50 protein-coding genes (1 of these 50 running past the window's edge) are annotated in these 57,671 nt (G+C 68.0%); 21 read left to right on the forward strand and 29 right to left on the reverse strand.

The features are described 5' to 3' along the window. The 7 genes from ACTJKF_RS24545 to ACTJKF_RS24575 form a co-directional block, all read right to left on the reverse strand. Positions 1-204, reverse strand: a 204-nt coding sequence (locus tag ACTJKF_RS24545) for a hypothetical protein (protein WP_440626878.1), incomplete at its 3' end; no start/stop codon positions are given. 353 nt (positions 205-557) lie between these two features. Then, the gene (locus ACTJKF_RS24550; protein ID WP_440626880.1) at positions 558-1,664 is read right to left on the reverse strand and encodes a transglutaminase family protein; all 1,107 of its coding nucleotides are present in this window, start codon (positions 1,662-1,664) and stop codon (positions 558-560) included. Beyond that, complete coding sequence (locus ACTJKF_RS24555; RefSeq protein ID WP_440626974.1) at positions 1,658-4,264, reverse strand: circularly permuted type 2 ATP-grasp protein; 2,607 nt, start codon at positions 4,262-4,264, stop codon at positions 1,658-1,660. The genes ACTJKF_RS24550 and ACTJKF_RS24555 overlap by 7 nt, the downstream gene beginning before the upstream one ends. A 245-nt stretch (positions 4,265-4,509) precedes the next feature. Next, on the reverse strand, positions 4,510-7,944 hold the full coding sequence (locus tag ACTJKF_RS24560) for a DUF2126 domain-containing protein (protein WP_440626881.1): 3,435 nt from the start codon (positions 7,942-7,944) through the stop codon (positions 4,510-4,512). A 93-nt stretch (positions 7,945-8,037) separates the two neighbouring features. Beyond that, a complete protein-coding gene (locus tag ACTJKF_RS24565; protein WP_440626883.1) occupies positions 8,038-9,012 on the reverse strand; it encodes a transglutaminase family protein in 975 nt (324 codons plus the stop codon). A gap of 8 nt (positions 9,013-9,020) precedes the next feature. Next, positions 9,021-9,962 carry an alpha-E domain-containing protein gene (locus ACTJKF_RS24570; RefSeq protein WP_440626885.1) on the reverse strand — a complete coding sequence of 314 codons (942 nt, stop codon included), beginning with the start codon at positions 9,960-9,962 and terminating at the stop codon, positions 9,021-9,023. A gap of 64 nt (positions 9,963-10,026) precedes the next feature. Next, a complete protein-coding gene (locus ACTJKF_RS24575; protein WP_440626976.1) occupies positions 10,027-11,442 on the reverse strand; it encodes a circularly permuted type 2 ATP-grasp protein in 1,416 nt (471 codons plus the stop codon). Positions 11,443-12,179: 737 nt separating this feature from the next. On the opposite strand from ACTJKF_RS24575, the gene ACTJKF_RS24580 reads away from it, so the two are divergent. The 10 genes from ACTJKF_RS24580 (at position 12,180) to ACTJKF_RS24625 (ending at position 26,384) form a co-directional block, all read left to right on the forward strand. Continuing rightward, a complete protein-coding gene (locus ACTJKF_RS24580) occupies positions 12,180-13,175 on the forward strand; it encodes a LysR substrate-binding domain-containing protein (protein WP_440626886.1) in 996 nt (331 codons plus the stop codon). A gap of 692 nt (positions 13,176-13,867) precedes the next feature. Beyond that, positions 13,868-14,308, forward strand: a complete 441-nt coding sequence (locus ACTJKF_RS24585; protein WP_440626888.1) for a hypothetical protein — start codon at positions 13,868-13,870, stop codon at positions 14,306-14,308. Between the two features lie 77 nt (positions 14,309-14,385). After that, on the forward strand, positions 14,386-15,150 hold the full coding sequence (locus tag ACTJKF_RS24590; RefSeq protein WP_440626890.1) for a hypothetical protein: 765 nt from the start codon (positions 14,386-14,388) through the stop codon (positions 15,148-15,150). Between the two features lie 102 nt (positions 15,151-15,252). After that, the gene (gene pgaA, locus ACTJKF_RS24595) at positions 15,253-18,153 is read left to right on the forward strand and encodes a poly-beta-1,6 N-acetyl-D-glucosamine export porin PgaA (RefSeq protein ID WP_440626892.1); all 2,901 of its coding nucleotides are present in this window, start codon (positions 15,253-15,255) and stop codon (positions 18,151-18,153) included. A gap of 18 nt (positions 18,154-18,171) precedes the next feature. Continuing rightward, complete coding sequence (pgaB, locus tag ACTJKF_RS24600; protein ID WP_440626978.1) at positions 18,172-20,262, forward strand: poly-beta-1,6-N-acetyl-D-glucosamine N-deacetylase PgaB; 2,091 nt, start codon at positions 18,172-18,174, stop codon at positions 20,260-20,262. After that, entirely contained in the window at positions 20,259-21,530 is a 1,272-nt protein-coding gene (pgaC, locus tag ACTJKF_RS24605; protein ID WP_440626894.1) for a poly-beta-1,6-N-acetyl-D-glucosamine synthase, read from the forward strand. Before pgaB ends, pgaC begins: the two co-directional genes overlap by 4 nt. Further along, a complete protein-coding gene (locus ACTJKF_RS24610; RefSeq protein ID WP_440626896.1) occupies positions 21,508-21,996 on the forward strand; it encodes a Biofilm PGA synthesis auxiliary protein PgaD in 489 nt (162 codons plus the stop codon). Before pgaC ends, ACTJKF_RS24610 begins: the two co-directional genes overlap by 23 nt. Before the next feature lie 118 nt (positions 21,997-22,114). Then, positions 22,115-23,938, forward strand: a complete 1,824-nt coding sequence (glmS, locus tag ACTJKF_RS24615) for a glutamine--fructose-6-phosphate transaminase (isomerizing) (RefSeq protein WP_440626898.1) — start codon at positions 22,115-22,117, stop codon at positions 23,936-23,938. Then, positions 23,935-25,242 carry a hypothetical protein gene (locus tag ACTJKF_RS24620; protein ID WP_440626900.1) on the forward strand — a complete coding sequence of 436 codons (1,308 nt, stop codon included), beginning with the start codon at positions 23,935-23,937 and terminating at the stop codon, positions 25,240-25,242. Before glmS ends, ACTJKF_RS24620 begins: the two co-directional genes overlap by 4 nt. A gap of 305 nt (positions 25,243-25,547) precedes the next feature. Then, positions 25,548-26,384 carry a c-type cytochrome gene (locus ACTJKF_RS24625; protein WP_440626901.1) on the forward strand — a complete coding sequence of 279 codons (837 nt, stop codon included), beginning with the start codon at positions 25,548-25,550 and terminating at the stop codon, positions 26,382-26,384. 20 nt (positions 26,385-26,404) lie between these two features. On the opposite strand, the gene ACTJKF_RS24630 is transcribed toward ACTJKF_RS24625, so the two are convergent. Genes ACTJKF_RS24630 through ACTJKF_RS24640 form a run of 3 tightly spaced genes read right to left on the reverse strand, consistent with a single transcriptional unit; the run spans position 26,405 to position 29,377 of the window. Further along, the gene (locus ACTJKF_RS24630; protein WP_440626902.1) at positions 26,405-27,661 is read right to left on the reverse strand and encodes a Zn-dependent hydrolase; all 1,257 of its coding nucleotides are present in this window, start codon (positions 27,659-27,661) and stop codon (positions 26,405-26,407) included. Further along, entirely contained in the window at positions 27,654-28,193 is a 540-nt protein-coding gene (locus tag ACTJKF_RS24635; protein ID WP_440626904.1) for an L-2-amino-thiazoline-4-carboxylic acid hydrolase, read from the reverse strand. Before ACTJKF_RS24635 ends, ACTJKF_RS24630 begins: the two co-directional genes overlap by 8 nt. 17 nt (positions 28,194-28,210) lie before the next feature. Then, positions 28,211-29,377, reverse strand: a complete 1,167-nt coding sequence (locus ACTJKF_RS24640) for a branched-chain amino acid ABC transporter substrate-binding protein (RefSeq protein WP_440626906.1) — start codon at positions 29,375-29,377, stop codon at positions 28,211-28,213. A 178-nt stretch (positions 29,378-29,555) separates the two neighbouring features. On the opposite strand from ACTJKF_RS24640, the gene ACTJKF_RS24645 reads away from it, so the two are divergent. The 7 genes from ACTJKF_RS24645 to ahpF all read left to right on the forward strand — a co-directional run bounded on the left by ACTJKF_RS24645 (position 29,556) and on the right by ahpF (position 34,078). Beyond that, positions 29,556-30,449, forward strand: coding sequence for a LysR substrate-binding domain-containing protein (locus tag ACTJKF_RS24645; RefSeq protein ID WP_440626908.1), 894 nt, complete (start codon positions 29,556-29,558; stop codon positions 30,447-30,449). A gap of 109 nt (positions 30,450-30,558) precedes the next feature. Next, positions 30,559-30,777 (forward strand): ribbon-helix-helix protein, CopG family, encoded by a 219-nt coding sequence (locus ACTJKF_RS24650; protein WP_096499172.1) that lies wholly within the window; start codon positions 30,559-30,561, stop codon positions 30,775-30,777. Next, entirely contained in the window at positions 30,771-30,947 is a 177-nt protein-coding gene (locus ACTJKF_RS24655; RefSeq protein WP_440626910.1) for a hypothetical protein, read from the forward strand. Before ACTJKF_RS24650 ends, ACTJKF_RS24655 begins: the two co-directional genes overlap by 7 nt. After that, complete coding sequence (locus ACTJKF_RS24660; protein WP_440626912.1) at positions 30,941-31,306, forward strand: type II toxin-antitoxin system VapC family toxin; 366 nt, start codon at positions 30,941-30,943, stop codon at positions 31,304-31,306. Before ACTJKF_RS24655 ends, ACTJKF_RS24660 begins: the two co-directional genes overlap by 7 nt. 21 nt (positions 31,307-31,327) lie before the next feature. Then, positions 31,328-31,684, forward strand: coding sequence for a hypothetical protein (locus ACTJKF_RS24665; RefSeq protein WP_440626914.1), 357 nt, complete (start codon positions 31,328-31,330; stop codon positions 31,682-31,684). Between the two features lie 103 nt (positions 31,685-31,787). Next, a complete protein-coding gene (ahpC, locus tag ACTJKF_RS24670; protein WP_006488685.1) occupies positions 31,788-32,351 on the forward strand; it encodes an alkyl hydroperoxide reductase subunit C in 564 nt (187 codons plus the stop codon). Between the two features lie 128 nt (positions 32,352-32,479). Next, complete coding sequence (gene ahpF, locus ACTJKF_RS24675; protein ID WP_440626916.1) at positions 32,480-34,078, forward strand: alkyl hydroperoxide reductase subunit F; 1,599 nt, start codon at positions 32,480-32,482, stop codon at positions 34,076-34,078. A gap of 114 nt (positions 34,079-34,192) precedes the next feature. On the opposite strand, the gene ACTJKF_RS24680 is transcribed toward ahpF, so the two are convergent. The 8 genes from ACTJKF_RS24680 to ACTJKF_RS24715 all read right to left on the reverse strand — a co-directional run bounded on the left by ACTJKF_RS24680 (position 34,193) and on the right by ACTJKF_RS24715 (position 41,305). Continuing rightward, a complete protein-coding gene (locus tag ACTJKF_RS24680) occupies positions 34,193-35,032 on the reverse strand; it encodes an extensin (RefSeq protein WP_440626918.1) in 840 nt (279 codons plus the stop codon). A 292-nt stretch (positions 35,033-35,324) separates the two neighbouring features. Then, positions 35,325-35,879 carry a carboxymuconolactone decarboxylase family protein gene (locus ACTJKF_RS24685; RefSeq protein WP_440626919.1) on the reverse strand — a complete coding sequence of 185 codons (555 nt, stop codon included), beginning with the start codon at positions 35,877-35,879 and terminating at the stop codon, positions 35,325-35,327. A gap of 25 nt (positions 35,880-35,904) precedes the next feature. After that, on the reverse strand, positions 35,905-37,239 hold the full coding sequence (locus tag ACTJKF_RS24690; RefSeq protein WP_440626921.1) for an aspartate aminotransferase family protein: 1,335 nt from the start codon (positions 37,237-37,239) through the stop codon (positions 35,905-35,907). Positions 37,240-37,253: 14 nt separating this feature from the next. Further along, positions 37,254-38,303 (reverse strand): C45 family autoproteolytic acyltransferase/hydolase, encoded by a 1,050-nt coding sequence (locus ACTJKF_RS24695; protein ID WP_440626923.1) that lies wholly within the window; start codon positions 38,301-38,303, stop codon positions 37,254-37,256. A 20-nt stretch (positions 38,304-38,323) separates the two neighbouring features. Next, complete coding sequence (gene glnQ / locus ACTJKF_RS24700) at positions 38,324-39,052, reverse strand: glutamine ABC transporter ATP-binding protein GlnQ (RefSeq protein ID WP_048246371.1); 729 nt, start codon at positions 39,050-39,052, stop codon at positions 38,324-38,326. Beyond that, positions 39,049-39,756, reverse strand: coding sequence for a glutamine ABC transporter permease GlnP (glnP, locus tag ACTJKF_RS24705; protein ID WP_440626925.1), 708 nt, complete (start codon positions 39,754-39,756; stop codon positions 39,049-39,051). The genes glnQ and glnP overlap by 4 nt, the downstream gene beginning before the upstream one ends. A 15-nt stretch (positions 39,757-39,771) precedes the next feature. Continuing rightward, positions 39,772-40,524, reverse strand: coding sequence for a glutamine ABC transporter substrate-binding protein GlnH (gene glnH, locus ACTJKF_RS24710; RefSeq protein ID WP_440626927.1), 753 nt, complete (start codon positions 40,522-40,524; stop codon positions 39,772-39,774). A gap of 409 nt (positions 40,525-40,933) precedes the next feature. Beyond that, complete coding sequence (locus ACTJKF_RS24715) at positions 40,934-41,305, reverse strand: MAPEG family protein (RefSeq protein ID WP_440626929.1); 372 nt, start codon at positions 41,303-41,305, stop codon at positions 40,934-40,936. Positions 41,306-41,611: 306 nt separating this feature from the next. Between ACTJKF_RS24715 and alr the strand changes: the two genes are divergently transcribed. Then, positions 41,612-42,733, forward strand: a complete 1,122-nt coding sequence (gene alr, locus ACTJKF_RS24720; protein WP_440626930.1) for an alanine racemase — start codon at positions 41,612-41,614, stop codon at positions 42,731-42,733. Positions 42,734-42,893: 160 nt separating this feature from the next. Here the strand turns inward: alr and ACTJKF_RS24725 are convergent, their stop codons facing one another. Beyond that, on the reverse strand, positions 42,894-43,688 hold the full coding sequence (locus tag ACTJKF_RS24725; protein WP_440626932.1) for an enoyl-CoA hydratase: 795 nt from the start codon (positions 43,686-43,688) through the stop codon (positions 42,894-42,896). 189 nt (positions 43,689-43,877) lie between these two features. Then, positions 43,878-45,335 carry an MFS transporter gene (locus tag ACTJKF_RS24730; protein ID WP_440626934.1) on the reverse strand — a complete coding sequence of 486 codons (1,458 nt, stop codon included), beginning with the start codon at positions 45,333-45,335 and terminating at the stop codon, positions 43,878-43,880. A gap of 149 nt (positions 45,336-45,484) precedes the next feature. Between ACTJKF_RS24730 and ACTJKF_RS24735 the strand changes: the two genes are divergently transcribed. After that, on the forward strand, positions 45,485-46,366 hold the full coding sequence (locus ACTJKF_RS24735; RefSeq protein ID WP_440626980.1) for a LysR family transcriptional regulator: 882 nt from the start codon (positions 45,485-45,487) through the stop codon (positions 46,364-46,366). A gap of 37 nt (positions 46,367-46,403) precedes the next feature. Here ACTJKF_RS24735 and ACTJKF_RS24740 read toward each other — a convergent pair whose 3' ends face one another. The 6 genes from ACTJKF_RS24740 to ACTJKF_RS24765 all read right to left on the reverse strand — a co-directional run bounded on the left by ACTJKF_RS24740 (position 46,404) and on the right by ACTJKF_RS24765 (position 52,086). Further along, complete coding sequence (locus ACTJKF_RS24740) at positions 46,404-46,769, reverse strand: response regulator (protein ID WP_006759394.1); 366 nt, start codon at positions 46,767-46,769, stop codon at positions 46,404-46,406. Positions 46,770-46,812: 43 nt separating this feature from the next. Further along, positions 46,813-47,772, reverse strand: a complete 960-nt coding sequence (locus ACTJKF_RS24745; protein WP_440626937.1) for a chemotaxis protein CheX — start codon at positions 47,770-47,772, stop codon at positions 46,813-46,815. A gap of 22 nt (positions 47,773-47,794) precedes the next feature. Beyond that, a complete protein-coding gene (locus ACTJKF_RS24750) occupies positions 47,795-48,379 on the reverse strand; it encodes a hypothetical protein (RefSeq protein WP_440626938.1) in 585 nt (194 codons plus the stop codon). Next, on the reverse strand, positions 48,376-49,116 hold the full coding sequence (locus ACTJKF_RS24755) for a methyl-accepting chemotaxis protein (protein WP_440626940.1): 741 nt from the start codon (positions 49,114-49,116) through the stop codon (positions 48,376-48,378). Before ACTJKF_RS24755 ends, ACTJKF_RS24750 begins: the two co-directional genes overlap by 4 nt. A gap of 2 nt (positions 49,117-49,118) precedes the next feature. Next, positions 49,119-51,509, reverse strand: coding sequence for an MCP four helix bundle domain-containing protein (locus ACTJKF_RS24760; RefSeq protein ID WP_440626942.1), 2,391 nt, complete (start codon positions 51,507-51,509; stop codon positions 49,119-49,121). 406 nt (positions 51,510-51,915) lie between these two features. Continuing rightward, complete coding sequence (locus ACTJKF_RS24765) at positions 51,916-52,086, reverse strand: hypothetical protein (protein WP_440626944.1); 171 nt, start codon at positions 52,084-52,086, stop codon at positions 51,916-51,918. Between the two features lie 225 nt (positions 52,087-52,311). On the opposite strand from ACTJKF_RS24765, the gene ACTJKF_RS24770 reads away from it, so the two are divergent. Then, positions 52,312-52,998 (forward strand): alpha/beta hydrolase, encoded by a 687-nt coding sequence (locus ACTJKF_RS24770; RefSeq protein ID WP_440626946.1) that lies wholly within the window; start codon positions 52,312-52,314, stop codon positions 52,996-52,998. A 60-nt stretch (positions 52,999-53,058) separates the two neighbouring features. Here ACTJKF_RS24770 and ACTJKF_RS24775 read toward each other — a convergent pair whose 3' ends face one another. Both ACTJKF_RS24775 and ACTJKF_RS24780 read right to left on the reverse strand, forming a co-directional pair. Then, positions 53,059-54,567 (reverse strand): amino acid permease, encoded by a 1,509-nt coding sequence (locus tag ACTJKF_RS24775; RefSeq protein WP_440626948.1) that lies wholly within the window; start codon positions 54,565-54,567, stop codon positions 53,059-53,061. Positions 54,568-54,680: 113 nt separating this feature from the next. After that, positions 54,681-56,087: an aspartate ammonia-lyase gene (locus ACTJKF_RS24780; protein ID WP_440626949.1), complete on the reverse strand. Its 1,407-nt coding sequence runs from the start codon at positions 56,085-56,087 to the stop codon at positions 54,681-54,683. A 154-nt stretch (positions 56,088-56,241) separates the two neighbouring features. Here ACTJKF_RS24780 and ACTJKF_RS24785 point away from each other — a divergent pair, with 154 nt between their 5' ends. Beyond that, on the forward strand, positions 56,242-57,216 hold the full coding sequence (locus ACTJKF_RS24785; protein WP_440626951.1) for a LysR family transcriptional regulator: 975 nt from the start codon (positions 56,242-56,244) through the stop codon (positions 57,214-57,216). A gap of 91 nt (positions 57,217-57,307) precedes the next feature. On the opposite strand, the gene ACTJKF_RS24790 is transcribed toward ACTJKF_RS24785, so the two are convergent. Further along, positions 57,308-57,671, reverse strand: partial view of an asparaginase gene (locus ACTJKF_RS24790; RefSeq protein WP_440626953.1) — the 3' portion only. The gene runs 701 nt beyond the window's last position; 364 of the gene's 1,065 nt are visible here — the last part of the coding sequence; its start codon lies beyond the right edge, outside the window; it ends in the stop codon at positions 57,308-57,310.

Raw genomic sequence — 57,671 nt, forward strand, 5'->3', positions numbered from 1 at the left:
CGTGTTCTTCGCGAACATCGTCATCCCTTCAACGCGGCCAACGATGATCGGCGGCGGTTCGGGGCGCGGCGCGGGCGCGCCTGATGTGTCGGCTGATCGTGCGACGGTTTCATCCGTCGCCGACTGACTATCGAGATAAAGGTGAGTCACCCTGGCTCCTGTGCGCGGTTTGGTGTTTTCCCCTGCCGCTCTGCCGCCGCTCATTCAAGCTGGACGTACATGAACGTGATCCGCATCATCGGAATCCAGAGCGTCGGCGCACAAGTGCTGTTTTCTTTCTTATTGCAAAATTGAACTCGTCCGATTAAATCGAATGGAATGACCCGCACCTTTCCGATCGTGTCTCACGGTCAAGTACGAAGCCTCACCTCGACCACGGCGCTTCGACCGTCAGGCCCATGCCGCTGCCACGAACGTGCTTCTGCAAGCATTGGCCGGCACACGACCGATGCAGCCACTGAACACGGCCGCATTGAATCCGGGGAGAAGACGCGGGAGAAACAGACGCGCGAATTGGCACATCGTCGAAGCTGCAAAACCGACGCCACCGACCGCCGTCAATCGATGTCGAGCGGCTCGACCGTCACGCCAACCTTCAGCTCCTGGTCCGCGCCGCCACCGCGAATCACGCCGCGCAACGGCGTCACGTCCGCATAGTCGCGGCCGATCGACAGCATCACGTAATCGTCGCCCGGCGCGCGGTCGTTGGTCGGATCGAGTTGCAGCCAGCCGCCATCTTCCGGCCACGCGGGATCGTACACGTCGACCCACGCATGCGAGGCATCCGCCCCGATCAGACGCGACTGCCCGGGCGGCGGCTGCGTCAGCAGATAACCGCTCACGTAACGCGCGGCGAGTCCGAGCGAACGCAGCGCGCCGATCATCACATGCGCGAAATCCTGGCACACGCCCTGGCGCAATCGCAACGCATCGAGCGCGCTCGTCGTGATGTCGGTGCTGTTCGGCGTATACGCGAAATCGGCGTGAATCCGCCGCATCAGGTCCCACGCGGCCTGCACGAGCGGCCGCTGCGGCGTAAAGCTCGCGGCCGCATACGCCGCGAGCTCGGGATCGCACGCGACATGCAGTGACGGGAACACGAATTCGCTCGCCGCGTCGTACGGCTGCCCCGCGCGAAACCGCAGGCGGTCGCGCACGGTTTCCCATGCCGTTGCGTGTTCGGCGCCGGGGTTCGCGATCGCGGGCGGCGGCGCACCGCGCGCGCCCTGCGACCAGACGGGCGGACTCACGCGCACCGTGCTGCGGCTGCGCACGCGCAGCGCATCGTGCGGCTGGTTCAGCGCGAACGACGCGCGCGCGTTGCCGAACGCGTCGATCTCGGTGCCGACCGCTTCCGGCGCCGGCTCGATGTCAAGCGCGAACGACAACACCTGCTGGCGCGGCGTCGCGAGCGGCTGCAGCCGCGCCTGGTGCTGCGCGGATTCGACGCGCGCCGCATAACGGTATTCGGTGTCGTGCGTGACGCGCAACAGGCGGCCCGATGCGGCGGTCGCCGGCGCGGTCGGGGGGGGCGACGCGGTGGATGAAGCCAATGGGGTCGATAGGGTCGATGGGGTCGATCCGGCCGGTGCCGCCGCTGCCGGCTTCGCAGTGCCTGAACCCGGCACGGGCGGCGTCTTCGCCGCATGTTTGTGCGTCACCATAGCGTCCTGCCCGCCTCGCGCACGTGACTGAAATAGCGCTCGCCGATTCGGTTCGACAGCGCCCACACGGCCTTCACGGTCGTGTCGAGCGCGGCGAGCAGCGTGTCGTGGCGGCCGCCGTCGCCGGTTTCGCACAGCTCGTGCAGCGACCACGCGGGTACGTCCGGAATCGTCTCGGCCAGCTCGGACAGCGCATAGCCTTCGCTGCGCTCGACCTTCGTCAGCCGGCCGCGCAGCGCCTGCACGACCCAGCCGAGCGAGCGCGGGTTGTCGGTGTCGAGCACCGCGAGCGACAGCAGCGGCGCGACGTCGAAGCCGCGCTGGAAGCGCGATCGGAACGTGATCGTGCTGTCGAACAGCTCCAGCACGAGTTCGAAGCCGTCCTGCCGGTGCACGGCACCTTCTTCGAATGCGAACTTCAGCACACTGCACAGAAAATCCAGGCGGTCGATCTGCCGGCCGATCGACAGCAGCCGCCAGCCGTCGTCGCGCGTCATGTTGTCGGTCTGCGCGCCGGTGATCGCGCCGAGCAGCAGCCCCAGCCGCTCGAGCAGTTGCAGCGCTTCGTTGCCGAGCTGCTCCTCGGCTTCCGGATGGCCGGCGCTATCGGCGAACAGTTGCGTCGCGTCGTCGATCAACCGCCACTGCTCGCTCGACAGCCGCTCGCGAATCGCCGCGGCCGCGCCACGCATGCCGAACAGGCAGGACGCGATGCCCGACGTGCGCTCGGCGCCGCGCGTCAGCGACGTCGCGAGTGCGTGCTGGAACGCGCGCGGCGCATCGACGGCGTTCGGCGCGTCGGCGGCGATCAGCCCCGTGTCGCGGCACAGCGTGTCGATCAGCTCCAGATGCGCGGGACTATCGACGTCGTCCTCGCCGCGCAGTCGCTCCAGCGCGGCGCGCGCGAGACGCATCAGGTTGGTCGCACGCTCGGTATAGCGGCCGAGCCAGAACAGGTTCTCGGCCGCGCGGCTCGCGATCGCGCGCGGGCGCTCGACGAGATCGTCGGGGCCGAGACGGGTCTGCAGCAGCGTCGTCGAATCGACGATGCCTTCGGTCATCACCCACGTATCGACGGTGCTGCCGCCACGCGGCATCGGCGCGTTGAACAGCGTATCGCGCGTGCCGACGCGCGACAGCCCGCCCGGCAGCAGCCGCCAGCGCTGCGCGCCGTCGGCGAGCGCGAACACGCGCAGCAGCAGCGGCTTCGGCACGATGCGCGCGCCGCCGTGGCCGTCGGGCGAATCGTGCCCCGGCCAGGTGGGTGCCTGCGACAACGGCAGGTCGGCCTGCACCGTGTAGTGCTCGGGCCGCGCCAGGATCCGCGCGCGCCACTCGGCCAGCTCCGCCGGCGTGAGCCGCGCGCCGATCACCGGATCGAACGCGCCGCCGGCCTGCACCTCGGGCGGATACGACGGCTTCACGATGGCGCGCGCGAGCTGCGGCAGCGCGTCGTCGCACGCGGCCGCCTCGCCGCACCACCACGAATGCACGGCCGGCAACGTCAGCGTTTCGCCGAGCAGCCCTTCCGCGAGGCGCGGCATGAAGCCGAGCACGCCCGGCGATTCGAGGAAGCCCGAGCCCGGCGCATTCGCGAGCAGCAGGTTGCCCGCGCGCACGGCCTGCAGCAGCCCCGGCACGCCGAGCAGCGAATCGGGCCGCAGTTCGAGCGGATCGAGCCACGCGTCGTCGACACGCCGCAGGATCCCGTGCACGGGTTCGAGCCCGCGCAGCGTCTTCAGGAACACGCGGTTGTCGCGCGCGGTCAGGTCGCCGCCCTCGACGAGCGTGAGGCCGAGGTAGCGCGCGAGATACGCATGCTCGAAATACGTCGCGCTGTGCGGCCCGGGCGTCAGCAGCACGATCCGCGAATTCTTCCGTGCCGGGCTCAACGCCTGCATGCTCTGCAGCAGCGACCGGTAGGCGGATGCGAGCCGCTGCACGCGCAGCCCGCGGAAGCCGCGCGGAAAGAGCCGCGACACGATCAGCCGGTTCTCGAGCAAATAACCGAGACCGGCCGCGCCCTGCGTGTGCTGCGCGACGATCCGCCATTGCCCGTCGGGGCCGCGCGCGAGATCGAACGCGACGACGTGCAGCCACGTATCGCCCGGCACGCGTGCGCCGCGCATCGCGCGCAGATAGCCCGGGTGGCCGGTCACGAGCGCGGGCGGCAGCAGCCCGCGCTGCAGGATCGTCTGCGGCCCGTACAGGTCGGCCATCGTCGCGTTCAGCAGCCGCACGCGCTGCAGCACGCCGCGCTCGATCGCGACCCAGTCCTCGGGCGTGACGATCATCGGCAGCAGATCGAGCGACCACGGGCCGGCCGCGCCGTCGCCCGCGCGTTGTTCGTGGAGCTGGTAGAACAGGCCGTTCTCGCGCATGCGTCGCTGCAGCGCGTCGGCGCGGCGGTCGAGGTCGGCCACGCCGTCGCTGCCGATCGACGTGAAGAAGCTGCGCCATGCGGGAGCGAGCCGCGGCGCGTTGAGGCCGGCGGCGCTGCCGCGCAGTTCGTCGTAGCGGCCGGCGGCGGCCGGCGCCGCGAGCGCGGCGGCCAGTTCCGCGGCGTCCGGCTGCGCGCCGGTATCGAAAAGCGTGGGCATCGCGTCGGCGTCGGCGAGATCGTCGGGGTGAATGGGCGGCACGATCGGTATCGTTTCGTCGTCAGGGCGCGGCCGGGCCCGCGCGCCGCCGCAGCGTCGGCCGGGCACGGCAGGTGCGGCAGGTGCGGCGACCACGGCGGGCAGCCGCAATCTGCCCGCATCCTAGCACTTGGCGGGGGCCGCCAGCAGCCCCCGCGCCGGGCGGCCGCGCACCGCGCATCGTCGTGCGTCCGTTCATCCGGCGATCAGGGCCGTCGCAGGTCGAGCGTGAACGGGAATTCGCGGCTCGGCGCGGTGGCCGATACCGCCATCCGCCCCGGCGTGTGCCCCATCGCGACGAAGCGCGCGAGCCGGCGGCTCTCCGCTTCGTACGCATTGACGGGAAACGTCGCATAGTTGCGCCCGCCCGGATGCGCGACGTGATACCGGCAGCCGCCGAGCGAGCGCTGCAGCCACGTATCGACGATGTCGAACGTGAGCGGCGCATGCACGCCGATGGTCGGATGCAGCGCCGACGGCGGCGCCCACGCCTTGTAGCGCACGCCCGCGACGTATTCGCCGACGGTGCCGGTCGGCTGCAGCGGCAGCGCGCGCCCGTTGACGGTCACGACATGCCGGTTGTCGTTCAGCCCGGTCACGCGCACCTCGAGCCGTTCGATCGACGAATCGACGTAGCGCACCGTGCCGCCGATCGCGCCCTCCTCGCCCATCACGTGCCACGGCTCCAGCGCGCCGCGCAGCGACAGCTGCATCCCGTTCACCGCGATCTGGCCGAACAGCGGGAAACGGAATTCGAAATGCGGCGCGAACCACGCGGGATCGAACGCGAAACCGGCGTCGCGCAACTCGGCCAGCACGTCGTCGAAATCCATCTTCAGGAACGCGGGCAGCATGAAGCGATCGTGCAGCGCGGTGCCCCAGCGCGTGAGCGGCGTCGTGTATGGCGCGGCCCAGAAGCGCGCAACCAGCGCGCGCAGCAGCAGCTGCTGCACGATGCTCATTCGCGCGTGCGGCGGCATCTCGAACGCGCGCAACTCGAGCAGGCCGAGGCGTCCGGTCGACGAGTCGGGCGAATACAGCTTGTCGATGCAGAACTCGCTGCGGTGCGTGTTGCCGGTCACGTCGATCAGCAGGTTGCGCAGCACGCGGTCGACGAGCCACGGCGGCATGTCCTGCCCGTACAGCAGCTTGTTGCGCTGGATTTCCGCGAATGCGATGTCGAGCTCGTGGAGCTGGTCGTTGCGCGCCTCGTCGACGCGCGGCGCCTGGCTCGTCGGGCCGATGAAGAGGCCGGAGAACAGGTACGACAGCGACGGATGGTTGTGCCAGTACGCGATCAGGCTCGCGAGCAGGTCCGGGCGGCGCAGGAACGGGCTGTCGGCCGGCGTCGCGCCGCCGAGCACGAAGTGATTGCCGCCGCCCGTGCCGACATGCCGGCCGTCGACCATGAACTTCTCGCTGGACAGCCGCGACTGCCATGCGGCGTCGTACAGGAATTCGGTCTGGCCGACGAGTTCGTCGAAGCTCCGGGCCGGGTGGACGTTCACCTCGATCACGCCGGGATCGGGCGTGACCTGCAGCAGCTTGAGCCGCGCGTCGCGCGGCGGCGGATAGCCTTCGAGCACCAGTTTCACGCCGAGCGCGTGCGCGGTCAGCTCGATCGCGGCGAGCAGGTCGAGATAATCCTCGAGCGCGGCCAGCGGCGGCATGAACAGGTACAGGATGCCGTTGCGCACTTCGACGCACAGCGCGGTGCGCGTGATCCATGCGGCCGATTCGAAGCGCTCGGGCTGGCGCTGCGGGTCCTGCGCCGCATGCGTGCGCGGTGTGCCCGCGGCCGTGCCGTCGTTGCGCCACTGCATGACCGCTTGAGCCGGTGCCTCGCGATGCACGCCGGCCAGATAGCGCGGCGCGTCGGCCGTGCCCGCATGACGGGCCCGCAACGCGGCCGCGTCCGGCAGCGCGCCGCGCGGCGCGAACGGGTCGCGTTCGACCAGGTACGGATAGTCGGCACCGGCGACCCACGGCAGCGAATCGAGCGGCAACCGATAGCCCATCGGCGAATCGCCGGGCACGAGGTACATCCGCTCGTCGCGGAAGAACCACGGGCCCGTCTGCCAGCGCGGGCCGTCGAGGCCCGGCCGAGCGCGGCCCGACGCTTCGTCCGCGCGCTTGATCGGCAGCACGTAGCCGACCACGCTGTCGAGCTGCCGGTCGAACACCTTGCGCAGCCGCGCGCGTTCGAGCTCGTCGTCGAGGCGCGAATCGAACGGATCGACGTTGACGGGCAACCGGCGTTCGCGCCACAGGTAGTACCACACATCCTCGTAGCCGGGCCGCACGAATTCGTCGGTCAGCCCGAGGCGCGCGGCCAGCGCGTCGATGAAGCGCTTCGCCTCTTCAGTCGTGCATGCGGACGGCTCGCGTTCGTCGGCGAACAGCGACGGGTCCTGCCACACGGGCTGCCCGTCGGCGCGCCAGAAGATCGACAGCGCCCAGCGCGGCAACTGCTCGCCCGGATACCACTTGCCCTGCCCGAAATGCAGGAAGCCGCCGGCGCCGTATTCGGCGCGCAGCCGCTGCACGAGTTCGGTCGCATACCCGCGCTTGGTCGGCCCGAGCGCATCGGTGTTCCACTCGGCGCCGTCGCGATCGTCGATCGACACGAAGGTCGGCTCGCCGCCTTGCGTGAGCCGCACGTCGCCGGCCGTCAATGCGCCGTCGACCTGCTCGCCGAGCGTGCGCACCGCATCCCATTGCTGCTCCGTATACGGCTTCGTCACGCGCGGCGATTCGTACACGCGCGTCACGGCCATCTCGTGCTCGAACCCGACCTCGCATTCGTCGATCAACCCTTCGACCGGTGCCGCGCTGGTCGGCTGCGGCGTGCACGCGAGCGGGATATGCCCCTCGCCGGCGAGCAGGCCCGAGGTCGGATCGAAGCCGATCCACCCCGCGCCCGGCAGGTACACCTCGCACCACGCGTGCAGGTCGGTGAAGTCGACCGACGTGCCGCTCGGGCCGTCGAGCGCCTTCACGTCGGGCGTGAGCTGGATCAGGTAGCCGGACACGAAGCGCGCGGCGATGCCGAGATGCCGGCACAGCTGCACGAGCAGCCACGCGCTGTCGCGGCACGATCCGCAGGCCAGCTCGAGCGTCTGCTCGGGCGTCTGCACGCCGGGCGCCATCCGCACGAGATAGCCGATGTCGCGCTGCACCTGCTGGTTCAGCGCGACGAGGAAGTTCACGGTGCCGGCCGGCGTGCGGTCGACGCCGTCGAGATACGCGCGGAACAGCGGCGCCGCGCTCGTGAGCGGATCGCACGCGAGATACGGTGCGAGTTCGGCCTTCAGCGCATCGTCATAGCTGAACGGGTATTGCTCCGCGCTCGCTTCGAGAAAGAAGTCGAACGGGTTGTACACCGCCATCTCGGCGACGAGATCGATCGTGATCTCGAAGTGTTCGGTGCGCTCCGGAAACACGAGTCGCGCGAGATAGTTCGAAAACGGGTCCTGCTGCCAGTTGATGAAGTGCTGCGCGGGCTCGACCGTCATCGAATACGCGACGATCGGCGTCCGGCAGTGCGGCGCGGGCCGCAGCCGCACGATCTGCGGCCCGAGATTGACGGGCCGGTCGTAGCGGTAGCGGGTGGTGTGATGCAGCGCGACGTGGATGGGCATGGGAGAGCCGCTCGGTTCGGGTTGAGCCGGCCGCGCGCGCCGCGTCGCCGTTGCTGCGGCGGCACGGCACGGCGGATTCGGCGAAGGGGCGCGTCAGACCAGTTCCGGTGACTGCACGACGCTGATCTCGACGCCGACGGCGCGCGCGCCGAGCCCCGTCACCGGCTGTGCGTCGCGATGGTCGAGGCCGATCGCGATGCGCACGTAGCGCTCGTCCGGGCAGCGGTTCATGAACGGATCGAACCCGACCCAGCCGAGCCCTTCGACGTAGGCCTCGGCCCATGCATGGCCGGCCGGCTGCTGCATCAGCGCGACGGCCCGCGGCTGTGCGCCGAGCGCGGCCTGCGGCACGCCCTGCGACTGCGCGGCATGCGACGCGCCGAGCGCCTGCTGCATGCCGTCGCCGCTCTGCAGCGCGAGCGCTTCCTCCGCATCGTCGTCGTTGATGCTCTGCTTCGCGTCGGCGATGCGCTGCATCGCGCTGTCGGCGAGCACGTAGCCCGAGATGTAGCGCGCCGGCACCTTCAGCGCACGCGCGGCCGCGATGAACGCATGGGCGTGATCGCGGCTCGTGCCCTCGCCGTTTTGCAGCGCGGTTTCCGCATCGACCGGCGTGTCGGCGAGGTTCGGCGCGTATGCGATGCGACCGTGCACCTCGGTCATCAGCCAGTGCAGCGCATCGAGGCTGTGCCGCTCGATCGGCAGCGCCTGCGTGAGCGTGCGCACGGTGTCGCCGGCTTTCGTGAGCGCGGTCTCGCGTTCGAAGATCCACGGCGGCGCATAACCGTCGGAGTTGCCGAGAATGCCCGCGCGATCCTGCGTCTCGACGACGCCGGCCGCGACCACGACGATCTCGTGCTTCGCGCCGCGGTCGTGGCGCACGAGGTCGATCCGGTTGCCGAACCCGTCGGCATAGGACAGCGCCGGCTCGACGCCGTCGATCGTGACCTGCCACGCGCGCACCGTCTGCCCGGGCCCCGATTGCGGGCGCAGCCGCAGCCGTTGCAGTGCATGGGTGGCTTGATCGTCGAACTGATAACGCGAGATGTGTCGGATGGCGAGTCGCATGGCAAGCCTCAGTCGAAGTTGTAGGCCTGGGCGATGTCGATCCCGAGGCTGTTGTTGCGGCCGATGAAGTCGGTCAGGAACTCGTGCAGGCCGCTCTTGAAGATCCGCTCGACCGACGTGTCGGACAACCTCTGCAGGATCTTCGTGGCCGTGTCGTGACACGGATGTGTCACGCCGTAATCCTTCGCTAGCAGGTTCAGGCTCGACACCACGCGCCCGTAGCAATAGCGCAGCGAACGCGGCATGCGGCCGTTCAGGATCAGGTAGTCGGCGATGTTCATCGGCTTGTACTGCACGTCGTACACCCAGCGATACGACCGATGCGCGGCCACGCAGCGAAGGATCGTCTCCCACTGGTAGTTGTCGAGGATCGTGCCGACGTGCGACACCGACGGCAGCAGCAGGTGGTATTTCACGTCGAGGATCCGCGCGGTGTTGTCGGCCCGCTCGACGAACGCGCCGATCTGCGCGAAGTCGAAGATCTCGTTGCGCAGCATCGTGCTGTAGAAGCTGCCGAGGATCAGCGCGGTTTCGCGCTTCACTTCGTCGAGCACCGCCGGCAGCGCGCTCTCCGGCACCGGCTGCGCGAACGCGCCGCGCAGCGCGAGCCATGCGCCGTTCACGCTCTCCCAGGCCTCGCGCGTGAGCGCCGTGCGCACCATCCGCGCGTTCGAGCGCGCGGCCTCGATGCACGACAGCACGCTCGACGGGTTGTCGCGGTCGCGCAGCAGGTAGTCGGTCACGGTATCGGCGGCATAGGCGTCGTACTTCTGACGATAGCCTTCGTCCGCGCCGGAACTGACCAGCACCGACGACCATTCGGCCGGCGCGTCGGACGTGCGCGTGAGCGCCATCCGCAGCCCGGCATCGACGATGCGCGCGATGTTTTCCGCGCGCTCGATATAGCGGTACATCCAGTAGAGACCGCTCGCAGTTCGTCCCAGAAGCATCTCGTGTCCACTCCGTCTTCGTTCGGTTCGCGCGCCGGCCGCGGCGCGCGCGGTCGTGCCCGGCTCAGTCAGCCAGCACCCAGGTGTCCTTGGTGCCGCCGCCCTGGCTCGAGTTGACGACGAGCGAGCCCTCCTTCAGCGCGACGCGCGTGAGCCCGCCCGGCGTGATGCGGATCCGGTCCGACACCAGCACGAACGGCCGCAGGTCGACGTGGCGCGGCGCGAGGCCGGCTTCGGTCAGGATCGGCGTCGTGGACAACGCCAGCGTGGGTTGCGCGATGTAGTTCGCGGGCCGCGCACGCAGCTTCGCGGCGAATGCGTCGAGCTCGGCCTTCGATGCGCACGGTCCGACCAGCATCCCGTAGCCGCCGGAGCCGTGCACCTCCTTCACGACCAGTTCGTCGAGATGGTCGAGCACGTACTTGAGGCTGTCGGCCTCGCCGCAGCGCCAGGTCGGCACGTTCTCCAGCAGCGCCTTGCGGCCCGTGTAGAACTCGACGATCTCCGGCATGTACGAGTAGATCGCCTTGTCGTCGGCGATGCCGGTGCCGGGCGCGTTCGCGATCGTGATGTTGCCGGCGCGGTAGACGTCCATGATCCCGGCCACGCCGAGCACCGAATCGGGGCGGAACGTGAGCGGATCGAGAAACGCGTCGTCGACGCGCCGGTACAGCACGTCGATCGGCCGGAAGCCCTCGGTCGTGCGCATCGCGACGCGGCCGTCGACCACCTGCAGGTCGCTGCCCTCGACGAGGTGCACGCCCATCTGGTCGGCGAGGAACGAATGTTCGTAGTACGCCGAATTGTGGATGCCGGGCGTGAGCACGGCGATGGTCGGGTTGTCGGCGTTGCCGCCCGGCGGGCACACGGCCGCGAGCGACTGGCGCAGCATCTGCGGATAGGTCTCGACCGGGCGCACCTTGACCTGCTGGAACAGCTCCGGAAAGAGCTGCATCATCGTCTCGCGGTTTTCCAGCATGTACGACACGCCGGATGGCGTCCGCGCGTTGTCCTCCAGCACGTAGAATTCGTTCTCGCCGGTGCGCACGATGTCGACGCCGATGATGTGCGTATACACGTTGCCAGGCGGCCGGAAATCGATCATCTCCGGGATGAATGCGTCGTTGTGCGCGATCAGGTGTTTCGGCACGATGCCCGCGCGCACGATTTCCTGGCGGTGGTAGATGTCGTCGAGGAACGCGTTGAGCGCCATCACGCGCTGCTCGATGCCGGCCGACAGCCGGTTCCATTCCGCACCCGAGATGATCCTCGGCACGATGTCGAACGGAATCAGCCGCTCCGCGGCCTGCGCGTCGCCGTACACGGCGAACGTGATGCCCGTCCTGCGGAACACGCCTTCCGCGTCGTGGGCCTTCTGGGCGAGGCTCGCGGGGTTCTGCGTGTCGAGCCAGTGCTTCAGGCGCGCATAGGGCGCCCTGACCATGTCGCCGGATTGCAGCATTTCGTCGAACGGTTTCATCGAATTGTTCTCCATCGTTCTCTCCGGCATTGCGCATGCCGGACCGGCGTCACACCTGCTTTGCAAGGAACGTGCCTTGCTGGTATCCGTTCGAATTCCCCCTTTTTGCGCCGCGCCACGCACGCCCGCGCGCCATGCCGCACCACGACGGTGCAGCGACGGTTCAATCCGCGGCGTGGACGCGCCGCGATCGCGCGCGGCGCTCCCGCGCCTGTCGAACATCGTTCTCCTGCATGTCACGCATGTGGCATGCCGCGCGGCACCCCGCTGCGCCCTCGCCGGCGGTGCGCGGAATCGCGCATCGTGCCCTCGCACCGCCCGCCCCCGGGCCCGGCTTCGCGAACGCCGCGGTTCAACCGCCCACTCCCGCTTCCCGCTTCCCGCTTCCCGCATCCCGCTTCCCCGCTTGACCGCCCGGGACGGCACCGCGCCGGGTTGCCCGCCACGCACGGGCTGGAAGGCGGGCCAGCCACGCAACGCGCGTGGCCGGCCCGCGGGGAAGTACCGTCTGCGGCCGCGCCGGTGTTCGACGCGATGAACTAACCGGTTAGCCGGGTCCGGCGCCTCCAACGTATGCAGCCGTAATGCCGCCGACAACGCTCATGCATATTTCGACTAACACCGATCGAAAAAAAACATCGGCCCGCTGTTCATCAGGCGCGGTAGGCTAGAAGGTTCGTGCAGCGAAACGGCGCCGTCGCCCCCTGGGCGCCCGACCATAAAAAGCGAAGATCGAAATGGAAGCAAAGTGGCTGGAAGATTTCCTGAGCCTTGCGGATACCAAGAGCTTTTCCCGGGCCGCACGTCATCGGCACCTCACGCAGTCGGCATTCAGCAGACGAATCGCCGCGCTCGAAACGTGGATGGACGCGAAGCTGGTCGACCGCAGCATCAACCCGGTCGCGCTGACGCCGGCCGGGCAGATGTTCCGCGGGCTGGCAGCGGACATCCTGCGCAGCATGTATGCGGCACGTAACCTCGTGAACGGCTACGACCAGTTCGCGGCCAGCGACCAGGTCGTGCGTTTCGCGGTCGCGCATACGCTCGTGTTCACGCTGTTCCCCGAATGGCTCAAGCAGCTGAATGGCGAAGTCGGCCATGTCACCGCGCGGGTCAACGCGGTGAACGTGCCCGAAGGCGTGCAGCAGCTCGTCGAAGGTGAATGCGACCTGCTGCTCGGCTATCACCATCCGCAATTGCCGATCGTGCTCGATCCGAACCACTTCCCGTTCGTCACGCTCGGTGTCGAACGGATCCTGCCGGTGTCGACGCCCGACGCACGCGGCAAGCCCGTATTCGAACTGCCGGGCGCGCCCGACGCGCCGCTGCCGCTGCTTGCGTATTCGTCGGGCGCGTTCCTCGGCAACGTCGTCGAAATGCTGCTGCTGAACGCGTCGGAATCGTACGCGCTGCACCGGTGCTTCGAGACGCACATGTCCGAGGCACTGAAGGGCATGGTGGTGGCCGGGCACGGCATCGGCTGGCTGCCCGAAAGCTGCGTGGCGAAGGAACTCGCCGAAGGCTCGCTCGTCTGCGCGGGTTCGGCGGACTGGATCACCGAACTCGAGATTCGCCTGTACCGGTCGGCACGCAAGCGCGGGCTCGCGGCCGAACAGCTGTGGGCCTACATCATGAACCGGCCGCGCGCCGCGGCCGACGGCACGATCGCTACCGCTGCGTCGATCGCGCCGGCCGTGCGCATCGCCCGCCGCACTGTCGGCGGCAGCCGGTAACGGCCGCCTTCCCCTTCATCGAACCGGCGGTCGGCGGGCGGCGGATCAGGCCGCCCGCCGCTCCGGTGCGTCATCTCTCTGCTCACGCGCATTTTCGCGCCCGCATTTTCCGGTCCTGCTCCGGGCGAATGCGCGTACAGTACTCGCGATCAATTTCGCAATAATGCCAAACGTTTGCGAGTCCGATTTGAATTTACCTTCCCGCACCTTCTCGCCCCCGAATAACTTGCCGATTATCTGGGCAGAAATACCCTGTTACAGAACAAAATAAAAGTTTCCATTTGCATCAGATGGCGATTCACACCAAAAACACCGCACCCTCTTTTTCGATTCTCACAATCCAGGTGTCGCGATTCATCGCAATGACTCGAATTCAGAGGCAAAAATTCCTTTCATCAGTCGTTATTTTTCGGCACGAACTTCGGTACCACTTACATCGCAGCATTGCCGCCTGGTCATCACTACCGCTGAGCAATTTTCATATTCGGCAATATCGCCTTTGTTCTGCACTTACCCGATTCGTCGAACAAGTCGCAATCCTATTTAAATAAGACGTTTAAAGCGCGTGCCATTCCGGCCACATGCTGTTGTTAGTTCAAAAGCCATCGTGTATCAATAGCGTGTCGCAAAAGCACGCAGTTAATTTCGACTCGGAATATATGCGTCGCCATCGATTCCGGACGGAGGCTGAAATGTCTTCCTTGTTCAAACAGCATGCTCGCCCGCTCCTCGGCATCGTCGTCATCGCGCTCTGCATGAATGCCGGGGCCCAGACCCAACCCCAGCCCCCGGCTCCGGCTCCGGCGCCAGCGTCCGGCGCGGGTCAGGAGCGATACGTGATTTCGTACATCTGCGGCGATGCACGGATCGACGGTACGGCGCCGCTTCCCCCCGACGGCCGCCCGTACAACCTCGGCGTGTCGTTCGTCGCGGGCGGCACCGGGCAGCCGCTGTCGAACGTGCAGGTGCGGCTGCGGCGGCATGGCCGCGTGCTGATCGAATTCAAGGCAACGGGGCCGCGCTGCCTGTTCAGCGTGCCGGACGCAAGTTACCGGGTCGAAGGGACCTATCAGGGAGCGACCCAGTTCGCGATCGTCGAAACCGGGGCACTCACCACGCAGTTGCGTTGGTGAACGTCAGTCGAATCCGCGTGCCGCCGGCGCGTGCGATCGCGCCTTGCAGGGCAATCCATCAAATCGAGGAGGACTGAATGACTCGTGCAGAACGACCGGACGGCCAGCCCGTCCGTCAGCCGAAACCCTCCTGGGGCCCGGGAAAGAATGCGGCACTCAGCATCGTTGCATTCGCCGCGATCTTCGGAGGGTTCGCGTATGTCGAGCGTGACGTACGGGTCGGCCATGCAAGCGTGACGCACGACATCGCCGGCGTAATCGGCACCGCCGTCGGGAAGTACCGCAACGCGATCGTAGCCGTGACCGGCGGCACGTCCGGCGCATCGGCGCCTGGCGGATCAGTGGCGGCGCTTGCGCAGAGCGCATCGCCGATTCCGCCCGCGTCGGCCGCTCCGGCCATCACGGCCGCCGCCGAGCCGCCCGCGCCACCAGTGCCGCCGCCGACGACAGCCCGCGCCGCGCCGAAACACGCGCGGCCCGCGCATGCGCCGTCCGCGACGCTGACGGCCGACGCGCATGCCGCACGGTCCCACGGCCGCACGGTGCGTCCGGGCGACCCGCACCGCGTGTCCCGCACGCAGGCGCTGGCCCGCGCGAGAAAACACCCGGCGCCGCCGACCCTGCAGCCGCAGTCGTATATGGCCGACGCGGCGCACATGGAAGCCGCCAGCGTCACGCACGACGAGCTGGAAGGCGCCCGCGCCCTTGCCAAGGCGCGCTCGTGCGCCCGGTTCGACGAATGGAACTGCGTGGAGCAAAACGCGAGCCGGGCACTCGCCATCGACCCGAAGAACAGCGAATCGCGCGCCCTGCTCGGACAAGCGATCCGCAATCGCCTTTAAGCCGCTCCGATGCGGCCGGGCCTCGCTGCCCGGCGTAGCGACGGCCGACGGCGAGCGTCGTCGGGCGTGCAACCGATGTGATCGTTTCAGAGTGAGGACACCGTGGCCAACAATCGGAAACAACAATGCACCACCGTCGCTCCGCCCAACCGGCGGATCCTCCTGCATGCGCCATTGCTTTTGCTGCTCGTCGCGTCCGGCTCCTGCCTTGCCGCCGAAGGCGACGCGGAACGGCACGGCGCGAGCGCAATCGCCGGGACCAACGGCGCGCCTGACGCGCTCACACCCGACATGCAGCCGGCGGGTACGTCGATGCAGATCGCCCGAGGCTCGGGCGCCCTGCCCCCCAATGCGCCCACGCCGATCGCGCAGGCGTCGGATGCGTCGATGCAGATCGCTCAGGCGTCGAACCCTCCGCCGCCGAATCTGCCGACCACGGTCGTGGTGGAACCGGAAGCGCCGCAGGCGAGCGACGCGGCACCGGGCGCTCAAGCGTCGACGTCGAATCCACCCGATGTGCCGGCACCGGTCGCGCAGGCGTCCGATACCGCGCCGCCGATTACGCCGGCACCCGCTGCGCGACCGCCGGATGCGCCGATCCAGCTTGCCCAGGCATCCGACACCGCGCCGCCGAACACGCTGGCACCCGCCGCGCAACCGCCTGACGCACCGGCTCAGCTTGCCCAGGCATCCGACACCACGCCGCCGAACACGCCAGCACCCGCCACGCCTACGCCGGATGCACCGATCCAGCCCGCTCAGGCCGCGAACACCGCGCCGTCCGAAGCAGCGACGCAACCGGCCCCGACGGCGTCCAGCGCGCCCGCATCCGCTTCGCCGGCGCCGCTCGCGCATGCGCCGGCCACCCCGGTGCACATCGCGCAGACCGCGACCACCGCGCCGCCTCAGGTGCCGACGCAAACCGCGCAGGCATCCGGCACGCCAATGCCGAACTCGCCCGCCCCCGTGACCCAGACGACCGGTTCGCCGCTGCCGTCGACCCAGGCGCCGAACTCGGCGACGCCCGGCGCCCAGTTGCCCGGCGAACCGACCCAACGATCGCAAGGCCCCGATGTCGAAACGCCGAACGCGCAGGCGCCGAACCTCCGTACCGCCGATGTCGCGACGGTGCGCAACGACGTGTTCGGCCTCGCGGCGAGCGGCGGCGCGGTCAAGGCGCTCGAGGAAGCGAAGGCCCGGCCCGACGCGTTCTCCGCCGTCGACATCGCGCAACTGGAAGAGCTGTCGATTCGCCAGCAGGTGCGCGGCGGACGCGACAAGTCGCGCTCGATGACGAGTGCCGACCGCTTCGACGGGATCGACAACGCGCTGCGCGCGGCAGACGACCTCGACAAGCGGATGCCGGCCACGCCCGAGTACACGCCGGTCAGGACCGCGCTCGCGGGCGACCGGACGGTCGCCCTTGCGGCACGCGGCCACATGAAGGAGGCTGTCGCAACGTTCGAGACGATTCCGTCCAACGCGGAAATCTCGATCGACGCGCTGGCGGCCGTCGGCGACGCCTATCTGTACCTGAGCGAGCCGGCCAAGGCGAACGCCGTCTACGCGCGTGCGCTGCAGCAGGCCACCGCGTCGCCGACGGATCGCGCGACCCGCGGCTTCCAGTACGGCGGGCGCACGCGCCCGATCGAACTGCGCGAAGGGCTGTTCTGGTCGTACGTCGACCAGGGACGCGCGGCGGACGCGAAGCAGGCGCTCGACGACATGGGCAAGTCGCTGCCGCCGGCCAAGCAGGTGACCAACGTCGGTCCGGGAGAAAGCGACTATCTGCGCTACTACCGGCTGCGCGCGCAATACCTGATCTTCACGGGTCATCCCGACGAAGGGATCGCCGCACTCGAAGAACTCGAGAAACAGGTGCCGTTCAACGCGGAGATTCGTGCCGCGCACGCCGACGCGGTGTCCGGCCAGTCGCATCCGCGCCAGGCGATCGCGATGTATCGCGCGTCGCTGACCGATCACCCGGACAGCGTCGAGATGCTCGCGGGCCTCGGCCGCGCGTCGCTCGTGGCCGACGACTACGCGACCGCGAAGAGCGTCGACCAGACCCTGGACAACACGTTCCCGGACAGCGGCGCCGTGCGCGGCTTCAAGCGCGACTACAACGCGTACCGCAGCCCCGTATTCACGACCGACCTGAGCTTCGAGCACGGCAACAGCGCGCTGGCCGAGAACAGCTTCACGTCGGACAGCTACCTCTATTCGCAACCGTTCGGCGACAACTGGCGGGTCTTCGCGCACACGTTCTACGGCCATGCGCAAACCGACGGCGGCAGCGTCAGCCGCACGCGCACGGGCATCGGCGGCGACTATCGGCACGGGCCGCTCACGGTGCTCGGCGAAGTCACGCGCTCGCTCGGCGGCGACGGCCGCACCGGCGGCCGCGGTTCGATCGCGTATGCGCTGAACGACTACTGGACCGTGAGCGCCGGGCTCGACTCCAACGACAACTCGCTGCCGTGGAAGGCCTATGCCGCGCACATCTGGGGCCGCTCCGCGAACGCCCAGGTCGTGTATCGCCAGAACGACCGTCGCGAGGTGAAGCTGAGCTATGGCGTGAGCCGCTACAGCGATTCGAATTTCCATCAGGAGATTTCGGCCACCGCCACGCAGCGCGTGTACACGGCCGCGAACCAGCTCGTCAACGTATCGCTGGAGCTCGGCACCGACAGCAACACGCGGCAGGACGCGCCGTACTTCAGCCCCCGCCGCGACTATGCGGCCGCGGCGACGGTCATGCACCAGCTGACGCTGTGGAAGAAGGGCGACATGGGGCTGCAGCAACGCGTCTCGGTGTCGGGCGGCGCTTACAACGAGCGCGGATTCGGCACCAGTCCGCTGTGGAGCGCGCGCCTCGAGCACGCGTGGACGTTCAAGCACGACATCACGCTGAGCTATGGCGTCGAGGTCAGCAGCCACGCGTACGACGGCCAGCGCGAACGCTCCGAAACCGGCTTCATGTCGGTCAACCTGCCGTTCTAGCAAGGAGATCGGGTAATGCTGCAATCCAGACGGACCTTCATGTGCGGATGCATGGGCGCATTTGCCGCCTGTTCGCTGTTTCCGGGCGTGACCAATGCCAGGATGATCGACCTGCTGCCGCCATCCGATCCGGCCGACGGCAAGACGTTTCGCGTGATCTGCATGCATGACGTGCGTGACAACCTGATGGCGACGTTCAACGCCGGTTCCGCGATGGTCGACGCGTTCGCGGTCGATACCGGCACGCTGACCGCGATCTTCTCGTGGTTGCAGACCAACAACTACCACACCATCACGGTCAAGCAGATCGAGGAGTCGCGGCGCGGCGGCAAGCCGCTGCCGCCGCGCGCGGTGCTCCTCACGTTCGACGACGGCTTCCGCAGCCACTACACGAAAGTGCTGCCGCTGCTCGAGCGCTTCAGGTATCCGGCCGTGATGGGCCTCGTCACCGCGTGGATCGATACGCCGCCGGATACGCCGATCCGCCTCAGCGACAAGGTTCAGGTGCCGCGCGACTATTTCCTGTCGTGGGACGAGGTGAAGCAGCTCGGCCAGTCGCCGTTCGTCGAGCTCGGCTGCCACACCCACAACCTCCATCACGGCGCGGTCGCGAATCCGCAAGGCAACGAATTGCCGGCGACCACGTCGCATCTCTACCTGCAAGACCAGAAGCGTTATGAAACCGACGCCGAATTCCACGCACGCGTGCACGACGACCTGCAGACGTGCGTGCAGCAGATCCGCGAACGCACGGGCATCGTCGCACGCTCGATGGTGTGGCCATACGGCGCGGAAAACCAGCCCGTGCGCCAGATTTCGACGTCGCTCGGGATGGATATCCAGTTCAGCCTCGATGCCGGCCCGAATACGCCGGACGTGCCGCTGGACCGGCTGCGGCGGATCCTGATGATGTACGACGTCGACATCGGCGGGTTCGAGCGCTCGATGCGCGAGCCGGCGACCAACCGCGGCGACGTCGACGTGCCCGAGCGCACCGTGCAGGTCGACCTCGACCAGGTCTACGATCCCGATCCCGCGCGGCAGGAAGCGAATCTCGGCAAGCTGATCGAGCGGATCTACCGGATGCAGCCGAAATCGGTGTACCTGCAGGCGTATGCGGACCCGAAGGGCACGGGCGTGGCCGAAGCGGTGTATTTCCCGAACCGGCACCTGCCGATGCGCTCCGACCTGTTCTCGCGCGCCGCGTGGCAGCTCAACACGCGCGCCAACGTGCAGGTGTACGCGTGGATGCCGGTGCTCGCGTTCCGGCCGCCGGCCGACAAGCTGCGCGGGCTCGAGGCCGTGAGCGCGTCCGGCGGCGCGCCGCCCCGCGAGAACGGCACGCGCGTGTTCCGCCTGAGCCCGTTCGATCCGGAGGCGCGGCTGATGATCCAGCAGATCTACGAGGATCTCAGCAAGCACGCGTCGTTCAGCGGGATCCTGTTCAGCGACGACGCGGTGCTCGACGACTACGAGGATGCGGGCCGGCATGCGCTGCGCATGTATTCGCAGTGGGGACTGCCGGGCGACGTCGGCAAGATCCGCGAGAGCCCCGAGCTGATGAAGCGCTGGACGCGCCAGAAGTCGCGCTACCTGATCGACCTGACCAAGCAGCTGGAGCAGATCGTGCTGGCCCACCAGAACATGGGCGACGTGCTGACCGCGCGCAACATCTTCGCGTTGCCGGTGCTCAAGCCCGAATCGGAGGCCTGGTACGCGCAGAACTACGACGACTTCCTCGCCACCTACGACTACGTCGCGCTGATGGCGATGCCGTACATGGAGCAGGCAAAGGATCCCGATGGCTGGCTGGACCAGCTGGTGAAGGCGGTGCGCGCGAAGCAGCGCGGGCTGCAGCGCACCGTGTTCGAGCTGCAGTCGTACGACTGGCACGGGCAGAAGGCGGTGCCGGCCAGCACGCTGCTCGCGCAGATGCGGCGGCTGCGCAGCGAAGGCGCGGTGAATTTCGGCTACTACCCGGACAACTTCCTGAACGGCCAGCCGGAACTCGACGCGATGCGCGACGTGATGTCGCTGAAGTCCCGCCTCGACCCGACCTCGATCAACGCGCTGATGCAGCAGCACACGCAGGGGACCAAGACGCCATGACCACCCACAGCATCATCCAGCGCCTGCAGGACTTCGTCTTCTACTATCCGTTCTTCATGTCGTACCTGTGGATGATCGGCGGCGTCGTCCATTACTTCCTGCTCGAGGAAGGCCGCGAGCTGTCGACGCGCACGATCGCGGCGAGCGGGATCCCGAAGATCTCGATCGTGGTGCCGTGCTTCAACGAGGCGGCGAACGCGCGCAGCGTGATCCGTCACCTGAACGCGATGGACTACCCGAACTACGACATCATCGCGGTCAACGACGGCAGCAAGGACCGCACCGGCGAGATCCTCAACGAGCTGGCGGTCGAGATCCCGCGGCTGCTCGTGATCCATCACGCGCGCAACGAAGGCAAGGCGGTCGGGCTGACCACCGCGGCAGCGGTATCGAATGCGGAATATCTGCTCTGCATCGACGGCGACGCGCTGCTCGCGCACGACGCGATCGGCTGGATGCTCGAGCATTTCCTGACCGATCCGGGTGTCGGCGCGGTCACCGGCAACCCGCGCATCCGCACGCGCACGTCGCTGCTCGGCCGCATGCAGGTCGGCGAATTCTCGTCGATCGTCGGGCTCATCAAGCGCACGCAGCAGGTGTACGGCCGCATCTTCACGGTGTCGGGCGTGATCACGATGTTCCGCAAGACCGCGCTCGCCGACGTCGGCTACTGGAGCTCGGACATGCTGACGGAGGACATCGACATCAGCTGGAAGCTGCAATGCCGCGACTGGCGCGTCGTGTACGAGCCGCACGCGCTCAGCTGGATCCTGATGCCCGAGACGGTGAAGGGGCTCTACCGGCAGCGGCTGCGCTGGTCGAAGGGCGGCATCCAGGTGCTGATCAAGTATGCGGGCACGCTGATGCGGCCGACGCAGATGATGATGTGGCCGCTGTTCGCCGAGTACCTGATCGGCATCGCGTGGGCGTATTCGATGACGTTCATCCTGCTGCTCGCGCTGATCGACGTCGTCTACCCGCTTCCGGCGAACTGGCATGTGTCCGTGGTGCCGCACTGGCACGGGATGCTGCTGGTCGCCACCTGCATCCTGCAACTGATCATCGGCAGCATGATCGACCGTCGTTACGATGAAAAACTCCTGATGTACTTCCTTGACACCATCTGGTACCCCGTCGCCTTCTGGTTGATCAGCATGATCACCACCGTCGTCGCCCTGCCCGCCGTCGTACTGCGGGGCCGCGGCAAGCGCGCCGCTTGGGTCAGTCCCGACCGAGGCATTCAACATGAAGAACGCGCCGATTATTGACCTTTCCCTGCGCGCACCGCGCGACATCATCGCCGAACGCGGCAACCTGGTCGGACCCGTGCTCGTCGCGTGGTTCCGCCTCGTGCGGCCCGCGCTGGTCGGGGGTGTCTGGGCATCGATCTGCATCTACACGTACCGCTACCTGCTGCCGTTCAACCAGGCCGAAATGCCGATCGAGCAGATCGTGTTCTATGTGACGAGCATCGCGCTGATCGCCGGCACGATCGTCATGTGGCTGATCGCCGGGCGCGTCGTGCATCCGCTCGCGTACCGGTTGCGCGTATCGAAGATGCTGCGGCGCTCGGCCAGCGTGAAGGTGCGCTCGGTGCCGCCCACCGCGCTCGCGGGCGCACGACGGCGCGGCGCACGGCGCACGACGCGCATTCTCGTCGCGTCGCACGACGCGAACGGCTCGATCTCGGGCATCGAGTGGGTCGCGCACGCAGGGCCGCAACCCCGCGAGTAGCCCGCCGAAAACTCGCTGCATCGCGCGGCACGCACGCCGCGCGACGCAACCCCGCTTCTTGAATCGTGCTGCCGCGCGTCGCGCGCCAGCCGGCAACATCCTGTAGACGAGGTGAATCATGTGCGGAATCGTCGGAGCAAGCGGCCTGAAGAATCAGGTGCCGCAACTGGTCAATGCGTTGAGCCGGCTCGAGTATCGCGGCTACGATTCGTGCGGCATCGCCGTGCTGCGTGACGGCAGCCTGCGCAGCGAACGCACGCTGCGGCGCGTGGCGGACCTGCAGGATCGCGTGCTGACGCTCGGTCTCGAAGGACAGACATGCATCGCGCACACGCGCTGGGCGACGCACGGCGCGCCGTCCGAAATGAACGCGCACCCGATCATGTCCGGCGACACGATCGCGGTCGTGCACAACGGGATCATCGAGAACCACGATGCGTTGCGCGCCGAACTGCGGCAGCACGGCTACACGTTTCGCGGCGAAACCGACACCGAGGTGATCGCGCACCTGATCCACAGCGTGTATCGCGACGACCTGTTCGATGCGGTCGTCCGAGCGGTCAAGCGGCTGCATGGCGCGTATGCGATCGCCGTGCTGAGCGCGCGCGAACCGCAGCGGCTGGTCGCCGCGCGCGCCGGCTCGCCGCTGGTGATCGGCATCGGCGCGGACCAGAACTATCTCGCGTCCGACTGCGCGGCGCTCGGCGACCTGACCAACCGCTTCGTCTACCTGGAAGACGGCGACGTGGCACTGATCACGCCGGAACGCATCGACGTGGTCGACTCGGTCGGATGCGAGGCGAGGCGTCCGCTATGCGAGATCAAGGCGCGCGACGACGACGCCGCGCTCGGGCCCTACCAGCATTTCATGCAGAAGGAGATCTTCGAGCAGCCGAAGGCGATCGCCAGCACGATCGACGGCATCGACACGATCTCGCCGGCGCTGTTCGGCGGCAGCGAAAGCACGCGTGCGTTGCTGTCGAAGACGAAAAGCGTGCTGCTGCTCGGCTGCGGCACCAGCTATTACGCGGGCCTGACCGCGAAGTACTGGCTCGAGGGCATCGCGGGCATCCCCGCGCAGGTCGAGATCGCGAGCGAATACCGCTACCGCGATACCGTGCCCGATCCGCGCACGCTGGTGGTCGGCATTTCGCAGTCCGGCGAGACCGCCGATACGATCGGCGCGATCGAACGCGCGCGCGGGATGGGCCAGGACCTGTCGATGGCAGTCTGCAACGTGGCGACCAGCTCGATCGCGCGCGCCGCGCCGCTCTGCTTCCTGACGCGCGCCGGCATCGAACTCGGCGTCGCGTCGACCAAGGCATTCACGACGCAGCTCGTCGCGCTGTTCCTGCTGACGCTGACGCTCGCGCAGCAGCGCGGCCGGCTCGATGCGGCACAGGTCGCGATGCACCTGAAGAAGCTGCACGAACTGCCGGAGCGCATCGGCCACGCACTCGCGCTGGAAACACAGATCATGGGCTGGGCCACGAAGTTCGCGCGCACCGAGAACGCGCTGTTCCTCGGGCGCGGCATTCACTATCCGATTGCGCTGGAAGGCGCGCTGAAGCTCAAGGAAGTGTCGTACATCCACGCGGAAGGCTATCCGGCCGGCGAACTGAAGCATGGGCCGCTCGCACTCGTGACGAGCGCGATGCCGGTCGTCACGATCGCGCCGGACGACCGCCTGTTCCAGAAGCTGAAGTCCAACATGGCCGAGGTGCGCGCGCGCGGCGGGCGGCTTTACGTGCTCGCGGGCCATCAGCTCGAGATCGATGCCGACCGCGACACGCACCTGATCCGCGTGCGCGAATCGGGCGATGCGCTGTCGCCGATCGTCAACGTGATCGCGTTGCAGCTGCTCGCGTATCACGTGGGCTGCGCGCGCGGCGCCGACGTCGACAAGCCGCGCAATCTCGCGAAATCGGTCACGGTCGAATGATGGCACCGTCGTTCGGGTTGCCGCGCCCGGCACGGCAGCGCGCGGCCCCGCGCGTCGCCGCGCAGCTGGCCGCGGCCGCGATCTTCTGGGTGTGCTGCGGCGCCGGCTGCGACGCCGCGCCCTCCGGCACGCCGGTCGTGCACACGGTCACGATCGACGCGCCCGCCGAGCCACCCGCCAGGCAGAAGGACGCCGGCGATCCGCGCCGCTTCATGCACGGCATCGGCGTAGCCGAAGCCGGCGCCGGCCGGCGCTGGGTGTTCTTCAGCAGCTCGGGCATCCCGCCACGCGGCGCGATGCGCAACGGCAGCTGGCCGCATGACGTGTACGTGGGCGAATGGCAGTCCGGCCAACCCGGACTGACGCACGTCCGCACGTTCATCACCCGGCCCGAGGCGCAGGAACCCGTCTCGATCGCGCAGAACGGGCGCGGCGACATCTTCGTCACGTTCGAGGACGGCTGGAACACGCCGCAGGAAGTCAGCCAGCGATACGGCGTGTATCGACGCAACCTGAAGCCGGTCAAGCCCTACCCGAACGACGTCGAAGCGGGCGGCCACTCGGGGCACGTGGCCGCGGTCGGCGAGCGCTTCGTCGTGTTCTATTCCGCGGACTGGATCGACGGCGGCGGCGTCGACAACCTCGGCACCGGCAACGGCGTCTATGTGAAAACCTACAACGCCGAAGGCCGCGTGCTGAACCATGTGCCCGTCGCGTCGCACCGTCGCGAGTGGTGGCCCGTGATTGCCGGCTCGCCGCACCGTGCGCTGCTGGTCTGGCAGAAATACATCGAGGGCAGCACCGACGCGACGCTCGAATACGCGATGTTCGATCCGGTCACCGCGAAGCTGGAGCGGCTCGGGCCGCTGAACGACGCGATCCAGTATTACGTGTACTCGTCGGCTTACGTGCCGGCGATCGACCGCTTCATCGTCGTCACGACGACGGCGGACAATCGCGGCATCGCGATGCTGATCGATCCGGCCGGCCGTCGCGCCGCGACGCTCGACTGCCTGCCGGCGTCGGTGCGCGAGTCCGGGATCGGCGTCGACGGCACGCATGCGTATGTGCCGACCCGCGACGGACGGCTTCTGACACTCTCGCTGTCACCGACGGGCATGTCGGTGAGCGGCGTCCAGCGCTCGCCGATTCCGTGGGGCTCGACCGGTATCGCCGGATTCCCGGCACGCGGCGGGACGATGCATTTCGTATCGCTGACGCCGTCCGGAACGCGCGAAGCCGATTTCGACCCGGCCCGCGACACGCCTTTGCCGAAGGACGACGCGCAGTGTCCGACGCATTGACGGCGACCTGGCGCGTCGATCCGGCTCGGCACGGCCGATCCATGCGCTAGCACCGCTGCGCCGCCACCCCCGGTCGCGCGGCGCGATGCCCGCACACGCATCCGGCGGCCGGTTCGCCGGTCCCGCTGCGTCAGGCCGCCGGCTCCCCGCCGCTCCCCGCTATCCGCCGCTATCCGCCGCTACCCGGCTTCCGCACCGAAGTCGCCAGCGCGGCGCGTACCGGATAGACTGTCGCCCGATTCCTTCCATCGGCCTCGGCGCTCGCCTCCTCGACCGCCGCCGGCATGCCCTTCCATGGAGAACGAATGCTGAAGCGCCAGTGGTTTTCGCTGTTGCTGGTGACGGTGTGCCTGATCGCGACGCGTGCGTGCGCGCAGGGCTCGCTCGAACTCGACACCGACGGCACGCCGCGCGTGCTCACGCGCGACGCGCTGCTCGCGCGGCCCGACGCAACCGACATCCACGTGCCGCGCGACATCGCGTACGGCCGGCCGATGACGTTCCGCGCGGTGCCGTTCGCCGCGCTGCTCGGCGACACGCCGCTGCCGGCGGACGGCGTGCTCGAAACGCGCGCGGCCGACGGTTTCGCCGCGCAACTGCCGCTGGCGCTCGCGCGCCGCCGCGCGCCGGCCGGCGCCGTTGCGTGGCTCGCGATCGAGGACCCGGCCCACCCGTGGCCGAAGCTGCCGGGCAAACAGGTCGGCGCGGGGCCGTTCTATCTCGTGTGGCTCGGGCCGGACGCGTCGTCGGTGCGCGGCGAGCAGTGGCCGTACCAGATCGTGCGCATCACGATCGAGTCGTCGCCGCTCGCGCGCTGGCCGTCGCTCGCCGTCGATCCGGCGCGGCCGGCGAACGATCCGGCCCGCGCGGGCCAGCGGCTGTTCGTCACGCAATGCCTCGCGTGTCACCGCATCGACGGCGCGGGCAGCAGCCAGGCCGGCCCCGACCTGAACACGCCGATGAATCCGGTCGACTACTTCCAGCCTGCCGCGCTGCGCCGCTACATCCGCAATCCGGCGTCGGTACGTGACTGGCCGGGCCGCGTGATGCCGGCGTTCCCGCCCGATCAGCTGAGCGACCGGGAACTCGACCAGATCGTCGCTTACCTCGCGTACATGGCGCGGCGCAAGGGCGGCAACTAGGGCCCCGCGACACGCGTTCGTCAGGCGCCAGGTTCCTGCGCGCTTTGCAGCACCGCGCGCAGCAGCACGTCGGCGCCCGCCGCCGACCATTCCGGCGTGATCGCCTCGGCCTCGTTGTGGCTCAGCCCGTCGACGCACGGCACGAAGATCATGCCGGTCGGCGCGACGCGCGCGACATAGCACGCGTCGTGGCCCGCCCCGGACACGATGTCCATGTGCGACAGCCCGAGCGCCTGCGCGGCATCGCGCACCGCGTCGATGCAGCGCGGCGCGAACGGCACCGGCGGATACGTGAAGATCTGCTCGATCCGTGCGCCGAGGCCGGCATCGGCCGCCACGCGCGCCAGTTCCGCACGCAGCGCCGCATCGAGTTCGTCAAGCACCGCATCGGCGGGATGGCGGAATTCGACCGTGAAGAAACAGCTGCCCGGCACCGTGTTGCGCGAATTCGGCCGCGCCTCGATCATCCCGACCGTCGCGCGCGCGTGCGGCGCATGGCGGCGGCCGAGCGCATCGACGAATTCGATCATCCGCGCGGCGCCCACCAGCGTGTCGCGCCGGAACTCCATCGGCGTCGTGCCCGCATGCGCGTCGACGCCCGTCAACGTCACCTCGTACCAGCGCTGCCCCTGCCCGGCCGTCACGACACCGATCGTCCTGCCCGCGCGTTCGAGAATCGCGCCCTGCTCGATATGCAGTTCGTAGGCCGCATGCACCGGGTAGCCGCCAACGGGCTCGGTGCCGGCGTAGCCGATCCGCGCAAGTTCCTCGCCGATCGTCTTGCCCGCGCCGTCGGTGCGCGACAGTCCGTATTCGAGCGGATAGACGCCGGAGAACACGCCGGCCGAGATCATCGCCGGCGCGAAGCGCGAGCCTTCCTCGTTGGTCCAGATCACGACGTCGATCGGGCGCTCGGTCTCGATGCCCGCATCGTTCAGCGCGCGCACGACTTCGAGCCCGCCGAGCACGCCGTAGATGCCGTCGTAGCGGCCGCCCGTCGGCTGCGAATCGGCGTGCGAGCCCGTCAGCACCGGCGCGGCGGCGGGGTTGCGGCCCGCGCGGCGCGCGAACACGTTGCCCATTCGATCCACCCGCACCGTGCAGCCGGCGTCGCGCGCCCACCGCACGAACAGGTCGCGCGACTCGCGATCGAGGTCGGTCAGCGCGAGACGGCAGACGCCACCCTTCGGCGTCGCGCCGATCTGCGCCATCCGCTCGAGCGACGCCCACAGGCGCGCACCATCGACGCGCGGTGCGCGCGCAAGGTCGTCACGCATTGCCGGCCTCCGGTGCGTTGTCGCGCGGCGTCGTCTGCAGCGCATAGCGGAAATCGCAGCGCTTGCCGCCCTGCATGATCGTGCTGGTGCGCGTGAGCGCGATGTCCGGCGCATAGCCCTGGATGAAATAGCTGTCGCGCGCGCAGCTCAGCAGGTGCCCGATCTCGCCGAGCCCCATCGCGTGATACATCTCCGCATAGCTGCAACGATGCACGTCGTAGTCGTAGTGGGCGTCGTCCGCACGCCGCACCTCGACGTCGAGCGCATCGTCCTTCTCCCACAGCACCTGCAGCGCGATGAACGATTGCACGCTGGTGCCGCCGGGCTCCTGCGCGGCGAACGTGCGGCCCGCGTCGACGGCCGCGCCGCGCACGGCTTCCGCGATCACGGCCTGCGCGCGCTCGGTACCGAATTCGCGCTTCATGATCTCGTAGATCGGCTTGATGATTTCCGCTTCGATGCGGCGCCGCGCGAGGATGCCGAGGCGCGTGTCCTCGGGTGCCGCCGCGGCGGCATGAGTCGTATCGGTCATGGGGTTCGTCTCCGTCGTCATTTCGTTGCGGGGCGCGCGCCGCCGAGCACGTCGACGACGGTCCACTTGCCGCCGCGCACCTGGTAGATCGTGAATGCCGGGTCCTTCAGGTTGCCTTCCTGATCGAACGCGATCCGGCCGGTCACGCCGGACCGGTCGATCGCGCGCACGGCCGCGACCAGCTTCGCCGGCTGCGTCGTGCCGGCCTTCTGCGCGGCCGCGATCAGCGTGGCGGCCGCGTCGTACGCGAACGGCGCGTGCAGCTCGATCGGCGCGTGAAAGCGTGCGCGGTATTGCGTGTCGAACGCCTTGCCGCCCGGCATCCGGTCGAGCGGCAGGCCCGGCTCGAGCGCGGTGACGCCGTCGCCGTCCTTGCCCGCGAGCGACAGGAAGGTCTGGCTCACGAAACCGCCCGCGCCGAGCAGCGGCGCATTCACGCCGAGCTGGCGCATCCGGCGCGCGATCGGCGCGGCCTGCGCGTCGAGCCCGCCGAAGAACACGAGATCCGCGCGCTTGCCCTTGATCGCGGTCAGCACGCCGCTGAAGTCGGTCGTCTTGTCGTTCACGTACTGGCGATCGACGATCGCGCCGCCATTCGCCTGCACGCCCTTGATGAACTGGTCGGCCAGCCCCGCGCCGAACGACGTGCGATCGTCGATCACCGCGATGCGCTTCGCCTTCAGCGTTTTCACCGCATAGGCGCCGGTGAAGGTGCCGCCCGCATCGTCGTGACCCATGATGCGGAACGCCGTTGCGTAGCCCTGCTGCGTGTATTGGTGGCCGGTGGAGGCCGGCGCGATCTGCGGAATGCCCGCATCGCGGTAGACGCGCGACGCCGGCACGCTGCAGCCGGTGTTCCAGTGACCGACGACGCCGATCACGTGCTGGTCGACGAGTTGCTGCGCGACCGCGACGGCCGTGCGCGGATCGGATTGATCGTCGGCCGCGACGAGCTTGTAGACGACCGGCTTGCCGCCGATGCTCGGATGCTTCGCGTTCGCGTCGTCGATCGCGAGCTGCGCGCCGTTCTGCAGATCCTTGCCGATCCGCGCGGACGGGCCGGTAAGCGGCGCGGCGAGACCGATCAGGATCGTCTGCGGCGCGGACTGTGCAAGGGCGGGAACGGCGGCGATCAGCGCGGCCGCGGAGAATGCGAGACGGGCGGGAAGGAAAGCGATTTTCATGTGCAGGGATCGTGGGATTCGGAGCCAAACATGAAAAATATTAAAGATTCGACACTCACACCCCAAATACTCAATTGTTTGATGCTTATACCATTCCCGGCACAATAACGTAATTATCTGTAAATACAGGATATTTTCATGTTGTCGCTTACCCTGATTTTTCGATAAAATTCGATACATGAAAAATATCGAACAATTGCCGCACGATCCGCCGCTGCGCGCCGTTCGCGCGTTCGAGGCATTCGCGCGTCTCGGGTCGGTCACCGCGGCCGCGCACGAGCTCGACATCACGCCATCCGCGGTCAGCCATCAGCTGCAGCTGCTCGAAGCGTTCATCCAGACGCCGCTGACCGTGCGCGAAGGCCGGCTGCTCGCGCTCACCGACGAGGGGCGCGACTACTACCGCTCGATCAGCGCGGCGTTCTCGGTGCTGCGCAGCGCGACGCGCTTCGTGCGCGACCGGTCGTCGCTGCGGCAGATCACGATCAGCCTGATTCCGCTGCTCGGCATCGGCTGGTTCATTCCGCGGCTGCACGCGTTCCTCGCCGACAACACCGACGTCGACGTCACCGTGCTGTACGCGCATCACCGCAACTACCGAAGCGACGCATCGGACCTGTCGATCCGCTTCGGCACCGGCGACTGGCCCGGCTATCGCTGCGAGCGGCTGCTGCCGGGCGCGATGGTGCCGATGTGCAGCCCGTCGTTCCTGAAGCGTCACGGCCCCTTCCGCACGCCGGCCGATCTCGCGCAGGCGCCGCTCGTGCACGACGAGGATCGCAGCACGTGGGTCAACTGGCTGCAGGGCGCCGGCGTGCGGCACGTGTCGCATGCGGTCGGGCCGATGTTCGAGGACGGGCAACTGACGCTGAGCGCGGCGCGCGCGGATCTCGGCGCGGCCTTGCTGCGCGCGCCGCTGGTCGAGCGCGAACTGGCACGCGGCGAGCTCGTGAAGCTGTTCGACCACGCGCTCGACGACGGGCGCGATTACTACCTGTGCACGCGCGAGGACGCCGACACGCCGGACGGCGCGAGACGGCTCGCGGAATGGCTGAGACGGATGGCTGCGTGAGCCGCGGGCGGCAGCGGCCCGCGGGCCGTCCAGCCTGACGGCCATGCCGGTGCCTTGCGGGCGCCCGCATGAATATATATGATATGCATATCATATATCGGAGGTTGCGATGAGCCGTATCCTGATTGACCTGTCGAACGGCCAGCTCGACGAACTGGCCGCCATCGTCGAGACTGAGCAACGCCCTCGCGCCGCGATCATTCGCGATGCGATCGACGCGTATATCGCGCAGCACAAGCGATCGCATGCCGACAACGTGTTCGGCCTGTGGAAGGATCGCGCGGTCGACGGGCTCACCTATCAGGAGGCACTGCGCTCAGAATGGTAAAAGCACTTATCGACCCCCACCGCGTCGCCGGGCATTCGGGCCGCCCGATTCCGGCCGATGTTCGTCTCGCACTGCACCGGCCGCCGCCTGCCGATCCCGTGTTCGGGCTCTGGAAGGCGCGCGCGCTCGACGGGCTCGCCTATCAGGAGGCGCTGCGCGCGGAATGGTAAATGCCCTCTTCGACACCAACATCCTGATCGACTATCTCGGCGGCGTGGAGGCCGCGCGCGCGGAGCTTGCCCGCTACGAGTATCGCGCGATCAGCATGGTGACCTGGATGGAAGTCCTGGTCGGCGCAACGGCCGGCGACGACGCGGCAATCCGCGCGTGGCTGTCGTCGTTCGACATCATTCCGCTCGACAGCATGGTCGCCAATCGCGCTGTAACGATTCGCAAGGAACGCCGCATTCGGTTGCCCGACGCGATCGTCTGGGCCTCCGCGCAAGTGAACGGCCTGCTGCTCGTGTCGCGCAACACGAAGGATTTTCCGGTCACCGAACCCGGCGTCCGGGCACCCTATCAGCGCTAGTACGAACGGGGGCCGCCAGCCATGGCGGCGCTCCACCCATTCCGCCGCCGCGGCACCTCGCACCACCTTCTCCGATTCGCGCGCGGCCGCATGGCCGAGCGTCGTGCGCGCCCGTCGTGCGTGCTGCCGATCCATGCGAACGGCGGCTCGCGCAACGCACGCGCGGCGGCCGGAATTCCCGTGCCGCTCATGCACCGCAACGCCCGCATCCTGCCGCGCCAGCATCGCGAGCGCGCGCTTGCGAGCACGCACGTCAATCGAATCACGCGATGCATGAAGTCGACCCTGGGCCGCGGTGCCATCCGCCCGAGAGTCGCCCGGCCCGGTCGCGAGCGGATCAACGACGCGGTCGAAGGTAACGGGGCCGGACGCAGATAGAAATTCCCGATGCCGCGCATTGAAACAAGCAATTTCACAAACCCCGGGTGAACCCGGATACTGGGAACACTTCATCAACACCCCAAGCAAAGGAACTCGCAAGATGCCGATCATCAACACCCAAATCAAACCGTTCAAGGCAACCGCATACCACAACGGCGATTTCGTGCCCGTGTCCGAAGAGAACTTCAAGGGCAAGTGGTCCGTCGTCGTGTTCTACCCGGCCGACTTCACGTTCGTCTGCCCGACCGAACTGGGCGACCTCGCCGACCGCTACGCGGAATTCCAGAAGCTGGGTGTCGAAATCTACGGCGTGTCGACCGATACGCACTTCACGCACAAGGCATGGCACGACACGTCGGACACGATCGGCAAGATCAAGTACCCGATGATCGGCGATCCGACGCTCACGCTGTCGCGCAACTTCGACGTGCTGATCGAGGAAGAAGGGATGGCGCTGCGCGGCACGTTCGTGATCAACCCGGAAGGCGAGATCAAGCTGTGCGAAATCCACGACAACGGCATCGGCCGCGACGCCGGCGAACTGCTGCGCAAGGTGCAGGCTGCGCAATACATCGCGGCACATCCGGGTGAAGTGTGTCCGGCCAAGTGGACGCCGGGTGCGGAAACGCTGACCCCGTCGCTCGACCTGATCGGCAAGATCTAAGGGTCGCCCGGCGCGCCTCGCCCGAGGCGCGCGACCCGCACCCAGCCGGGCCGCCGCCTCGCGCGGCCCGCGCCCTCCTCCGGCACGACGTGCCCGAGCAGCCCAATCAATACGGAATCCGAAACGCCATGCTCGACGCCAATCTCAAGAACCAACTGAAAGCGTACCTCGAAAAGATCACGCGCCCGATCGAACTCGTCGCGTCGCTCGACGACAGCGCGAAATCGCAGGAACTGCTTGCGCTGCTGAACGAGATTGCGTCGCTGACGTCGCGCGTAACCGTGACCGAACGCCGCGACGACGCCGAGCGCAAGCCGTCGTTCTCGATCGGCGAACCCGGCAAGCCGGCCGGCATCCGCTTCGCCGGCATTCCGATGGGCCATGAATTCACGTCGCTCGTGCTCGCGCTGCTGCAGACGGGCGGCCATCCGGTCAAGCTCGACGACGACGTGATCGAACAGATCCGCGCGCTCGACGGCGACTACGCGTTCGAAACGTATTTCTCGCTGTCGTGCCAGAACTGCCCGGAAGTCGTGCAGGCGCTGAACGTGATGTCGCTGATCAACCCGCGCATCCGCCACGTCGCGATCGACGGCGCGCTGTTCCAGAACGAAGTCGAGTCGCGCCAGATCATGGCCGTGCCGACGATGTTCCTGAACGGCGCATCGTTCGGCCAGGGCCGCAGCAGCGTGAAGGAAATTCTCGCGAAGCTCGATACGGGCGCGAGCGCCCGTGCCGCGAAGTCGCTCGGGAACAAGCCGGTGTTCGACACGCTGATCGTCGGCGGCGGCCCGGCGGGCGCGGCAGCGGCCATCTACTCGGCGCGCAAGGGGATCGCGACGGGCGTCGTCGCCGAACGTTTCGGCGGCCAGGTGCTCGACACGATGGCGATCGAGAACTTCGTGTCGGTGCAGGAAACCGAAGGGCCGAAGTTCGCGGTCGCACTCGAGCAGCACGTGAAGCAGTACGACGTCGACATCATGGACGTGCAGCGCGCCGACGCGCTGATTCCGGGCGACGTGCACCAGATCCGTCTCGCGAACGGCGCGGTGCTGAAGGCGAAGACGATCATCCTCGCGACCGGCGCGCGCTGGCGCGAAATCAACGTGCCGGGCGAGCGCGAATACCGCAACCGCGGTGTCGCGTACTGCCCGCACTGCGACGGCCCGCTGTTCAAGGGCAAGCGCGTCGCGGTGGTCGGCGGCGGCAACTCGGGCGTCGAGGCCGCGATCGACCTGGCCGGCATCGTGAAGGCCGTCACGCTGATCGAATACGGCGCACAGCTGCGTGCGGATGAGGTGCTGCAGCGCAAGCTGCGCAGCCTGTCGAACGTGACGATCGTCACGCAGGCACAGACGACCGAGCTGACCGGCGACGGCAGCAAGCTGAACGGGCTCGTCTACAAGGATCTGCGCTCAGGCGAAACGAAGCGCGTGGATCTCGAAGGCGTGTTCGTGCAGATCGGCCTCGTACCGAACACCGAATGGCTGAAGGGCACGATCGAACTGTCGAAGCACGGCGAGATCGTCGTCGATGCGCGTGGCGCAACGTCGGTGCCGGGCGTGTTCGCGGCCGGCGACGTGACGACGGTACCGTTCAAGCAGATCGTGATCGCGGTCGGCGAAGGCGCGAAGGCATCGCTCGGCGCGTTCGATCACCTGATCCGGCAAGACACGACGCCGGCTACGGCCGACGCGCCGCAGGCCGAAGAAGCGATCGCCGCGTAACGCGCGACGCACCGCACCGGTTCGTCTCTCTTGGCCCCGCATGCCCTGGTCGGCGTGCGGGGTCCTTTTTCATCCAACGTCGAGCGGCGCCGCGCGAGCGCGGCGCCCACCTGCTCACTGGGCGACGGCCGGACCGGTGTTCGCCGGTGCAGGCGCCTTGAAGCTGCTCGACTGCCTGACGAGCTGGTCGGTCATCGCGGCGGCCACCGGATTCGCCCCGCCCGACGCGTGCGACCGATCGGCACTCGGCGTCGCGACATACTGCGGCGGCGGCAACGACGGATCGAGCTTCGCCGATTCGCGCACGAGTTCAGCGGTTTCGGGCGTTTCGGATTTCATCGCGGGCGCCGCGGCAGCATGCCGCTCGAGCCCGTCGCGCTTGCGTGCCGCGTGTTGCGGCGGCTGATACGCCTGCTGGCTCGGCCGACTCGCCTGCGCCGCCTGGACCGGCGGTGCGGATCGCGCCGGTTGCGCCGCTTGCACGGGCGCTGGCGCCGGCGCTTGCACCGGCGGTGCGGGCTGGCGCTTCGGCGGGGTCGAATCTTCCGGCTCGACCGTCACGACGTGGACGGTCGGCGGCGGCGCAGCCGGCTTCGCCGGTGGCGCTTGCGCGGCGATGACCGGCGCAACGGCGGTGGACGGGGGCGCCGCACTCGTGCGTGCAGGCGCCGCGGCGGGCGGCGGCACGGCCGCTTGTTGCGGCACGGCGTCGTCCACATGCGCGGACGGGACGCCGACCGCCGCGGGCGGCGCGATCGCGCCTTGCGCGGTATGGCCGTCGTTTGCCGCCGTGATGGCGGCCGCAGGGGTGGCGGCCGCAGGGGTGGCGGAATCGCCGATACCGGCTTCCGCGATCGCGCGGTGGTCCGCACGCAGGAGCATCACGTAGCCGGTGCCGGCCGCGGCAACCAGCAGGCCGCCGGCGATCATCAAGGTTTTACGAGTACTAGTCATGCTTGCTCACCGATCTTATCGACGTGAACAAGCCATCATACGCGTGCGTTCGCGCTCGATCCCGCACGAATACATTTGGTTGCATTGATGACGACCCCAGTTCGCCCGGGGCCGCATGACATCGCGCCACGCTATCGTCAGACGGTTCAATACGCCGCGATTCCACGCCTGCAGCCGCTTGCCGGCGCGGTGGACCGATGCGCGCCGAAACGCAGAAAGCCCTTGTGCAAGGGCTTTTTTGAGCAATCGGAACGCGCGGCCGGCATGCCGCCACCGCACGCGCATGCGGCAATTATTCGGGAAACGGCAAATCCGTTTGGCCGTCCGCGCGCATACCGAACGTGTTGAGCGTCATCGCGACGAGCGCGTAATAGCCGAGCAGCGCGACGAGGTTCACGACCGTCTCGTGGCCGAACCGCGCCTGCGCGCGCGCGAACGTCGCATCGCTCACGCGACGCGTGTCGTATAGCTCGGTGGCGAACGCATGGATCAGCGCATCGTCGTCCGATTCGAACGCCGGCTCGACACCGCGCCGGATCGCATCGGCCGTCGCGGCCGGCACGCCCGCGTCGAGCGCGATCGGATGGTGGATGTGCCACTCGGCCTGCGAGCGCCAGCGCGCGGCGGTCACGAGAATCGCGAGCTCCGACAGGCGCAGCGGCAAACCCGTGCGATAGCGGCAGAACGCGCCGAGCCGCTGCGCGTGCTGCGCGAGCTCGGGGCTCGCGATCCAGCCGAGGAACGGCCCGTTCAGGTTGCCGCGCGGGCCGCTGAGGATGTCGGCGAGCACGGCCTTCTGCTCGTCGGTGGCCGTGGCGGGGTCGAAAGGAGGCAGTCGGTCTGTCATGGTGGGGATTCGGTGAGGTCGGGGTTCACGCACCGGCCGACGCGAGTGCCGCGTCGATCGCGCCGGACAGCCGCTCGACGATCGTGTCGATCTGCTGCGCAGTGCAGACGAACGGCGGCGCGACCAGGATGTGATCGCCGTGCACGCCGTCGATCGTGCCGCCCATCGGATACACCATCAGGCCGCGCTGCATCGCCTCGCGCTTGACTGCCGCATGCAGCTTCCGCGCGGGATCGAACGTCGCCTTGCTGTCGCGATCGCGCACCAGCTCGACGCCGACGAACAGCCCGCGGCCGCGCACGTCGCCGACATGCGGATGCGCACCGTAATGCGCGCGCAACGACGCACGCAACTGCTCGCCGCGCGCCTTCACGTTGTCGAGCAGCTTCTCTTCGGCGATCACGCGCTGCACTTCGAGTGCGGCCGCGCAGGCGGTTGCATGACCGAGATACGTATGGCCGTGCTGGAAGAAGCCCGAGCCGTCGACGATCGTGCGGTAGATGCGGTCACTCACCAGCGTCGCGCCGATCGGCTGGTAGCCCGCGCCGAGCCCCTTCGCGATCGTCAGCAGATCGGGCGCAACGCCGTCTTCGTCGCACGCGAACAGATAACCGGTGCGCCCCATCCCCGACATGATTTCGTCGAGGATCAGCAACACGCCGTACTTGTCGCACACCGCACGAATCTTCTTCAGATAGGTGCGCACCGGCGGCACCGCGCCGGCCGTCGCGCCGACCACCGTTTCCGCCACGAACGCCGCGACGTTTTCCGCGCCGAGCTCGACGATCTTCTGCTCGAGCTCGTCGGCCAGGCGCTGCGCATACGCTTCGTCGGTTTCTCCTGCCGCCTGGTCGCGATACGCGTAGCACGGGCTCACATGGTGCGCTTCGATCAGCAGCGGCAGGAACGGCTCGCGCCGCCAGGCGTTGCCGCCGATCGCGAGCGCGCCGAGCGTGTTGCCGTGATAGCTCTGGCGGCGCGCGATGAAATGGCGGCGCTGCGGTTCGCCCTTTTCGACGAAATACTGGCGCGCAAGCTTCAGCGCGGCTTCGATCGCCTCGGAGCCGCCCGACACGAAATACACGTGTTCGAGCCCGGCCGGCGCGGCATCGACGAGCCGGTCGGCCAGTTCCTCGGCCACTTCGGTCGTGAAGAACGACGTATGCGCGTACGGCAGTTGCTGCGCCTGCCGCTTGATCGCGTCGATCACGCGCTGGTTGCTGTGGCCGAGACACGACACGGCCGCGCCGCCGCATGCGTCGATATAGCGTTTGCCGGTCGAATCGATGATCTCGATGCCGTCGCCTGCGACGGCGACGGGCAAGGTGGCGCGCGGAGCGCGATGGAAAACGGTCGTCATGCGTTGCCTCATGGTCAGGACGCGCGGGGCGCGTGCGCGGACGGCACGATGCGCGTCGCGAAGCGCTGCGTGCCGTGCTGGTGAAGGGTGAAGTCGATCGCGGTGTCGCGGATGGCGAACACCGCGGTCGCCAGCGTGTTTTCGTCGTCGGGGTCGGCCGGATCGTCGCGATAGATCGGCAGCCCTTCCGGCGCGCGATCGCCGAGCACGCGCAGCAGCGCGGCTGCGTCGATCGCGTCGAGGTTCGGCGTCAGCGCATCGACGCGCCGCTGGCGATCGCCGGACGATTGCGTGACGATCTGCGCTTCCGCGTCGCACCCCGGATGCACGAGATGATTCGCGTGGCCGCCGAGATGCGTGACGTCGACGACCGAACAGCGTGCGACGCTCGCCTCGATGCTCAGCAGCCGCGTGTCGCCGGTCGCGCCGAGCGTGTGGTGAAAGCCGCTCGCGCGCGCATGGGTGCGCAGCACGTCGGCCGCGGCATCGAGCGACGTCGCGTCGAGCACCGCCCGCGCGAGGATCATCCGCGGCACGCCGGGCGCCGGCGTGCGGATTCGCAGGTTGTTGATCGCCTGCGCAATGCCCGCACGGTTCGCGGCGAACGTATGCCCCGGCAGCGAGCCCGGGTAATAGAAGCTGATGAAGCCGGGCTTCCCCTGCGGCTGCACGTCGACCAGCAGGCAGCGCTCGCGCAGGTACGGATCGCCGTCCTCGTTGTGCGCGATCCAGCGCGTGCCGTCGGCGCCGCGCGCGGCGAGCGTCGTGCAGCCGTCCGGCGCGTTGTGGATCAGTTCGCCGCGGCAATTCCACAGGAAGATGTCCTCGGCCGGCCAGCCGACGCCGGCCGCGATCCCGTCCAGTTCCGCGACGAGATCGGGGTACGCGGCCAGCGCGGCCTGCCGCAGCGCGGCAACGAACGGATGGCCGCGCCAGCGGCGCACGGCCTGCCATGCGCTGCTCTGCTGCATGTACGTATCGAACACCGGGCGGGCAAGCTCGCCGAGACGCACGCCGATGTCGAACGGCGTGCCGGCGATGACGGGAGAAAGGGAAAGCGGCATGTCGGAGGGGTCGGTTTTGTTCAGGACACGTGTTTCAAAAATTCCTTCAGGCGCGGTGTCGGCGGCCGGTCGATCAGGTCGACCGGATGGCCGTCCTCGGCGATGCCGCCCTGGTCCATGAACAGCAGCCGCGTGCCGACGCGTTTCGCGAAGCCGATCTCGTGCGTGACGACGATCATCGTCATCCCTTCGGTCGCGAGATCCTGCATCACTTTCAGCACTTCGTGACGCAATTCCGGATCGAGCGCCGACGTCGGCTCGTCGAACAGCATCAGCCGCGGCCGGATCGCCAGCGCCCGCGCGATCGCGACGCGCTGCTGCTGGCCGCCCGACAGCTCCGACGGATAATGATTCGCGCGCGATTCGAGGCCGACCTTGTCGAGCAGCGCCATCGCCTGGTCGCGCGCGTCGGCGCGCGATGCGCCGCGCACCTGCGTCGGCCCGAACATCACGTTCTCGAGCGCGGTCATTTGCGGGAACAGGTTGAACTGCTGGAACACCATGCCCGCCTCGAGCCGGATGTTGCGGATCGTCGTCGCGTTGCCGCGCACGCTTTGCCCGTCGACCAGCAGCTCGCCGCCGGTGATTTTCTCGAGCGCGTTGATACAGCGCAACATCGTCGACTTGCCCGAGCCCGACGGACCGATCACGACGACCACCTCGCCGGCATCGATCTTCAGGTCGATATGCTTCAGCACCGGTACATGGCCGAAGCTCTTCGACACGTTCTGGAATTCGATCATGCTCATAAGATGCGCATCCTCTTTTCGACGAGCCGCAGCGTCAGCGTCATTGCGCCGGTCAGCATCAGGTAGATGACGGCCACCGCGGTCCAGATTTCAACCGCCTGGAAATTGCCGGCAATGATTTCCTGTCCCTTGCGCGTCAGCTCGCCGACGCCGATCACGATGAACAGCGACGTGTCCTTCAGGCTCACGATGCACTGGTTGCCGAGCGGCGGAATCAGCCGCCGGAACGCGAGCGGCCCGACCACCTTCAGCAGCACGCGCGGCATCGACAGGCCCATCGCGAGCCCGGCTTCCGTCAGCCCCTTCGGAATCGACAGCAGCGCGCCGCGCACCACTTCCGCAAGATACGCGCCCGAATTCACCGTGATCGCGATGATCGCGGCCGTCAGGCCGTCGATGCGGATATGCGCGAGCAGCGGCAACGCGAAGTACAGGAACATCACCTGCACGACGATCGGCGTGCCGCGGATCAATTCAATATAAACCTGCGCGAGCACGTTCATCGCCTTCGGCCCGTATGCGCGGAACATGCCCGCGACCATCCCGACGACGAACCCGCCCACCAGCCCGAAAAACGCGATGAACACCGTCAACCGGACCCCGTCCATCAGGTCCGGCAACGCCGCCCAGATCGCCGACCAATCGAAATTCACGTGTCGCTCCCCGTTCGATTCAAGACCGGCGCGGCCACCCGGCCGCGCCATGGCGTGGCGTCACGCTCACATCTTCGGCGGCTCGGCGCCGAACCACTTCTTGTAGATCTGCGCGTAGCGGCCGTCGGCCTTGATCTTCACGAGCGACGCGTTGACCTTCGGCACGAGCGGGCTGCCCTTCGGGAAGCCGATCCCGTACTTGTCGCCGCTCACCGGCTGCCCCGCGACCTTCACCTTGCCCTTGCCTTCGTTGTTCACGAAGAACAGCACGTTCGGCGTGTCGTGCATCGCCGCATCGACGCGGCCGGCCTCCAGCGCGAGGTACGCCTGGTCGATGTTCGGGAACTGGCGGATCTCCTTCGGCTTCAGGTGCGCCTTGATCCAGTCGATCGTCGCGGTGCCCGTTTTCGCGGCGATCACCTTGCCGTTCAGGTCGTCGATGGACTTGATCGACGTATTGCCGACCTGCACCATCGCCGCGAGCCCGCTGTCGTAGTACGGCGCGGAGAAGTCGATCGCCTTCCTGCGTTCTTCCTTGATGGTCATCCCCGACAGCGCGACGTCGATGTTCTGCGTTTGCAGCGCGGGAATCAGGCCCGCGAAATCCATCGGCTGGATCGTGTACTTCCAGCCCTGGTCCTTCGCGATCTCCGCCCACAGGTCGAGATCGAAGCCGACGTACTTGTCGCCCTGCTTGAACTCGAACGGCATGAACGACGTATCGGTCCCGACGACGAGCGTCTTGGTGTCCGCGTGCGCGATGCTGGCGCCGAGCGCGGCAGCAACCGCGACGGCTTTCAGGAAGGAACGGCGACTCATGACTTTTCTCCGCATGGTTGAGCGAGGTAACCGGCCGGTGGACCGGGGAACGACGACATCGAGCCGCACCGCAACATGCGATGTTGAATTAGACCTTAGTGCAACAAGTGTTGTCAACACGGATACTACGACAACAAAAAAAATTCTCAATGGGGAAATGCATCGAGACAAACCCGAGTCGGCCTGGCGGGATTGGTCGGAGGAAAAAGGCGGGGGAATGGGAGCGGCGGCTATCGGGCGCGGAAACGCGCGGCAGCGTTGGAGCTCGGGGACGGTGCGGTGCTGGCGGCCGCTGTGGCGGCGGGCGTGGATCGTTGCGCCCGCATCCAACGACGGTCACGCGCGCGGCGCGCGGCGCGCCGGCGCGCGAAGCCGGCGCAGGCGGCGCCGGTTCATGGTCTCGTCTACGTCACGGCGTCGCGAAGAACAGCGCGACGACGCAAGCCATCCCGCCGAACCACACCAGCGAGCGCAGCGACGCCCAGTTCAGCAGGTACACCAGCATATAGACGACCCGGATCGCGACGAACGCCATCGCAAGCTGGTCGACGTGGTGCGCGTTCGCGCCGTTGTGCCAGGCGACCACCAGTGCCGCGGTGAACAGCGCGAGCGCTTCCCATGCATTCTGGTGTGCGGCTTGCGCCCGCGCGCGCCAGCCTTCGAGCTTCGCCAGGTACTCGCGCGGCGCACGGTTGTCGTAACCCTTGCGGGCCTTGGCCAGGAACGTCAGCGGGAACGGCAACAGCGCCACGATGAACAGGCATAGCTGGGACGTCGTCATCAAAGTCTCCTCCTTTATGATTACATTGAGCAATGACAGGGTCGCGCAGAGCTTAGCATTGCGTCGTGCTGTTCGCGCGCCCGTTTTCTAAACGGGAGACTCGGCAATGCAGGCTGCGGAAGGCCGTGGCGGGATGGATTCCACGCCAAACATTCCACCAAATCATCGACAAATACGTTAATTAAAACTGGTCGAACACCCATAAGATAGCGTTCAACACTGGCTCGGCGTGCATTGCCGCGCCAGCCTGCTTCCCACGCACCGCGCCGCCGCGCGCACCGAACGACTTTCGACCCGAGCCTGCCCATGCCCCGTCCCATCGTCGCCCATATCCGTCCCGGCGCCATCCGCCACAACCTCGCGTTCATCCGCGCCACCGCCGCGCAATCGCGCGTGTGGGCCGTGATCAAGGCCAACGCTTACGGTCACGGAATCGAGCGGATCTATCCGGGGCTCGCGGCCGCCGACGGCATCGCGCTGCTCGATCTCGACGAAGCCGTGCGCGTGCGCGAGCTCGGCTGGGACAAGCCGGTGCTGCTGCTCGAAGGGATCTTCGAGCCGGCCGACGTCGAACTGGCCGATCGCCACCGGCTGACGGTCGCCGTGCATTGCGACGAACAGCTCGACCTGCTGATCGCCGCGAAGCCGCAGCAGCCGATCGACATCCAGCTGAAGATGAATTCCGGGATGAACCGGCTCGGCTACCGGCCGCACGCGTTCCGCGCCGCATGGGAACGCGCGGCGGCCGCGCCGTCGATCGGCAAGATCACGCTGATGATGCATTTCGCGAACGCGGACGAAGGCGAAGTCGACTGGCAGCTCGAGCAGTTCGATGCGGCCACAGCCGGGATTCCGGGCGAGCGCTCGGCGTCGAATTCGGCGGCCGTGCTGTGGCATCCGCGCGCGCACCGCGACTGGGTGCGGCCCGGCACGATCCTGTACGGCGCATCGCCGACGGGGGCGGCGCGGCACATCGCCGACACGCCGCTGAGGGCCGCGATGACGCTGACCAGCAAGATCATCGGCGTGCAGACGCTCGCGCCGGCAGAAACGGTCGGTTACGGCCGCCGCTTCACGGCCGACCAGCCGATGCGGATCGGCGTCGTCGCGTGCGGTTACGCGGACGGCTATCCGCGCCACGCGCCGACCGGCACGCCGATCGCGGTGGACGGCGTGATGACGCGCGTCGTCGGCCGCGTGTCGATGGACATGCTGACCGTCGACCTGACGCCGTGCCCGAATGCGGGCATCGGCTCGAGCGTCGAGCTGTGGGGCGATCGGGTGAAGGTCGACGACGTCGCGGAAGCCAGCGGCACGATCGGCTACGAGCTGATGTGCGCCCTCGCGCGCCGCGTGCCGGTCGTGATCGTGCCGCCGGGCGCGTCGACGCTCGAGCCGGTGCTGCGCACCGGCAGCTACGGGCGATAACGCCGGCCGTGGCGGCGGCGGCACGCTCGCGTGCCGTTGCGCATCCGGGTCGTCTGGGTCCGTCTGCGGGTCGCGTCGAGCGGCCCGTTTGCTTTTACGGTTTGCTTTTGCGGCATGGCGCATGCAAGCACACGCTACCGCCATGCCGCTGCGCGACGCGTTACGAACGCCACGTCGGCTTGCGCTTCTCCAGGAACGCGTCGATCCCCTCGCCGGCATCCTCTTCCATCATGTTGCGCGCCATCACGTCGCCCGCCAGCGCGTAGGCGTCGCACAGCGACAGTTCGCGCTGCCGGTAGAACATCTGCTTGCCGTAGCGCACCGCCGCCGGGCTCTTCGCGACGATCTCCGCGACCTTGCGCGCGATGGCCACATCGAGCGCATCCTCGGGCACCGCTTCGTTGACGAGCCCCCACGCGGCGGCCGTCGACGCGTCGACGAAACGCCCGGTGACGAGCATGTCGAACGCGCGCTTCGCCGCCACGTTGCGGCTCAACGCGACCGCCGGCGTCGAACAGAACAGCCCGACGTTGATGCCCGACACCGCGAAGCGCGCGGTGTCGGCCGCGATCGCGAGATCGCACGCGGCGACGAGCTGACAGCCGGCCGCCGTCGCGATCCCGTGCACACGCGCGATCACCGGCACCGGCAGGGCGCGCATCGCGAGCATCACGCGGCTGCATTGCGCGAACAGCGCACGGTAGTAATCGAGTTCGGGCTTGCCGCGCATCTGCCGCAGATCGTGGCCCGCGCAGAACGCCTTGCCTTCGGCGGCGAGCACGACGCAGCGCACGTGCGGATCGGCGGCCAGCGAATCGAATGCATCCTGCAGGCTGGCCAGCATCGCCTCGGACAGCGCATTGAACTGTTGCGGCCGGTTCAGCCGCAGCGTGACGACGCCGTCGCGCGCGTCGCGCAACAGGATCGGCTCGGGTGTCTCGTGACGGGGTTCCATGGTGCTCCGCTCGACAAGGTTCGATCGAGCGCGAACGGACGGGACGGGCAGCACGCGCCCGAATTCGCGATCGACATCATCACGAATCGTCCTCCACAATGCGCGCGCCGTCCAGCGGGGCCGGCCGGCAGGCAGGTGAAGCAGGTTCGCGCGCGCCCGCACGGCCGAGCGAAGGCCTCGCGCGTCACGTCACGCGTGCCGCCGCGCCAGCTTCGCGATCCGCGCGCCGGCCATCAGCGCGACCAGCGCCGCCACCGCATACGCGGCAAAGCCGAGCGCCGCGACCGCGCGCAGCGCCGCCGCCAGGTTCGGCAACAGCATCGTCGCGGCACCGGCGAACGCGACACCGAGCAGGCTCCCGGCCTGCCGCGCCGCGTTGAGGAATCCCGATGCGACACCGGCCGCGTCCGCCGGCACCTGTTCGAGCACGGTCGCGATCATCGGCGGCACGGACAAGGCCGTGCCGGTGCCGAACGCCGCCATCGCCGCCCACACCACGGGCCACGGCGCGCGCAGCGTCAGCGCGGCCGCGAGCGCCGGCACGGCGCACGTCGACAGCAACAGCCCGCCGGCCATCAGTTGCGTCGCGCTGGCGCGCCCGTGCAGCTTGCCCGACAGCACGTTGCCGAACGACAGGCTCAGCGCGAGCGGCAACAGCATCAGCCCCGTCTGCCGCGCATTCAGCCCGATGCTGCCGTGCAGGTACAGGCTCAGGATGAACAGCAGCGCGAAATAGCCGACATAGACCAGCGTGCCCATCACGTTCATCGCCACGAACACGCGATTGCGGAACCACGCGAGCGGCACCATCGGAGCGGCGCTGCGCCGCTCGACGGCGATCAGCACCGCGGCGGCGAGCACGGCAACCAGCAGCGCGAGCAGCACGTCCGTCGCGCCGGGGCCGCGCGTCGGCATTTCGATCGCGGCGAAGCACAGCGCGCCGAGCGCCGCCGCACTGGCGAACTGGCCGGCCCAGTCGAAGCGTCGCGCGGCGCTCCGGGCCGACGCGCGCACCAGCACGGCCGCCCCGGCCAGCGCCAGCGCGCCGGTCGGCACATTGACGAGGAACGCGCTGCGCCAGCCGAAATCCTCCACCAGCACGCCGCCCAGCACCGGCCCGACGGACGCCGCCACCGACGCGATGCTCGCCCAGACGGCGATCGCCCGCGCCCGCTCGGCCGGCACGTCGAACGTGTTGCGCACGATCGCCAGCGACGCGGGCAGGAACAGCGCCGCGCCCATGCCCTGCGCGAAGCGCGCGGCGACGAGGACGGTCACCGACGGCGCGAAGCCGCATCCCGCCGACGCCAGGACGAAGATCGCGAGGCCGGCGAGATACGCGTGCTTCGCGCCGAACCGGTCGGACAGCACGCCACCCGCGAGAATCAGCGCGGCGAAGCTGAGGGTGTACGCGTCGACGATCCACGCCAGCCCGGCGACCGTCGCGCCGAGGCTCGCGCGGATGGCCGGCAGCGCGACGTTGACGATCGTCGTGTCGAGCACGGCCATGAACATCCCGAGCGCGACGAGCGCGAGCGTGAAGCGGCGTTCGCGCGCGCTCGGGCGGCCGGCCGCCGCTGCCGCCATCGGGGCGGCGGTGGGTGCGGGGGCGCGGGCAGCGGCGCCAGGGGATGAGCAATCGGTCATGAGAACTCCAGGTCGATGCCAGGAGTCTAGGAACCGCATGCGATGCAGAAAAGTGGTAATTTCGCATCTTCGTGATGCAGAAATGCATCACCGGCCGCGACTACCCTTTCCTTTGCCTTTGCCCTTGCCCGAGGAAACCGCCGATGCGCCTGAACTGGGACAACGCCCGCTTCTTCCTCGCGCTGGCGCGCGCCGGCACGCTGCGCGGCGCGGCCACGCAGCTGAACGTCGACCAGGCGACCGTCGGCCGCCGGGTCGCGGCGCTCGAGGACGAACTGGCCGCGCGCCTGTTCCTGCGCACGCCGACCCTCTATGTGTTGACACCGGCCGGCGAAGCGCTGCTCGAGCCGGCGGAAACGATGGAGCGCGCGTCGCTGACGATCGAGCGGCGCGTGATGGGGTTCGACGAGCAACTGGCCGGCTCGGTGCGCATCGCGACCACCGATTCGCTCGGCAAGCGCTTCGTGGTGCCGGCCATCGGACGCTTGCGGCGCAAGCATGCCGGCATCGACGTCGTGTGCGTGACGTCGTCCGAAATCGCGAACCTCACCCGCCGCGAAGCGGATCTCGCGATCCGCACGTTGCGGCCGGAATCGCCCGACCTGATCGTCCGGCGGCTCGGGCATCTCGAAACCGGCATCTACGCGTCGCGCGGCTATCTTGCCGAACGCGGCGAACCGCTGCCGGGCAGCGCGTTCGAGGGGCACGATCTGGTGATGTACCAGCAGCCCGTCGTGCCGACGATGTGGGAAGCGCTGTGCGGCGAACCGACGTCACGCGGCCGCGTGATGTTCCAGACCTCGTCGACGATGATGCTGGTCGAGGCGACCCTCGCCGGCCTCGGCGTGGCGGAGCTGCCGTGCTTCCGCGCGGACACCGAGCCGGAACTGGTGCGGCTCATGGCGCGGCGCTGCAATCATTTCGACGTGTGGCTCGTCGCGCATGCCGACCTCTACAAGACCGCGCGCGTGCAGGCCGTGATCGAAGCGGTCGTCGACGAATTCGCGTCCGCCGCGCCGGCGGCCCGCTGACGGCCGCTCCCGCACGACGCACCGCCTTCGCACGCCGTCATCCCGCGAGCTTCTTCAGCGCGTCGAGCACCGCGTCGCCCTTGAACGGCTTCACGATCCAGCCCTTCACGCCGGCGGCCTTGCCGCGCTCCTTCATCGCCGGGCTGCTTTCGGTCGTCAGCATCACGATGTTGACCGACGCGTTCGCCAGTTCGCCGCGGATCTTCTCGACCATCGTCAGGCCGTCCATGTTCGGCATGTTCACGTCGCTGATCACGAGGCGCACGCCGGGCGTCGCCTTGAGCTTCGCGAGCCCGTCCTTGCCGTCCACCGCCGTCGCGACGTCGAGCCCGTGATTGCGCAGGAAACCCGCGACTTCGTCGCGCACCGTGCCCGAATCGTCGACCACCAGAATCTTTGCCATGCCGTCTTCCCCTTTCGTTGTTGCCGACTTCAACAGTCGATATTCAAAACAGTTCGAGTTCGCCCGACTCGACCATCGGCCCGACGTCCTGCACCGATTCGCGGAAATCCTCCGGCGACCAGCTCAGGCTGAACACGAAACGCTGGTCGAGTTGCACCGACCGGCCCGACGCGGGATCGGTCATCCGGTACTTGAAGCAGAGCTGCGGACAATCGCCGCCGAACGAAATGAACTTCTGCTTGTGATTGACGACGAGCGGCACCTGCACCGGATGGCGCGCGAGTGCCTCCGCGTCGCCGAGATAGCGGTTCTTGAACGCGCCCCAGACCAGGTTGGTCAGTTCGCCGAGCACGCTGTTCACGTCGCGGAAATCGGCGGCGCGGCCGTCGTCGCGCGTGCCGCCGATCATGTCGAGCAGCGGCTGCTCGCTCGTCTGCAGCAGCATGTAGCCGCGGCACCACGCGCTTTCCAGCGCGATCAGGCTGAACACCTCGCCGAAGATGATCTGGTCGCGCACGATGCACGGCGTGTCGTGCTCGATCGTCATGCCCGCGAACAGGCTGTCGAGCCGCGCCTCGGTGATCTCCGCGATGCCGCGCACGAGCGCATTCGGGTAGTCGCGGCCGAACAGGTATTCGTCGATCGCGCGCTTGAGCGGCGTCAGGTCGTCGGCGACGTATGCCGCGCACGCAACCCGCGCGAGCGCATCGGGCAGCCCGTCGCGCGACGCATCCGCCGCGCGGCGCAGGATGATCGGCAGCTCGGGCCGCAGCGCGTCGATCTGCGTCGCGATGATCGCGCTCTCGGCCGGCGAGCCGCCGTAGTCCTCGGCGAGCAGGATCGCGCCCAGATCGATATTCGAGCGCAGCACCTTGAGCAGCCGGTTGCGCCGCACGGTCAGGCCGACGAGGTTGTGCTCGTCGCAGAAGCGCTTGATCGTCGCGGCATGCACGCGGCTGTCGTCGAGCACGAGCACCTTGCTGACGGGTTGGTCTACGGTCATCTCGCGAAATCCTCGGAATCGGTCAAAACAGTTCAAGCTCGCCGCCGGTATCCACGCTCGCCGTTTCCGGCACATGAAAATCGATCGGCGCATTCGCGCATACGCACAGCGTCGCGCCGATCCGCACGTCGCCGTCGAGCGTCACGTCGTACGCGGCCAGGTGATCGGGGTTCAGCGCCGGCAGGTAATCGTTGCTCGCGCCGCTCAGCAGGTAAGGCGTCGACATCCCGAGATCGGGGAACGGCGCGGTCAGCGCCTGGTTGATCGCGCCGCAGCACAGGTTCGCGACTTCCATGAACGCGTCGGGCAGCGGCCGCTGCGTGCTCGCGCCGGGCGCCGTCGCGGTGAAATGGCGGCGCGTCGGATCGTCGTCGCGAAAGCGCAGCGCGAGCAGCAACCGGAAATGCAGCGCCGAGATCGTCAGGACGGCGACGTGCTCGGCGACCTTCGGCGTCGCACGCGACTTCGCGCGGGACGGATCGTGCGACGCGTCGTGCGTATCGACCACGGCCGGGCGGATCTCGCACGCACCGCCGGACGCGAGCCGCGTGCGCGCCGCATCGAAGAAGATCCGCTCGAACCCGGCCCGGGCCTGCGCGCTGATCACGCCGCCGCTCCTTCGAGCCGCGCGTGCAATTGCGCGGCCAGCGACTCGAGCGTCGCGAGCGCGGCCGTGATCATCTTGCCGCCGGCCTGAATGTCCTGGAACGTCGCGGCCGTCACGAGATCGTTGCGGTTCAGGCTGTCGCGATAGCTGTTCGACAGTTGCTGCGAGCGCGCGGCCAGCCCGCGCACCTCGCTCGCGACGATCGAGAAGCCGCGTCCGGCCGCGCCCGCGCGTGCCGCCTCGATCGACGCGTTCAGCGACACGATCGACACGTGCGCGACGATCGCCGACAGCTCCTGGTTCTTCGTGCGCATGTCCTGGTTCTGCGTGGTCAACGAGATCATCTGCTCGTGCCAGCGCTCGAACGTGCCGGCCAGGCCGCGCAGCCGCGCGGCTTCGTCGGCGAGTTTCGTCGCGTGCTGCGACAGCGCCGCGCGCTCGTCCGCGCGCGCCTTCAATGCGTCGCGCTGCTCGCCGGTGCCGGCCGCCTCGCGCGCCAGCATCGCCTCGAGCTCCGCCTCGCGGTCCGCCCACGCCTGTGCCGCGTCCGCCTGCGCGGCGACGGCCTCATCGGCACGCGCATCGGCTGCGCCGAGCGCATCGCGCAGTGCGTCCGCTTCGTGCGTCATTGCGGCGACCAGCCGCGCGCGCGCGATGCGGCACACGATCGCGGCGATCGCCGCCACCACCAGGCCGCCCGCCAGCGCGGCGCCGACCGGAATCATCCACGCTTGCACGATCACTCCGTTGCTCCGACGTTCGCGATGCCGGCGCGGGCCGGCTGCTCGACATCGTGCGCCGCACCGTCCATCGCGAAGCGTGCCGGCAGCGACACGATCGTCTCGAACGCGCGATACGGCGAGCCGACGCGATCGTCGGTGAAGCGCAGCGCGATGTCGCCGCCGTCGCGCTTCAGGAAGTTGCGCACCGCGTCCATCCCGACGCCGCGCCCCGACACCTCGGTCACCGCGCGCGCGGTCGAGAAGCCCGGGCGGAAGATCAGTTCGGCCACCGCTTCATCGGTCAGCGCGGCGTCGTTGCCCGCGTCGATCCAGCCGCGCTCGCGCGCGATCCCGCGAATCCGGTCGAGCGCGAGGCCGCGGCCATCGTCGCCGAGCACGAAGCGCAGCGTGTCGTCCTCGACGTCGACCGCGATGTCGATCGTGCCTGCCGGCGCCTTGCCGGCCGCGCGACGCTCGTCCGAGGTTTCGATCCCGTGGTCGATCGCGTTGCGCAGCAGGTGCATGAACACGTTCTTCAGCGTCGCGCCGATCTCGCTGCGCACGCGATGGCCGTTGCTGTCGATATGCACGACGGGCGCCGGCTTGCCGAGTTCGGCCGCGAGCGACGGCAGCGACTCGATCACGCCGCCCAGCGCATCGCCGATGCCGTGCGTGCCGAACTGGCTCAGCAGGCGGCGCACCGAATCGCGCGCCGCGTGCCAGTCGCCCGCGTTCGCCGGATCGGCGCCGTCGAGCATGCGCAGGCTCGCGTCGATGTGCGCGCGCTCGACCATCAGGTAATCGGCACCGCCCGGTTGCGCCGGCTCGCCGTGCCGGCCGAGCGTGACCGCGTTGATCGTCGCATAGTGGTCGACCGCCTCGCGCACGCGGGCCAGATCGTCCATCAGCACGTCGCGGTCCCACTCGGGCCCGCCGTCCGCGCGGCGCAGCGACTCGTATGCCTGCTCCGCTTCGTGGACGATGTTGGTCAGGTGCTGCAGGCTGTACGTGCGCGCATTGCCCTTGATCGTATGCATGTTGCGAAACAGCGCCGCGACGATCGAGTGATCCGCGCGTTCGTGCTGGCGGATCATCCGCTCGTTCTCGCTGAGGAAGCCCTTCGCGCTGTGCACGAAGTCGTGGAACTTGTCCTGGCTGATCGACAGGATCTCGCCGATCATCTCGAGGCGGCGCTGCTGCTCGCCGGCCTGCGCGGTCAGCTCGCGAATCTCGGTCACGTCGCGCACGCACAGCATCAGCCGCACGACCGTGTCGGTTTCGTCGGTGATCGCCGACCAGCTCAGGTCGAGCCATTTCTCGCGGCCGTCCGGCATCTGTTTCGCGACTTCGTTGACAAGCAGGTGCTCGTTGAACGCGAAGTTCATGCTGTCCTCGCCGAGACACGCATGCACGGCCGCCTCGACCTGCGAGCGCGCGTCGGAACCGATGCTCGACGCATCGAACACGAGCGCCATCAGGTCGCGGCCGGCGATGTCGTTCGTCTCGAAGATGGTTTCGAGGTAAGCCGAATATTCCGCGTGCACGACGCCGCCTTCGACGACGGTCAGGATCCCTTGCTGCATGTTCTGCAGCATCGCCTGGATGTCGGCCGTCTTCTGCTTCAGTTGCGCGGCGTTCTCCTGGATCTTCTCGATCATCCCGTTGAACGCGACGATCGAATGACCGATCTCGTCCATCCGGCCCACCGGCACGCGGCGCGTGAAATCCTGGCTCGTCGCGATCTCGCTCATCGCCGTCTGCATCCCGATCAGCGGGCGCGTGATCTGGCGATACAGCACGAAGCCGAGCGCGGTCAGCAGCACCACGACCGTGCCCGCGACGCCCGCGATCGCGGTCGCCGTCGTCGACAGCATGCCGTTCAGCGCGCGGATCGCGTCGTCCTTCTGGCGGTTCTTCTCGACGCGCAGCGTATCGACGATGCTCTCGAGTTCGTCGCGATACTGCGCGACGTTCGCGAACAGGTATGCCTGCGCCATCTCGGGCTTGCCGTCGGTCTTCATCTTCACGGTGTCGTCGATCGCCGCGAAGTAGTTCGCGGCGCTGTCCTTCGCCTGCGCGACGAGGCCTTGCTGCGCCTGCCCGACCGCGGATTTCGCCTGCGCGTCGAGCGCCGTGCGCAGTGCGCCCTGCTTCGCCTTCAGCTCGTCGCGCGCCTGCGCGGCGGTGTTCGCGTCGGGTGCGTACACCAGCGTCATCGTCGCGATCTGGATGTTCTTCACATCGGCGACGAGATCCGCCGACGCGAGCGCGCTCGGCACGATTCCCTGGGTAACCTGACGCACCTCGGACGCGCTCTTGCGCGTCTGGTACACGGCGTACACGCCGATCGCGGACAGCGCGAAAAACGTCAGGACGACTAGCAGCGTAATGCGATGACGAATGGTCATGAGTACAGCTCCCCGCAGCGATCCGGCTTCGATCGCCTTTTGGCCTATTGAAAGAATATGAGCGCCGAATTATCGGGGATGGTGCATGACCGTCCGATGACTGAAAATCAATCGGTCATTGAGAAAATCGCAATGATTAATTGTGGCGGGAAAATCCTAAAGTTTTTCCCGGAGCGGCCGTTAATCTCCGGCCGGTGCGACTTGGCGAGGTTGCCAGGCGCCGCAAGCAGATCGAATCCGGATATGGGTTCTTTTATTCTCGATCCGGCCATTCAATCCGGTCCAATACCGGTAAAACGTTTGCGCATTATCCGCGAATCGAATCGCGAATCGATTGTTTACGCAGCCTTGTCCGCGCCGCGACGGATTCGACGCACGGGCGCCCCGGTGGCCCGCACATCGTCGTTCACGGATCGAGCGCGCCGCCCGGCCACCCGGCCGACGGTCGCGACCCGGTCAGGTTCAACGCGACGTCGCCCTGCGCGACCAGCACGTGCTCGCTGCACGCGCTGGAGAAGTACACGGAGCTGAAGCCGACGGTGGTTCGGTTGCGGTGATGTCCGGGCTCCGGGAGCACCGATGCATCCGCATCGTGACGTTTCGTCGCTGCAACGTCAGATGCATCCGCTCCGTCTGAATCATCCGACCTCCTTCCGTCTCCGTAGTCGCACCCGATTTTGACGAACGTCTTTCAAGCGAGTCAATTCATTCCTGCCTGGAAACATTCAATCGCCATCCGGCGATTCACCTCCCCGCCCGCGCGTTCTAGACTGTCGGATCATTTCTCCACCGGACCCTTGCAATGACCGACGTCCTGCCGCTCGCCACCGACTCCGAATCCGGTCTCCAGTACCTGCTGCGCCCGGCCACCGGCCGCCCCGCGGGCCGCCTGGTGCTGCTGCACGGCGTCGGCGGCAACGAGACCAACCTGCTGAACCTGGCCGGCACGGTCGATCCGCGCATCGACATCGCGTTCGTGCGCGGCCCGCTGACGTTCGGCCCCAGCCAGCATGCGTGGTTTCCGGTGCGCTTCGGCCCGAACGGCCCCGAAATCGATGCGGCCCGCGCGGAGGCGAGCCGTATGCAGCTGATTGCGCTGCTGCGTGCGTTGAGCGCGCGAGACACCTCGAACGATACCGCGCTGCCCGCCGTGATCGCCGGCTTCAGCCAGGGCGGCATCATGAGCGCGAGCGTCGGCCTCACGTCACCGGCCGACGTCGCCGCATTCGCGGTGCTGTGCGGCCGCATCCTGCCGGAGATCGATCCGCTGATCGCATCGCGCGATGCGTTGAGCGCGATCCACGCGCTGGTGATGCACGGCCGCTTCGACGACAAGCTGCCCGTCGCATGGGCCGACACGGCCGACGCGAAGCTGACGTCGCTCGGCGTCGCGCACGAAACGCGGCTGTACGACGCCGGCCATGAACTCACGGCGCAGATGGCCGGCGACTTCAGCCGCTGGGTCGGCGCGCGCGCCGGATTGAACTGAGCGCACCGGGCGGTGGCCCGCCCGGGCGTCTCGTGCCTATCGTGTATCTCGTGCTTATCGTCAGACGTTACTGGCCGGATCGGCGATGATCGACACGCGATCGGCAGCGGCGGCGGCCGCCGCCTCCCGCGCCGCACCGCGCTTCGCGAGCTTCCAGCCGACCACCAGCGCTAGCACGACGACCGGAATCATCGCGACGGTCCACGTGCCGCCCGGGTAATCGAACGCCATCAGCACCAGCACGGTGACGAGAAACCCGAGCGTGAGCCACGACGTGAACGGCGCGCCGGGCATCCGGAACGACACGGGGCTCAGCTCGCCGCGATTGACCGCGCGGCGGAACAGGATCTGGCACATCACGATGAAGCCCCAGGTCGAGATGATCCCGAGCGATGCCATGTTCAGCACGATCTCGAACGCCTGGGACGGCACGATGTAGTTCAGCGGCACGCCGAGCGCATTGATCGCGACCGTGACGAGGATCCCGCCGTACGGCACGCCGCGCGCATTCATCCGCGACACGAAGCGCGGCGCCGAGCCGCCCATCGCGAGCGAACGCAGCACGCGCCCGGTCGAATAGAGGCCGGAGTTCAGGCTCGACAGCGCGGCGGTCAGCACCACGATGTTCATCACCGTGCCGACGTACGGCACGCCGAGCTTGCTGAAGAACGTCACGAACGGGCTTTCGTGCGCGCTGTACGCGGTCCACGGCAGCAGCATCGTCAGCAGCACGACCGAGCCCACGTAGAACAGCGCGATGCGCCACATCACGCTGTTGATCGCCTTCGGCAGCACCTTGCGCGCATCGGCGGTCTCGCCCGCCGCGACGCCCACGAGCTCGATGCTCGCATACGCGAACACCACGCCCTGCACGATCAGCACGGCCGGCAGCACCCCATGCGGAAAGATCCCGCCATGATCCGCGACCAGGTGCAGCCCCGGCATCTGGCCGGCGACCGGATGACCGCTCGCGAGAAACACCGCGCCGACCGCGAGGAACAGCGCGAGCGTCCCGACCTTGACGATCGAGAACCAGAACTCCATCTCGCCGAACACCTTCACGCCGATCATGTTCATCACCGACACGATCCCGAGCGCGCCGAGCGCGAACACCCACTGCGGCACGTCGGTGAACACGGCCCAGTACTTCATGTAGATCGCGACCGCGGTGATGTCGACGATGCCGGTCGTCGCCCAGTTCAGGTAGTACATCCAGCCCGCGACGAACGACGCGCGCTCGCCCATGAACTCGCGCGCGTACGACACGAACGAGCCGCTGGTCGGCCGGTGCATCACGAGCTCGCCGAGCGCGCGCATGATCAGGAACGCGAACACGCCACACACGAGATACACGACCGCGAGCGCGGGCCCCGCGCTCTGCAGGCGGCCGCCCGCGCCGAGAAAGAGCCCGGTGCCGATCGCACCGCCCATCGCGATCATCTGCACGTGTCGCGGCTTCAACTTCTGCTCATAGCCGGACTCGTGCGACGCGAACATCGCATCGCGGTCGGCATGACGGGGATCCGCGCCGCCGGCCGTGTCGGCCGGGCGCTCGCTGGCATGCTTCATGGTATGTCTCCGTTTCTTGATGTGTGTGGATGTGTCGCGCCCATCGGCGGGGCGCTGCGGGAACGGCCGCACGCGGGCCGCCGGCGGCATGCGCCGGCGCCGCGCGGCCGGCATCAGTACGCGCGCGGACGGATCAGCGCTTCGGGCTGCAACGCTTCATCCAGTTGCGCGACGGTCATCAGCGCGCGATCGAGCACGACCTCGCGGATCGACTTGCCGCTCTCGTGTGCCTCGGCGGCCACGGCGGTCGCGCGCTTGTAGCCGATGTACGGGTTCAGCGCGGTCGCGAGCGCGACCGAGCGCTCCATCGTTTCGCGCAGCCGTTCGGGGTTCGCGGTGATCCCGCTCACGCAGCGGCCCGCGAGCGTCGTGCACGCGGCCGTCAGATGGCTGAAGCTGCGGAACAGCGCGCTCGCGATCACCGGCTCGAATGCGTTGAGCTGAAGCTGTCCGGCCTCGGCGGCGAAGGTCACCGTCAGGTCGTTGCCGAACACTTCGAACGCGACCTGGTTCACGACTTCCGGAATCACCGGATTCACCTTGCCCGGCATGATCGACGAGCCGGCCTGCACCGGCGGCAGGTTGATCTCGCCGAAGCCGGCGCGCGGGCCGCTCGACAGCAGCCGCAGATCGTTGCAGATCTTCGACAGCTTCACCGCGATCCGCTTCAGCACGCCGGAGATCTGCACGAACGCGCCGCAGTCCTGCGTCGCCTCGATCAGGTTCGGCGCGGTGCTCAGGTCCAGGCCGGTAATGCGTTGCAACGCGGCCAGCGCCTTCTCCGCATACTGCGGATGCGCGGTGATGCCGGTGCCGATCGCGGTCGCGCCGAGATTGATCTCGCGCATCAGCCTGCCGGCTTCCTGCAGGCGCGCGATGTCTTCCGTCATCATCACCGCGTAGGTCGAGAATTCCTGGCCGAGCGTCATCGGCACGGCGTCCTGCAGCTGCGTGCGGCCGAGCTTCAGGAGGCCCGAGAACGCGTCGGCCTTCTCGGCGAACGCATCGCGCAAGCGCCCCATCGCCTCGAGCAGATGCTCGACCGCGAAGCAGGTCGCGATCCGGATCGCGGTCGGATACACGTCGTTCGTGCTCTGCGCGAGATTGACGTGTTCGTTCGGATGCAGGTATTCGTACTGCCCGCGCGCATGCCCCATGATTTCGAGCGCGCGGTTGCAGATCACCTCGTTCGCGTTCATGTTGGTCGACGTGCCGGCCCCGCCCTGGATGATGTCGACCACGAACTGGTCGTGCAGGCGGCCTTCGCGGATCTCGACGCACGCGGCGGCGATCGCGTCGCGATACGCGGCCGGCAACAGCCCGAGCTCGCAGTTCGCATCGGCCGCGGCTTCCTTCACGGCCGCGAGCGCCATGACGAGATACGGCAGCGACGCGATCGTGCGCCCCGATATGTCGAAGTTCTCTTTCGCGCGCAGCGTGTGGACGCCGTAGTACGCCGCCTCCGGAATGCTTCGCTTCCCTAAAAGATCCGCTTCGACGCGGAAGCCGTTTTCCGTCATGGTGTCCCTCCTGAATTGTCCCGTTCCGCCGCGGGAAAGCCGCTGCGTGTGCCACTTCCCGGTACGACGGGTCGCATTCTATGCCTTTGCATAAAGAAGCTCGCTTCTGTATTATCGAAAGCGGTTTTGCGTGAGGCGCAACAGCGAGCAACAGATGAAAACAACGGCGAGAGACACCGGCCTCGATCACCTCGGCGCGATGCGCGCGTTCGTGCGGGTCGTCGAAATGGGGAGCTTTTCCGCGGTCGCGAAGGAGATGCACGTGTCGACGTCCACCATCGCGCGCAAGATCACGGCGATCGAGGACGCGCTCGGCGTCGCGCTGCTGCATCGCTCGACCCACAGCGTGACGCTGACCGAAGCCGGCCACATCTACCTGGAGCGCGCGGTCACGTTGATCGCCGATCTCGACGACACGCTGCGCGTCGTCGCCGAGCTCAATGCGCAGCCGAGCGGGCCGCTCAAGCTCACCGCGCCGGTCGCGTTCGGCCGCCGCCATCTCGCGCCGCTGATCGCGCCGTTTCTCGCGCGCTACCCGACGATCCAGCTCGACGTGCGGCTCACCGACAATCACAACGACCTCGTCGCCGGCGGGTTCGATCTCGACATTCACGAAGGCGAGAACTACCTGGACAACCTGGTCGTCCATCGGCTGTCGCGCAACGACAGCATCCTGTGCGCGACACCGGGCTATCTCGACCGCTGCGGGCGCCCCGCGACGCCGGACGACCTGCAGCAGCACAACTGCCTGCGCTACGTGCATCCCGAAGGCGATCCGCGCTGGGAACTCGTGCGCAGCGACGCGCGGCACAGCGTGCTGCCGGCCGGCAACCTCGTCACCGATCACTCGGAGCTGCTGCTCGACGCGACTTGCGCGGGGCTCGGCATCGCCGAGTTCGAGATCTGGCTGGTGCGCGACCTGCTCGCGAGCGGCCGGCTCGAAGCCGTGCTGCCGCGCTATCGGCTGCAGAACAAGCTGACGGGCGAGTACATCTACATCGCGTATCTGGCGAACCGGCGCAGCTCGGCGAAGCTGCGCGTGCTGAAGGACTTTCTCGCGGAACATCTCGCGCACATCGGCGAGCTGTCGGCAGTCGAGCTGGGCAAGATTCGCGACGCGGGAGCGTAGACCGGGCCGGCGGCCGCCAGCGCGCCGGTCAGCTCGCAGGCGCCGACGCCGCACGCCCCACCGGCACGCGGCATCGGCTCGACGACACGCGTCAGGCCGCCTGCAATTCGAACGGGAACGTCGCGTGCCCGATCTCGACGCCCTGCGTGTTCAGCATCCGCGGGCGGTGGAACGCGGCGAGCCGCGCGCGCTGCGCGGCCGTGCCGATCTGCAGCCGCTCGAGCAGCTCGCTGACGACCATGTACAGCACGTCGATGTTGCCGTCCTCGATCTTCACCGAGATGCCGAGCGCGCCGTCGGCGCCGAGCGCCCGCGTGCTGGCCGACGCCCGCACGCCGATCCCGTAGCATGCATCCGCGCCGAGCTTGCCGACGACCTGCCCTTCGAACGCGTCCATCAGCACCGTGCAGTAGCGCCCTTCTCCGGCGACCAGCTCGGGATGGCCGGTCATCGCA

It is taken from the genome of Burkholderia sp. 22313, assembly GCF_052045245.1.
GTDB lineage: Bacteria > Pseudomonadota > Gammaproteobacteria > Burkholderiales > Burkholderiaceae > Burkholderia.

Bases quoted from the DNA above. Each gene is read 5' to 3' on its own strand.
- ACTJKF_RS24665 (WP_440626914.1), top strand. From the start codon at position 31,328: ATGGCGGCGCTCCACCCATTCCGCCGCCGCGGCACCTCGCACCACCTT.
- ACTJKF_RS24580 (WP_440626886.1), top strand. From the start codon at position 12,180: ATGGAAGCAAAGTGGCTGGAAGATTTCCTGAGCCTTGCGGATACCAAG.
- ACTJKF_RS24565 (WP_440626883.1), bottom strand. From the start codon at position 9,012: ATGCGACTCGCCATCCGACACATCTCGCGTTATCAGTTCGACGATCAA.
- glmS (WP_440626898.1), top strand. From the start codon at position 22,115: ATGTGCGGAATCGTCGGAGCAAGCGGCCTGAAGAATCAGGTGCCGCAA.
- ACTJKF_RS24640 (WP_440626906.1), bottom strand. From the start codon at position 29,377: ATGAAAATCGCTTTCCTTCCCGCCCGTCTCGCATTCTCCGCGGCCGCG.
- ACTJKF_RS24660 (WP_440626912.1), top strand. From the start codon at position 30,941: ATGGTAAATGCCCTCTTCGACACCAACATCCTGATCGACTATCTCGGC.
- ACTJKF_RS24690 (WP_440626921.1), bottom strand. From the start codon at position 37,239: ATGACGACCGTTTTCCATCGCGCTCCGCGCGCCACCTTGCCCGTCGCC.
- ahpF (WP_440626916.1), top strand. From the start codon at position 32,480: ATGCTCGACGCCAATCTCAAGAACCAACTGAAAGCGTACCTCGAAAAG.
- ACTJKF_RS24625 (WP_440626901.1), top strand. From the start codon at position 25,548: ATGCTGAAGCGCCAGTGGTTTTCGCTGTTGCTGGTGACGGTGTGCCTG.
- ACTJKF_RS24655 (WP_440626910.1), top strand. From the start codon at position 30,771: ATGGTAAAAGCACTTATCGACCCCCACCGCGTCGCCGGGCATTCGGGC.
- alr (WP_440626930.1), top strand. From the start codon at position 41,612: ATGCCCCGTCCCATCGTCGCCCATATCCGTCCCGGCGCCATCCGCCAC.
- ACTJKF_RS24770 (WP_440626946.1), top strand. From the start codon at position 52,312: ATGACCGACGTCCTGCCGCTCGCCACCGACTCCGAATCCGGTCTCCAG.
- ACTJKF_RS24570 (WP_440626885.1), bottom strand. From the start codon at position 9,962: ATGCTTCTGGGACGAACTGCGAGCGGTCTCTACTGGATGTACCGCTAT.
- ahpC (WP_006488685.1), top strand. From the start codon at position 31,788: ATGCCGATCATCAACACCCAAATCAAACCGTTCAAGGCAACCGCATAC.
- glnQ (WP_048246371.1), bottom strand. From the start codon at position 39,052: ATGAGCATGATCGAATTCCAGAACGTGTCGAAGAGCTTCGGCCATGTA.
- ACTJKF_RS24550 (WP_440626880.1), bottom strand. From the start codon at position 1,664: ATGGTGACGCACAAACATGCGGCGAAGACGCCGCCCGTGCCGGGTTCA.
- ACTJKF_RS24780 (WP_440626949.1), bottom strand. From the start codon at position 56,087: ATGACGGAAAACGGCTTCCGCGTCGAAGCGGATCTTTTAGGGAAGCGA.
- ACTJKF_RS24590 (WP_440626890.1), top strand. From the start codon at position 14,386: ATGACTCGTGCAGAACGACCGGACGGCCAGCCCGTCCGTCAGCCGAAA.
- ACTJKF_RS24785 (WP_440626951.1), top strand. From the start codon at position 56,242: ATGAAAACAACGGCGAGAGACACCGGCCTCGATCACCTCGGCGCGATG.
- ACTJKF_RS24585 (WP_440626888.1), top strand. From the start codon at position 13,868: ATGTCTTCCTTGTTCAAACAGCATGCTCGCCCGCTCCTCGGCATCGTC.
- ACTJKF_RS24645 (WP_440626908.1), top strand. From the start codon at position 29,556: ATGAAAAATATCGAACAATTGCCGCACGATCCGCCGCTGCGCGCCGTT.
- ACTJKF_RS24715 (WP_440626929.1), bottom strand. From the start codon at position 41,305: ATGACGACGTCCCAGCTATGCCTGTTCATCGTGGCGCTGTTGCCGTTC.
- pgaC (WP_440626894.1), top strand. From the start codon at position 20,259: ATGACCACCCACAGCATCATCCAGCGCCTGCAGGACTTCGTCTTCTAC.
- ACTJKF_RS24775 (WP_440626948.1), bottom strand. From the start codon at position 54,567: ATGAAGCATGCCAGCGAGCGCCCGGCCGACACGGCCGGCGGCGCGGAT.
- ACTJKF_RS24725 (WP_440626932.1), bottom strand. From the start codon at position 43,688: ATGGAACCCCGTCACGAGACACCCGAGCCGATCCTGTTGCGCGACGCG.
- glnH (WP_440626927.1), bottom strand. From the start codon at position 40,524: ATGAGTCGCCGTTCCTTCCTGAAAGCCGTCGCGGTTGCTGCCGCGCTC.
- ACTJKF_RS24650 (WP_096499172.1), top strand. From the start codon at position 30,559: ATGAGCCGTATCCTGATTGACCTGTCGAACGGCCAGCTCGACGAACTG.
- ACTJKF_RS24575 (WP_440626976.1), bottom strand. From the start codon at position 11,442: ATGAAACCGTTCGACGAAATGCTGCAATCCGGCGACATGGTCAGGGCG.
- ACTJKF_RS24740 (WP_006759394.1), bottom strand. From the start codon at position 46,769: ATGGCAAAGATTCTGGTGGTCGACGATTCGGGCACGGTGCGCGACGAA.
- ACTJKF_RS24745 (WP_440626937.1), bottom strand. From the start codon at position 47,772: ATGACCGTAGACCAACCCGTCAGCAAGGTGCTCGTGCTCGACGACAGC.
- ACTJKF_RS24680 (WP_440626918.1), bottom strand. From the start codon at position 35,032: ATGACTAGTACTCGTAAAACCTTGATGATCGCCGGCGGCCTGCTGGTT.
- ACTJKF_RS24685 (WP_440626919.1), bottom strand. From the start codon at position 35,879: ATGACAGACCGACTGCCTCCTTTCGACCCCGCCACGGCCACCGACGAG.
- ACTJKF_RS24555 (WP_440626974.1), bottom strand. From the start codon at position 4,264: ATGCCCACGCTTTTCGATACCGGCGCGCAGCCGGACGCCGCGGAACTG.
- ACTJKF_RS24620 (WP_440626900.1), top strand. From the start codon at position 23,935: ATGATGGCACCGTCGTTCGGGTTGCCGCGCCCGGCACGGCAGCGCGCG.
- glnP (WP_440626925.1), bottom strand. From the start codon at position 39,756: ATGGCGCGGCCGGGTGGCCGCGCCGGTCTTGAATCGAACGGGGAGCGA.
- ACTJKF_RS24610 (WP_440626896.1), top strand. From the start codon at position 21,508: ATGAAGAACGCGCCGATTATTGACCTTTCCCTGCGCGCACCGCGCGAC.
- ACTJKF_RS24695 (WP_440626923.1), bottom strand. From the start codon at position 38,303: ATGCCGCTTTCCCTTTCTCCCGTCATCGCCGGCACGCCGTTCGACATC.
- ACTJKF_RS24630 (WP_440626902.1), bottom strand. From the start codon at position 27,661: ATGCGTGACGACCTTGCGCGCGCACCGCGCGTCGATGGTGCGCGCCTG.
- ACTJKF_RS24560 (WP_440626881.1), bottom strand. From the start codon at position 7,944: ATGCCCATCCACGTCGCGCTGCATCACACCACCCGCTACCGCTACGAC.
- ACTJKF_RS24730 (WP_440626934.1), bottom strand. From the start codon at position 45,335: ATGACCGATTGCTCATCCCCTGGCGCCGCTGCCCGCGCCCCCGCACCC.
- ACTJKF_RS24635 (WP_440626904.1), bottom strand. From the start codon at position 28,193: ATGACCGATACGACTCATGCCGCCGCGGCGGCACCCGAGGACACGCGC.
- ACTJKF_RS24760 (WP_440626942.1), bottom strand. From the start codon at position 51,509: ATGACCATTCGTCATCGCATTACGCTGCTAGTCGTCCTGACGTTTTTC.